This window comes from Gordonia sp. ALPHA1B1, assembly GCF_005502615.1.
Taxonomy (GTDB): domain Bacteria; phylum Actinomycetota; class Actinomycetes; order Mycobacteriales; family Mycobacteriaceae; genus Gordonia; species Gordonia hongkongensis.
Window position 1 is genome coordinate 1 of sequence record NZ_SCOC01000030.1, and the last position, 56479, is coordinate 56479.

General features: G+C 68.9%; 56 protein-coding genes and 1 tRNA gene. 21 read left to right on the plus strand and 36 right to left on the minus strand.

Annotation, left to right across the window (positions count from 1 at the left end):
• Nucleotides 1-211: 211 nt before the first annotated feature.
• The 3 genes from purB to FFS52_RS17760 form a co-directional block, all read right to left on the minus strand.
• Complete coding sequence (gene purB, locus FFS52_RS17750; RefSeq protein ID WP_137810464.1) at nt 212-1639, minus strand: adenylosuccinate lyase; 1428 nt, start codon at nt 1637-1639, stop codon at nt 212-214.
• A 63-nt stretch (nt 1640-1702) separates the two neighbouring features.
• On the minus strand, nt 1703-2104 hold the full coding sequence (locus tag FFS52_RS17755; RefSeq protein ID WP_065631490.1) for a hypothetical protein: 402 nt from the start codon (nt 2102-2104) through the stop codon (nt 1703-1705).
• Nucleotides 2105-2203: 99 nt separating this feature from the next.
• Nucleotides 2204-2797, minus strand: coding sequence for a TetR family transcriptional regulator (locus FFS52_RS17760; RefSeq protein WP_171011670.1), 594 nt, complete (start codon nt 2795-2797; stop codon nt 2204-2206).
• Between the two features lie 181 nt (nt 2798-2978).
• Between FFS52_RS17760 and FFS52_RS17765 the strand changes: the two genes are divergently transcribed.
• The 3 genes from FFS52_RS17765 (at nt 2979) to FFS52_RS17775 (ending at nt 5304) form a co-directional block, all read left to right on the plus strand.
• Nucleotides 2979-3734, plus strand: coding sequence for a DUF6882 domain-containing protein (locus FFS52_RS17765; protein ID WP_065631528.1), 756 nt, complete (start codon nt 2979-2981; stop codon nt 3732-3734).
• 53 nt (nt 3735-3787) lie between these two features.
• Nucleotides 3788-4279: a nucleoside deaminase gene (locus FFS52_RS17770; RefSeq protein ID WP_137810465.1), complete on the plus strand. Its 492-nt coding sequence runs from the start codon at nt 3788-3790 to the stop codon at nt 4277-4279.
• Nucleotides 4280-4359: 80 nt separating this feature from the next.
• A complete protein-coding gene (locus FFS52_RS17775; RefSeq protein WP_137810466.1) occupies nt 4360-5304 on the plus strand; it encodes an alpha/beta hydrolase-fold protein in 945 nt (314 codons plus the stop codon).
• 73 nt (nt 5305-5377) lie between these two features.
• Here the strand turns inward: FFS52_RS17775 and purD are convergent, their stop codons facing one another.
• From purD to FFS52_RS17790, 3 genes are read right to left on the minus strand one after another with little or no spacing between them, the layout of a single operon-like run.
• A complete protein-coding gene (purD, locus tag FFS52_RS17780; protein WP_175401151.1) occupies nt 5378-6631 on the minus strand; it encodes a phosphoribosylamine--glycine ligase in 1254 nt (417 codons plus the stop codon).
• Nucleotides 6632-6685: 54 nt separating this feature from the next.
• Nucleotides 6686-8764, minus strand: a complete 2079-nt coding sequence (locus FFS52_RS17785) for a glycosyltransferase family 39 protein (protein ID WP_137810468.1) — start codon at nt 8762-8764, stop codon at nt 6686-6688.
• Nucleotides 8761-10026 carry a bifunctional glycosyltransferase family 2/GtrA family protein gene (locus FFS52_RS17790; RefSeq protein WP_137810469.1) on the minus strand — a complete coding sequence of 422 codons (1266 nt, stop codon included), beginning with the start codon at nt 10024-10026 and terminating at the stop codon, nt 8761-8763. The genes FFS52_RS17785 and FFS52_RS17790 overlap by 4 nt, the downstream gene beginning before the upstream one ends.
• 138 nt (nt 10027-10164) lie before the next feature.
• Here FFS52_RS17790 and FFS52_RS17795 point away from each other — a divergent pair, with 138 nt between their 5' ends.
• Nucleotides 10165-12285: a DEAD/DEAH box helicase gene (locus tag FFS52_RS17795; RefSeq protein WP_137810470.1), complete on the plus strand. Its 2121-nt coding sequence runs from the start codon at nt 10165-10167 to the stop codon at nt 12283-12285.
• A gap of 91 nt (nt 12286-12376) precedes the next feature.
• On the opposite strand, the gene FFS52_RS17800 is transcribed toward FFS52_RS17795, so the two are convergent.
• Nucleotides 12377-12802 (minus strand): HIT family protein, encoded by a 426-nt coding sequence (locus FFS52_RS17800; protein WP_004020640.1) that lies wholly within the window; start codon nt 12800-12802, stop codon nt 12377-12379.
• 200 nt (nt 12803-13002) lie between these two features.
• Here FFS52_RS17800 and FFS52_RS17805 point away from each other — a divergent pair, with 200 nt between their 5' ends.
• Nucleotides 13003-13998: a DNA adenine methylase gene (locus FFS52_RS17805; RefSeq protein WP_137810471.1), complete on the plus strand. Its 996-nt coding sequence runs from the start codon at nt 13003-13005 to the stop codon at nt 13996-13998.
• Between the two features lie 17 nt (nt 13999-14015).
• Complete coding sequence (locus FFS52_RS17810) at nt 14016-14855, plus strand: hypothetical protein (RefSeq protein ID WP_068972244.1); 840 nt, start codon at nt 14016-14018, stop codon at nt 14853-14855.
• Here FFS52_RS17810 and FFS52_RS17815 read toward each other — a convergent pair.
• The 4 genes from FFS52_RS17815 to FFS52_RS17830 form a co-directional block, all read right to left on the minus strand.
• A complete protein-coding gene (locus FFS52_RS17815; RefSeq protein ID WP_171011671.1) occupies nt 14852-16264 on the minus strand; it encodes a HAMP domain-containing sensor histidine kinase in 1413 nt (470 codons plus the stop codon). The two genes, FFS52_RS17810 and FFS52_RS17815, sit on opposite strands and share 4 nt — an antisense overlap.
• 61 nt (nt 16265-16325) lie before the next feature.
• Entirely contained in the window at nt 16326-17048 is a 723-nt protein-coding gene (locus FFS52_RS17820) for a response regulator transcription factor (protein ID WP_137810472.1), read from the minus strand.
• 94 nt (nt 17049-17142) lie between these two features.
• Nucleotides 17143-17829 (minus strand): DUF899 family protein, encoded by a 687-nt coding sequence (locus tag FFS52_RS17825; RefSeq protein ID WP_137810473.1) that lies wholly within the window; start codon nt 17827-17829, stop codon nt 17143-17145.
• 86 nt (nt 17830-17915) lie between these two features.
• Complete coding sequence (locus tag FFS52_RS17830; protein ID WP_137810474.1) at nt 17916-18128, minus strand: hypothetical protein; 213 nt, start codon at nt 18126-18128, stop codon at nt 17916-17918.
• Between the two features lie 158 nt (nt 18129-18286).
• Between FFS52_RS17830 and FFS52_RS17835 the strand changes: the two genes are divergently transcribed.
• Entirely contained in the window at nt 18287-18526 is a 240-nt protein-coding gene (locus FFS52_RS17835; protein WP_065631505.1) for a hypothetical protein, read from the plus strand.
• A 37-nt stretch (nt 18527-18563) separates the two neighbouring features.
• On the opposite strand, the gene FFS52_RS17840 is transcribed toward FFS52_RS17835, so the two are convergent.
• A complete protein-coding gene (locus FFS52_RS17840) occupies nt 18564-18926 on the minus strand; it encodes an Rv2640c family ArsR-like transcriptional regulator (protein WP_137810475.1) in 363 nt (120 codons plus the stop codon).
• A 101-nt stretch (nt 18927-19027) separates the two neighbouring features.
• On the opposite strand from FFS52_RS17840, the gene FFS52_RS17845 reads away from it, so the two are divergent.
• Nucleotides 19028-19513: an ArsI/CadI family heavy metal resistance metalloenzyme gene (locus tag FFS52_RS17845; protein ID WP_137810476.1), complete on the plus strand. Its 486-nt coding sequence runs from the start codon at nt 19028-19030 to the stop codon at nt 19511-19513.
• Nucleotides 19514-19575: 62 nt separating this feature from the next.
• Here the strand turns inward: FFS52_RS17845 and arsB are convergent, their stop codons facing one another.
• The 3 genes from arsB to FFS52_RS17860 are packed head-to-tail and all read right to left on the minus strand — an operon-like array spanning nt 19576 to nt 22673.
• Complete coding sequence (arsB, locus tag FFS52_RS17850; protein WP_137810477.1) at nt 19576-21066, minus strand: ACR3 family arsenite efflux transporter; 1491 nt, start codon at nt 21064-21066, stop codon at nt 19576-19578.
• Complete coding sequence (locus tag FFS52_RS17855) at nt 21063-21425, minus strand: metalloregulator ArsR/SmtB family transcription factor (protein ID WP_065631509.1); 363 nt, start codon at nt 21423-21425, stop codon at nt 21063-21065. Before FFS52_RS17855 ends, arsB begins: the two co-directional genes overlap by 4 nt.
• A 42-nt stretch (nt 21426-21467) precedes the next feature.
• Nucleotides 21468-22673 (minus strand): winged helix DNA-binding domain-containing protein, encoded by a 1206-nt coding sequence (locus FFS52_RS17860; RefSeq protein ID WP_137810478.1) that lies wholly within the window; start codon nt 22671-22673, stop codon nt 21468-21470.
• A 499-nt stretch (nt 22674-23172) separates the two neighbouring features.
• Here FFS52_RS17860 and FFS52_RS17865 point away from each other — a divergent pair, with 499 nt between their 5' ends.
• Entirely contained in the window at nt 23173-26946 is a 3774-nt protein-coding gene (locus FFS52_RS17865) for a hypothetical protein (protein ID WP_137810479.1), read from the plus strand.
• A 12-nt stretch (nt 26947-26958) separates the two neighbouring features.
• Here FFS52_RS17865 and FFS52_RS17870 read toward each other — a convergent pair whose 3' ends face one another.
• The gene (locus FFS52_RS17870) at nt 26959-28596 is read right to left on the minus strand and encodes a carboxylesterase/lipase family protein (protein WP_171011666.1); all 1638 of its coding nucleotides are present in this window, start codon (nt 28594-28596) and stop codon (nt 26959-26961) included.
• 72 nt (nt 28597-28668) lie between these two features.
• Here FFS52_RS17870 and FFS52_RS17875 point away from each other — a divergent pair, with 72 nt between their 5' ends.
• Nucleotides 28669-29022, plus strand: a complete 354-nt coding sequence (locus tag FFS52_RS17875) for a hypothetical protein (RefSeq protein WP_058251248.1) — start codon at nt 28669-28671, stop codon at nt 29020-29022.
• A 74-nt stretch (nt 29023-29096) separates the two neighbouring features.
• Here the strand turns inward: FFS52_RS17875 and FFS52_RS17880 are convergent.
• Nucleotides 29097-29168 (minus strand) — tRNA-Thr (locus FFS52_RS17880).
• A gap of 68 nt (nt 29169-29236) precedes the next feature.
• Entirely contained in the window at nt 29237-29623 is a 387-nt protein-coding gene (locus FFS52_RS17885) for a RidA family protein (protein ID WP_137810481.1), read from the minus strand.
• Nucleotides 29624-29778: 155 nt separating this feature from the next.
• Between FFS52_RS17885 and FFS52_RS17890 the strand changes: the two genes are divergently transcribed.
• The 4 genes from FFS52_RS17890 (at nt 29779) to otsB (ending at nt 33929) form a co-directional block, all read left to right on the plus strand.
• Nucleotides 29779-31275, plus strand: a complete 1497-nt coding sequence (locus tag FFS52_RS17890; RefSeq protein WP_137810482.1) for a threonine/serine exporter family protein — start codon at nt 29779-29781, stop codon at nt 31273-31275.
• 164 nt (nt 31276-31439) lie between these two features.
• Nucleotides 31440-31610, plus strand: a complete 171-nt coding sequence (locus FFS52_RS23720) for a hypothetical protein (protein ID WP_165630609.1) — start codon at nt 31440-31442, stop codon at nt 31608-31610.
• Nucleotides 31611-31656: 46 nt separating this feature from the next.
• A complete protein-coding gene (locus tag FFS52_RS17895; protein WP_171011667.1) occupies nt 31657-33144 on the plus strand; it encodes a trehalose-6-phosphate synthase in 1488 nt (495 codons plus the stop codon).
• Complete coding sequence (gene otsB / locus FFS52_RS17900) at nt 33141-33929, plus strand: trehalose-phosphatase (protein WP_137810484.1); 789 nt, start codon at nt 33141-33143, stop codon at nt 33927-33929. The genes FFS52_RS17895 and otsB overlap by 4 nt, the downstream gene beginning before the upstream one ends.
• A gap of 158 nt (nt 33930-34087) precedes the next feature.
• Here otsB and FFS52_RS17905 read toward each other — a convergent pair whose 3' ends face one another.
• From FFS52_RS17905 to FFS52_RS17915, 3 genes are read right to left on the minus strand one after another with little or no spacing between them, the layout of a single operon-like run.
• Entirely contained in the window at nt 34088-35203 is a 1116-nt protein-coding gene (locus tag FFS52_RS17905; RefSeq protein WP_137810485.1) for a putative zinc-binding metallopeptidase, read from the minus strand.
• Between the two features lie 4 nt (nt 35204-35207).
• Nucleotides 35208-36017 carry a transglutaminase-like domain-containing protein gene (locus tag FFS52_RS17910; protein ID WP_065631517.1) on the minus strand — a complete coding sequence of 270 codons (810 nt, stop codon included), beginning with the start codon at nt 36015-36017 and terminating at the stop codon, nt 35208-35210.
• Nucleotides 36018-36075: 58 nt separating this feature from the next.
• Complete coding sequence (locus tag FFS52_RS17915; RefSeq protein WP_065631518.1) at nt 36076-37203, minus strand: ROK family transcriptional regulator; 1128 nt, start codon at nt 37201-37203, stop codon at nt 36076-36078.
• A 38-nt stretch (nt 37204-37241) separates the two neighbouring features.
• Here FFS52_RS17915 and FFS52_RS17920 point away from each other — a divergent pair, with 38 nt between their 5' ends.
• On the plus strand, nt 37242-38006 hold the full coding sequence (locus FFS52_RS17920) for an SDR family NAD(P)-dependent oxidoreductase (RefSeq protein WP_137810486.1): 765 nt from the start codon (nt 37242-37244) through the stop codon (nt 38004-38006).
• On the opposite strand, the gene FFS52_RS17925 is transcribed toward FFS52_RS17920, so the two are convergent.
• Both FFS52_RS17925 and FFS52_RS17930 read right to left on the minus strand, forming a co-directional pair.
• On the minus strand, nt 38003-39259 hold the full coding sequence (locus tag FFS52_RS17925) for an Ig-like domain-containing protein (RefSeq protein ID WP_212743645.1): 1257 nt from the start codon (nt 39257-39259) through the stop codon (nt 38003-38005). The genes FFS52_RS17920 and FFS52_RS17925 overlap by 4 nt on opposite strands.
• Before the next feature lie 63 nt (nt 39260-39322).
• Nucleotides 39323-39925, minus strand: a complete 603-nt coding sequence (locus tag FFS52_RS17930; protein WP_137810487.1) for an XRE family transcriptional regulator — start codon at nt 39923-39925, stop codon at nt 39323-39325.
• A gap of 47 nt (nt 39926-39972) precedes the next feature.
• Between FFS52_RS17930 and FFS52_RS17935 the strand changes: the two genes are divergently transcribed.
• Both FFS52_RS17935 and FFS52_RS17940 read left to right on the plus strand, forming a co-directional pair.
• On the plus strand, nt 39973-40866 hold the full coding sequence (locus FFS52_RS17935; RefSeq protein ID WP_137810488.1) for a class I SAM-dependent methyltransferase: 894 nt from the start codon (nt 39973-39975) through the stop codon (nt 40864-40866).
• Nucleotides 40863-41840 (plus strand): NAD(P)/FAD-dependent oxidoreductase, encoded by a 978-nt coding sequence (locus tag FFS52_RS17940; RefSeq protein WP_137810489.1) that lies wholly within the window; start codon nt 40863-40865, stop codon nt 41838-41840. Before FFS52_RS17935 ends, FFS52_RS17940 begins: the two co-directional genes overlap by 4 nt.
• A gap of 33 nt (nt 41841-41873) precedes the next feature.
• Here FFS52_RS17940 and deoC read toward each other — a convergent pair whose 3' ends face one another.
• Nucleotides 41874-42551 (minus strand): deoxyribose-phosphate aldolase, encoded by a 678-nt coding sequence (gene deoC, locus FFS52_RS17945; RefSeq protein ID WP_171011668.1) that lies wholly within the window; start codon nt 42549-42551, stop codon nt 41874-41876.
• Between the two features lie 27 nt (nt 42552-42578).
• Between deoC and purU the strand changes: the two genes are divergently transcribed.
• Nucleotides 42579-43475 carry a formyltetrahydrofolate deformylase gene (purU, locus tag FFS52_RS17950; protein ID WP_137810490.1) on the plus strand — a complete coding sequence of 299 codons (897 nt, stop codon included), beginning with the start codon at nt 42579-42581 and terminating at the stop codon, nt 43473-43475.
• Nucleotides 43476-43991: 516 nt separating this feature from the next.
• On the opposite strand, the gene FFS52_RS24055 is transcribed toward purU, so the two are convergent.
• Nucleotides 43992-44120 carry a hypothetical protein gene (locus FFS52_RS24055; RefSeq protein ID WP_264186680.1) on the minus strand — a complete coding sequence of 43 codons (129 nt, stop codon included), beginning with the start codon at nt 44118-44120 and terminating at the stop codon, nt 43992-43994.
• A 231-nt stretch (nt 44121-44351) separates the two neighbouring features.
• Here FFS52_RS24055 and FFS52_RS17955 point away from each other — a divergent pair, with 231 nt between their 5' ends.
• Complete coding sequence (locus FFS52_RS17955; protein ID WP_137810491.1) at nt 44352-44975, plus strand: hypothetical protein; 624 nt, start codon at nt 44352-44354, stop codon at nt 44973-44975.
• Between the two features lie 7 nt (nt 44976-44982).
• Here FFS52_RS17955 and FFS52_RS17960 read toward each other — a convergent pair whose 3' ends face one another.
• From FFS52_RS17960 to FFS52_RS17980, 5 genes are all read right to left on the minus strand, one after another.
• Entirely contained in the window at nt 44983-46167 is a 1185-nt protein-coding gene (locus FFS52_RS17960; RefSeq protein ID WP_137810492.1) for a DUF2993 domain-containing protein, read from the minus strand.
• Nucleotides 46164-47039 (minus strand): carbon-nitrogen hydrolase family protein, encoded by an 876-nt coding sequence (locus tag FFS52_RS17965; protein WP_137810493.1) that lies wholly within the window; start codon nt 47037-47039, stop codon nt 46164-46166. Before FFS52_RS17965 ends, FFS52_RS17960 begins: the two co-directional genes overlap by 4 nt.
• A 10-nt stretch (nt 47040-47049) precedes the next feature.
• Nucleotides 47050-47748 (minus strand): class I SAM-dependent methyltransferase, encoded by a 699-nt coding sequence (locus tag FFS52_RS17970; protein WP_249356422.1) that lies wholly within the window; start codon nt 47746-47748, stop codon nt 47050-47052.
• A gap of 110 nt (nt 47749-47858) precedes the next feature.
• On the minus strand, nt 47859-48371 hold the full coding sequence (locus tag FFS52_RS17975; RefSeq protein ID WP_058251265.1) for a DUF2505 domain-containing protein: 513 nt from the start codon (nt 48369-48371) through the stop codon (nt 47859-47861).
• A gap of 10 nt (nt 48372-48381) precedes the next feature.
• Entirely contained in the window at nt 48382-48888 is a 507-nt protein-coding gene (locus FFS52_RS17980) for a DUF2505 domain-containing protein (protein WP_137810494.1), read from the minus strand.
• 38 nt (nt 48889-48926) lie between these two features.
• Between FFS52_RS17980 and FFS52_RS17985 the strand changes: the two genes are divergently transcribed.
• Nucleotides 48927-50021 carry a UDP-N-acetylmuramate dehydrogenase gene (locus FFS52_RS17985; protein ID WP_137810495.1) on the plus strand — a complete coding sequence of 365 codons (1095 nt, stop codon included), beginning with the start codon at nt 48927-48929 and terminating at the stop codon, nt 50019-50021.
• Nucleotides 50022-50034: 13 nt separating this feature from the next.
• Here FFS52_RS17985 and FFS52_RS17990 read toward each other — a convergent pair whose 3' ends face one another.
• The 6 genes from FFS52_RS17990 to FFS52_RS18015 form a co-directional block, all read right to left on the minus strand.
• Complete coding sequence (locus tag FFS52_RS17990) at nt 50035-51150, minus strand: alpha/beta hydrolase (RefSeq protein ID WP_137810496.1); 1116 nt, start codon at nt 51148-51150, stop codon at nt 50035-50037.
• 58 nt (nt 51151-51208) lie between these two features.
• Nucleotides 51209-52027 (minus strand): MerR family transcriptional regulator, encoded by an 819-nt coding sequence (locus FFS52_RS17995; protein WP_065630158.1) that lies wholly within the window; start codon nt 52025-52027, stop codon nt 51209-51211.
• Between the two features lie 6 nt (nt 52028-52033).
• Nucleotides 52034-52357, minus strand: a complete 324-nt coding sequence (locus FFS52_RS18000; RefSeq protein ID WP_058251270.1) for a DUF2516 family protein — start codon at nt 52355-52357, stop codon at nt 52034-52036.
• Nucleotides 52358-52425: 68 nt separating this feature from the next.
• A complete protein-coding gene (locus FFS52_RS18005) occupies nt 52426-53628 on the minus strand; it encodes a heparin-binding hemagglutinin (protein WP_137810497.1) in 1203 nt (400 codons plus the stop codon).
• Between the two features lie 3 nt (nt 53629-53631).
• Nucleotides 53632-54153, minus strand: coding sequence for a helix-turn-helix transcriptional regulator (locus FFS52_RS18010; protein ID WP_068970380.1), 522 nt, complete (start codon nt 54151-54153; stop codon nt 53632-53634).
• Between the two features lie 137 nt (nt 54154-54290).
• Entirely contained in the window at nt 54291-55631 is a 1341-nt protein-coding gene (locus FFS52_RS18015) for a DUF445 family protein (protein ID WP_058251273.1), read from the minus strand.
• Between the two features lie 41 nt (nt 55632-55672).
• Between FFS52_RS18015 and FFS52_RS18020 the strand changes: the two genes are divergently transcribed.
• Nucleotides 55673-56479, plus strand: an 807-nt coding sequence (locus FFS52_RS18020; RefSeq protein WP_171011672.1) for a TetR/AcrR family transcriptional regulator, incomplete at its 3' end; no start/stop codon positions are given.

A 56479-nucleotide genomic window follows, 5' to 3' on the forward strand; every position in this document is an offset into this window, starting at 1 on the left:
ACAAAACGAAGAAAGACATCCTCCGCTGCCTCAAGCGCTACATCGCCCGCGAAGTGTTCCGCGACCTCACCACTGACCTCGGAGCACTTGACAAGCTATAGGACCCTCTCGCTTCGCTCGCACCTCAGGGAGCAGACGGGGTCGCGCTCCTCAGGGAGCAGGGGGTAGCAGGCACTCCGACGTCACCGCGCCGGAGTGAGATGGCGGAGAGCTACAGGATCGGCGCCGGCGAGTAGCCGGCGGCGTCGGGGTACTGCCCGATGATCTTCTCCGCGGACGCGATGACGTCGGCGACCTGCTGTTCGGCGGCACCGACGAAGGCCGTCTTGTCGGCCAGCAACGCGTCGAGCTGCGCGCGGTCGAGCGGGATGCGGTCGTCGGCGGCGAACCGGTCGAGGAGGTCGGGTTCGCGTCCCTCCTCCCGCATGGCGAGCGCGACCGCGACCGCGTTCTCCTTGATCGCCTCGTGCGCGGTCTCCCGCCCGACGCCGGCGCGCACCGCGGCCATCAGGACCTTGGTGGTCGCGAGGAACGGCAGATAACGGTCGAGCTCGTTGGCGATCACGGCCGGGTAGGCGCCGAACTCGTCGAGCACCGTCAGGAAGGTCTCCATCAGTCCGTCGATCGCGAAGAACGCGTCGGGCAGGGCCACGCGACGGACGACCGAGCAGAAGACGTCGCCCTCGTTCCACTGCGCGCCCGCCAGTTCGGCGGCCATCGAGCCGTATCCGCGGAGTACGACCGCGAGCCCGTTGACGCGTTCGCAGCTGCGGGTGTTCATCTTGTGCGGCATCGCCGAGCTGCCGACCTGACCGGGCTGGAAGCCCTCGGTGACCAGCTCGTGGCCCGCCATCAGCCGGATGGTGTGGGCCAGCGACGACGGCGCGGCCGCCAGCTGCACGAGTGCCGACACCACGTCGTGGTCGAGCGACCGCGGATAGATCTGGCCGACCGAGGTGAACGAGCGGGCGAACCCGAGGTGGTCGGCGACCCGGCCCTCGAGGTCGGCGAGCTTCACCGCGTCGCCACCGAGGAGGTCGAGCATGTCCTGCGAGGTGCCCATCGGCCCCTTGATCCCGCGCAGCGGGTAGCGGTCGATGAGTTCGCGCAACCGGGTGAGCGCGATCATCAGCTCGTCGGCGGCCGAGGCGAACCGCTTGCCGAGCGTGGTGGCCTGGGCGGCGACGTTGTGACTGCGTCCGGCCATCACCGTCGACGAGTAGTCGGCGGCGCGCGCGACGATGCGCGCGAGCACGGCCACCCCGTGGGCGTGGACGTGTTCGAGCGAACGCAGGATCTGCAGCTGCTCGACGTTCTCGGTGAGGTCGCGGCTGGTCATGCCCTTGTGGATCTGCTCGTGGCCGGCCAGGGCGTTGAACTCCTCGATCCGGGCCTTCACATCGTGGCGGGTGACCCGTTCACGCTCCGCGATGGAGGCGAGATCGACCTGGTCGACGACGCGTTCGTAGTCGGCGATGGCGTCGGCCGGTACATCGATGCCGAGGTCGCGCTGCGCCTTGAGGACCGCGATCCACAGTCGCCGTTCGAGCTCGATCTTGGTGCTCGCCGACCACAGTTCGGCGAGATCGGCGGAGGCATAGCGGCTGGCCAGGACGTTGGCGATGACGGGCTTCGACACCCGGTCAGTGTAGGTCGCGGCCGTCGCGATCCTCAAAACCCGGAGAGGGCCGCGCACGCGCGGTCAGAACGCGATGCACGCTCCATTGGACCCGTAACCCTGTCGCACGCGGACGAACGTCGGCGCCGACACCTTCCCGTTCTGCACGGCATACAGATACTTGTCACCGGTCCGGTGTGGGACCCACGTGGTCGAGGCGAGAGCCCCCTGAGGCAGGTCGCGGCCGACGAAACGCGGCGGCAGACCCGCCTTGACCTCGAAGAACTCGACCCAGCCGGACGAGTTGACCGCCACGGTCAGCGGATAGGTGCAGCCGGTGCCGTAGACCGCCGAGGAGAACGGGATCGACGCATCGACCCGCCCGGCCGGCGCCGCCTGCGCCGTCGGGGCGACGAACGCCGTGGCCCCCATGACCGCCGCGCCGAGCGCGGCCCCGACTCCCACCATCCATCGTCTCGCTGACACGCGATCCCCTTCCCCGTCGGTGACCTGACGCCCCATCGTGTCATCGCCGCGTCCACCGCGCGGTGAGTTCGCGAGGTTCGGCCCGGACACCCCGTCCGGTCACTCCCGCGGGGCGAGGACGTCGACGACGTCGAGCAGCGCGTCGCGCACCGCGTCGACCGGCCGCACCGCGGTCTGGGACAACGCTCCCACGATGGCTCCGTCCTCGATGCCGATCAGTTGCGCGATGTGCGCCGGATCGGCGACCCGGTGCGACTTCACCAGGACCTCGCAGTGGTGGAACGCCAGCGATTGTCCCCGACTCGCGACGACCTCGCGCAGAAGCGGATACCGCGCCGCGAGCGCGATCATCTCGTACCGCGCGGACAGCTGCTGGAGGGTGGTGTCGGAACCGACGAAGACGTCGGCGAGGGCACCCGCCGTCGCCGTGCTGCCCCGGTGCCGGCGCGGAAGGGCGTTGCAGCGGGCGGCGACTGCGGTCTCGTCGTGCGCGCACAGGTTGGCGGCGGCCTCGGCCATCAGGTCGTCGAGGGAACCGAAGTAGTAGGTGGTCGACGCCAGCGGTAGTTGCGCGCGCTCGGCCACCGCGCGATGACGCACTGCATCGAAGCCTCCTTCGAGCAGCAACTCGCCGGCAGCCTCGATCAGTCGAGACCGCCGCCGCGCACCCTTCGGTGTCGCCGCCGAGGTCATCATGGGAGTCAATGCTGCCAAAGGGCCGGTACCGTCGTATCGCTTTCACCAAAGCGACACACGCCCAGTCGGATTCCCGTATAAGCCCGCTGACCTCGGCGGAATGCCCGACGGCGGTCGGCCGTCAGTCGGACGTCGGACAGAGGGGTACGACGACCACACCCGCGGTTACCGTGACCTCATGCAGTTCGACGGCCTCCATGCTGTCGCCGATTACGCGGCGCTCTACACCTGTCTGCGGCAGGTCGCGTTCGCCGACTTCCTGCGCGAACGGCTCGGTAGCTTCGAGTCGCGCTGCGACCCGGCGGAGCGGTCCGTCGTCTTCACCTCGACGGCCTCGTCCGACCCGGACGGGCAGCGCGACTGTGTCCGTTCACGTGCCACCCTGATCGCGGTCATCGAATCGGACGCGATCGTGTGGGGGTGGGCCCATCCCCGCGGCGAACCGGCGGGTCCAGCCGCCGCGCTGCGCGACGTCGGCGCCCGATTCGGCGTCGATGATTTCGCCGTTCCCCGGGTGTCGTTGCCGCCCAGCCTGTCTCGCGACCAGATCGCCGACTACCGGACAGAGGCGATCGACATCGTGGCCGCGGCCGCGGTCGAGAGCACCGGGATCAGTCCGTACTGGACGGCACAGCACGACGACGGGGATCTCGCGGTGTACCTCCTCGACGACGTCGCGCTGCCCGAACCGACCTTCGCCGACTTCGCCACCACGATGCCGACGGTGATGAGATCACTTGCGGTCAACGATCATCGGGTGGCGATCCACGGGATGGCCGCCCGGCGCGGCTGGCACATCAGCTGGCGCACCGGCTCCGACGGCGGCCGGTCGCCGATCTGCGACGTCACCGACGGCGAGTCGGTGGCGCACGTCGAGTTCGACCGGCGCGCGCGGCCCGTCGACTTCAGCTGTGAACTCGTCGGGCAGGCCTGAGACACTCGCCGTTCGCCCCACGCCGGCGTGCGGAACCGTGCGACGATCGGGACATGTCCCCCGACAGTCACGAGGACCCAGACATCACCCATCTCCGGCAGGCGATCGACCTCGCCGCCCGGGCCCGGACGCGCGGCGACCACCCGTTCGGCTCACTGCTGGTGGCGCCGGACGGCAGCGTGGTCGCCGAAGCGATGAATTCCGTGGACACCGCGGGTGACCCGACCGGACATGCCGAGACGAACGTCGTCCGCGCGGTCGGGCACCTCGATCTCGACACGCGCGCCGAGCTGACGCTGTACACCAGCACCGAGCCGTGCGCCATGTGCGCCGGCGCGATCTACTGGGCCGGGGTCGGGACGGTCGTCTACGCGCTCGGCGAGGACGACCTGCGGGAGATGACCGGCGACGATCCCGCCAATCCCACGCTGGCGATGCCGTGCCGACGGATCTTCGAGGCGGGCAGTCGGCCGATCGTGGTACGCGGTCCGTTCGCGATCGACGCCGCACACGAGGTCCACGCCGGTTTCTGGCAGCACAGCTGAGAGGAATTCCTCACAACGGTGCGCGTCGGGAGCCATTCCGTTGCGGCGGGACGGGGGTCGGCCATTACCCTGTTGACTCGATGACCCGAGTGCCACCCCTCCCCAGCAATCCCGACGGACACGCCCGTGCGTTCGTCGGGCGTCGTGCTGTCCTGGCCGCCGGCCTCGGCGCCGCCGCCCTGGGGGTCGCCGCGTGCTCGGGGTCGACCCCGCCGACGTCGGTGGAGCCGCGCAAGCTCGAGGGCCGGGCCGACGATGAACTACCGGTCGAGGCGTCACCGCCACCGGTCACCGGCGGCCCGCCGCTGATCACCGGCAGCTTCCGCTCGGCGCGCATGGCCGGGCGTGACACGCGCTGGGCCGTCGCCCGGCCCAACGGGGTGACGGGCACCCTCCCCGTCGTCGTCGTGCTGCACGCACTCAACACCAACGAGAAGTCGATCTTCGGGCCGAAGCTCGAGATGCAGTCGGTGATGCAGCAGTACGTCGACGCCGGGAACGCGCCGTTCGCGCTGGCCGCCGCCGACATCGGGCGCAACTACTATCACCGACGCACCGACGGCGCCGACGGGGGCGCGATGATCCTCGACGAGTTCCTGCCGATGCTCGCGAGCAATCCGGACCTGGACCTGTCCACCGAACGCATCGGCCTGTTCGGATGGTCGATGGGCGGGTACGGCGCGTTGCGCCTGGCGGCCATGCTGGGTTCGCCGCGTGTCGCCGCGGTCGCGGTCAGCTCCCCCGCGATGTGGGCCGACCCGCGCAACTTCCCGCCGCGCGCCTTCGACGGCCTCGCCGACTACCAGGCGAACTCGCTGTTCGGGGCCCAGCCGAAGTTCGCGAAGATCCCGCTGCTGATCAACATCGGCTCGAGCGACCAGTTCTACACCTACACGCGGCAGTGGGCCGCCGGACTCCGGCCACCGGCGGCGTTCGGGACCGCGGCGGGTGGTCACACCAATCGCTACTGGCGCAGCGTCCTGCCCGAGCAGGTCGAGTTCCTCGGGCGGAACCTGGCGGTCTGAGTCGACCGTCGTTCCCTATTTCGTTCTCGCACAACCGATTTCGGTGATCGGGAACGGGACGAGGGAGCGAGACTCAGATGCTGATCCGGCCCTCGAGGGCGTTGCGGCCGATGTCGCGGCGGAAGTGCGAACCGGGGAGCTTGATGTTCGCGATCCGCGCGTAGGCCTGCTCGCGAGCTTCGGCGAGATCGGCGCCGGTGCCCACCACCGCGAGCACCCGCCCACCCGAGGAGACGACGGCTCCGTCGGCGTTGCGCGCGGTGCCGGCGTGCAGCACCCCGTCGGTGTCGGCACCGGTGATGAGGTCGCCGGTGCGCGGCTTGCCGGGGTAGTTCTCCGCGGCGACCACGACGGTGACCGCGGCCCCGTCGCGCCACTGCAGCGGCGGGAGGTCGGCGAGGGTGCCGGTGGCGGTCGCGTGCAGCGCCTGCCCGAGCGGCGATTCGAGCAGGGCCAGCACCGCCTGGGTCTCCGGATCGCCGAAGCGACAGTTGAATTCGACGACGGCGGGCCCGTCCGACCCGATCGCCAGACCGGCGTACAGCAGGCCGGAGAACGGGATGCCTCGTCGAACCATCTCGGCGGCAACGGGTTTGACGACCTCGTCGACGATGCGCGTGGTCATCTCGGCGGGCAGCCAGGGCAACGGCGTGTAGGCACCCATCCCGCCGGTGTTCGGTCCGGCGTCGTCGTCCCCGACGCGCTTGTGGTCCTGGGCGGGCAGCAGGGGCACCACGGTCTCGCCGTCGACGAGGCAGAACAGCGACACCTCCGGCCCGTCGAGGAAGCTCTCCAGCAGGACGGGGTGGCCGCTCTCGAGGCACTCGGCCGCGTGATCGCGGGCGACGTCACGGTCCGCGGTGACGACGACGCCCTTGCCCGCGGCCAGACCGTCGTCCTTGACGACCCAGGTCGGGCCGAACCGGTCGAGTGCGGCGTCGAGCCGGGCGGGATTGTCGACGATCTCGGCGTGGGCGGTCGTGACCCCCGCGGCCTTCATGACGTCCTTCGCGAAGGCCTTCGACCCCTCGATCTGCGCGGCCTCGGCACTCGGACCGAAGGTCGCGATGCCGGCCGCGCGCAGGGCGTCGGCGACCCCGAGGACCAGGGGCACCTCGGGACCGATGACCACGAGGTCGGCGCCGATCTCGCGTGCCAGCGCGACGACCGCGTCGCCGGAGACGGCGTCGACGGGATGGTTCGTGGCGATCGACGAGGTGCCGGCGTTGCCCGGGGCGACGTGCAGGTCGGTGACCGCCGGATCGTTCGCCAGACCGATGAGAAGGGCATGTTCGCGGCCGCCCGAGCCGATCACGAGTACGCGCACGTTCATGACTCTAAACGCCGGTACCCGTGACCGCCCAAACGGTGTCGGCGCCGGTCAGCTCGTGGGCTGGGTGAGGTCGTACAGGGTCACGCCGTCGACGGTGACGGCGGTGAAGTTCTCCTGCACCCAGGTGCTGATCTGCGACGACGGTTGCGACGAGTTGCCGCCCATGCCGCCCCCCATACCGGGACCAGAACCGCCACCGATGAAGTAGTGGATCTTCTTCGCGGCCACGAGCTGCTGGAATTCGGCCAGGGTCGGCGACGGATCGCTGCCGTTGAATCCGCCGATCGGCATCACCGAGTGTCCGGTCTCGAGCTGGTAGCCCGACGCCGACATCGAGCCCACGGCAGCTGCGACCCACGTGTACTCGTCGGCGTCGGCGGTGAGCCTGTCCACGAGCGCCGCCGACGGCGTCGAACCACGGAGCAGTCCCCCGGCGGCTCCGTCGCCACCGCGACCGCCCCCATCCTGTTGACCCATACCGGGCATCCCCTGCCCGGGTGCTCCCAATCCCTGCGGTGGCATGCCGGGCATGCCCCGTCCGCCGGGACCACCCGGGCCACCTCGTCCACCCGGCCCACCGCCACCGGGACCGAATTCGCCCTCGACGCGCGGTCCGGCGGTGATGATGGATCCGCTCTTCTCGGTCGCGATGGTGTCGACGGTGTAGGCGACCGGCCCGGCCAGGCCCGCCATGATGGCCCCGATGAGCGCTGCGGCCGCGACGGTCCGACGCTGGGTGAAGACCATGGCCACCGCGGCGAGGAGTCCCACGACGAGGACCGCGTATCGCAGCCACGGCACGAAGTCGGGTGTGCGATCGAGCAGGACGAAGCCCCAGATCGCGGCGGCCGCGACGGAGATCCCGAGCGCGATCCGCACCCACAGCCGGTCCCGGTGCGACCAGCACACCGCCGCGCCGCCGGCGACGACCGCGGCGACCGCGGGAGCCAGTGCCGCCGTGTAGTACTGATGGAAGATCCCGGCCATGAAGCTGAAGACACCCATCGTGACCAGCAGCCACAGCGCCCAGACGACCAGATACGCACGGCGCGGGTCGGTTCGTCGGGCCCTGCCGATCAGTACGAGTGCCACGGCAGCGAGGATCAGGCCGGTCGGGATGAGCCAGGCGATCTGACCGCCCTGCGCGGGTTCGAACATCCGCAGCCAGCCGGTCTCGCCCCACGCGCCGCCCCCGCCTCCGGGGCCACCCGGTCCACCGCCCATGCCCTCCATCGCGTTTCCCCCACCACCGGGGACGACGGCGCCGGTCTCGTTGCCGTTGAGCCGGCCGAGGCCGTTGTAGCCGAGGGTCAACTCGAGGATCGAGTTGTTCTGCGAGCCACCGATGTACGGACGCGACGACGCGGGCCACAGCTCGACGGCGAGAATCCACCAGCCGGCGCTGACGATCATCGCGCCGAGCGCGGCGAACAGTTGTCCGATCCGGCGCAACCAACCACGCGGCCCGAAGGCGAGGTAGGTGACCGCCAGCGGCGGCACGATCAGCATGACCTGGAGTTGCTTGGTGAGGAAACCGAAGCCGACGAACACGCCGGTCAGAACCAGCCATCGCCACCGTCCGTCCTCGAGTCCCTTCATCATCGACCAGACCGCGGCGATCATCAGCAGGATGAGCAGCGCCTCGGGGTTGTCGAAGCGGAACATCATCGCCGCGACCGGTGTCACCGCGAGGGTCACCCCAGCGACGATGCCGGCCCAGTGGCCGAAGTACTTCCGGGTGATCACGTAGAGCAGCGCCACCGAGGCGACGCCCATCAGCGCCTCGGGCACCAGGATCGACCACGGGTTGACCCCGAAGATCCGGGCGCTGAGCCCCGGAATCCACAGGGAAGCAGGCGGTTTGTCGACCGTGATCGAGTTCGCCATGTCCGACGACCCGAAGAACCACGCCTTCCACGACTGGGAACCGGCCTGGATCGCAGCCGAGTAGAAGGAGTTGGCCCACCCGTTGATCGACAGGTTCCACAGGTAGGCCACCGTGGTGCCGACCAGTAGCGCCGCCAGCGAGAGACGTTCCCAGATGGCACTTTTCGCCGGGGATCGCGTCACTCCTGACGAGTCCGCGGGCGCAACGGAGCCCGCCGGGGAGACGAGGGTGGTACTCATGCGGCAACCTCCGTGTGGTGAGCGGGTGCCTTGCGGAACACCCAGCGGAGACCGACGAACCGGGTGAGCGTCGCCACCAGGTTCGCGATCACCAGGATCATCAGTTCGATGTGTTTCGTCGCGTCGGGGGCGACGGTGTGGAGAACGAACAGCGCACCCGAGGTGACGACCCAGCCGAAGAGGAAGACGCCGAGGCCGAAGAGCTGGTGGCGCAGGGCGTTGTCGCGTCCGCGGATGCCGAAGCTGAAGCGCCGGTTGGCGGCGGTGTTGAGGACCGCGGTGATCGCGAGCGCGACCACGTTGGAGACCTGGGCGCCCAGGAACGAGTGCAGCGCCAGGAACAGGACCGCGTAGGCGAGCGTCGAGGCCACGCCCACCACGCAGAAGCGGGCGAGCTGACCGACCATGCCCGCCGGCACGCCGTCGAGCTGCGGTCCCGCAGCCCGGTCCCGGCCGATCGAGGCGCGTAACTGGGCGATCGGGAGTCGACCCATCGCGAGCGCGAGACCCACGCGCGCACAGCCTTTCAGATCCGCGATCGCGGTCGGCACGATGTCGACGGTGCTGTCGGGGTCGTCGACCCAGTCCACCGGCACCTCGGCGATGCGCAGACCGATCTGTTCGGCGAGGACCAGGAGTTCGGTGTCGAAGAACCAGCCGGTGTCGGCGACGAACGGCAGCAGTTCGCGGGCGATCTCGGTGCGCATGGCCTTGAATCCGCATTGCGCATCGGAGAACCGGGCGCCCATCGCGGTGCGCAGCATCAGGTTGTACGAGCGGGAGATGAACTCGCGCTTGGGCCCTCGGACCACGCGTGCGGAGCGGTTGAGCCGCGTCCCGATCGCGATGTCGGAGTGCCGCGACACCAGCGGGGCGATGAGCGGCATCAGGGCGTTGAGGTCGGTCGAGAGGTCGACGTCGCAGTACGCGACGATCTCGGCGTCACTGTGCTGCCACACCGCGCTCAGCGCGCGTCCGCGGCCCTTCTGCTCGAGATGGACGACCCGAACGCCCTCGAGTTCACCGGCCAGTGCGACGGCGATCTCGAGGGTCTCGTCGGTGCTGGCGTTGTCGGCGACGGTGATCCGCGACGCGTACGGCACATGCGCGCGCAGGTGGTCGGCCAGACGACGCACCGACGAGGCGATGTCGTCCTGTTCGTTGTAGACGGGGACCACGATGTCGAGTACCGGATTCGACGTGGAGGTGTCGGCGAGGGTGTACATCTGCGCCGGGGCGTCCGGCGGTGCTTCTGGGATCATGCGGACAACTCTCGGTTCCCAGCCTCGCGTCACCCTGCAGGTGAACTGCCAGGTTCCTGTGAGCGTTTGGCTGCGCGCACGCCGGCGGTGTGGACGGACCGCGTCGGCGTGTCTCAGGGCGCCACTACATTGGGGCGCATGGCCGCAACCCTCGCCCCGGACCAGCTGACCGCCGCCAACCGCGTCATCACCAGCCTGGCCGGCGAGGGCGCCGCGCTGCGCGACGACCAGCTCCGGGCCGTGACCGCACTGGCCGGCCGGCCCGCCGATCCCACCGAGCGCGGCGCACGCGTACTGGTCGTCCAGGCGACGGGGTGGGGCAAGTCGGCGGTCTACTGGTCGGCGACCGCGATCATTCGGGCGGGTGGCGGGGGGCCGACGCTCATCGTGTCGCCGCTGCTGTCCCTCATGCGCGACCAGGTCGCCGCCGCCGCTCGCGGTGGGTTGTCGGCGGCGACGCTCAACTCGTCCAACGTCGACGAGTGGTCCATGATCGAGGCACAGCTGCGCGCCGGCGACCTCGACGTGCTGCTCGTGTCACCGGAACGGCTCGCCAATCCGGGCTTCGGTCGCCGGGTTCTCGACGTCTTGGCCGGCAACCTCGGCCTGCTCGTCATCGACGAAGCACATGCGGTGTCCGACTGGGGTCACGACTTCCGCCCGGACTACCGCCGCGTCGCCGACGTGCTGCGTACCGTCAACCCGACGACGCCGGTCCTGGCCACCACCGCCACCGCCAATGCCCGCGTCACCGACGACGTCGCCGCTCAGCTCGATGCCGGGCCCGGTGGTGAGCCGACACTCGTCCTCCGCGGACCGCTGGCGCGGAAGTCCCTGCATCTCAACGTCCTCGACGGCCTCTCCCCAGTCCAGCGGTACGGGTGGGTCGCGCAGTCGCTGCCTTCGCTGCCGGTGTCAGGCATCGTCTACGTGCTGACCGTCGCCGACGCCGACCGCCTGGTCGAGGCGATCCGGGCCGTCCATGGCGACGCCGTCGCGGTGGCGGCCTACACCGGCCAGCTCGACGCCGACCGCCGCCATGAACTCGAGGACGCGTTGCTGCGCAACGAGGTCAAGGCGCTGGTCGCGACGTCGGCGCTCGGAATGGGTTACGACAAGCCAGATCTCGGCTTCGTGGTGCATGTCGGGTCGCCGCCGTCGCCGGTGTCCTACTACCAGCAGGTCGGCCGTGCCGGACGCGCCCTCGACGACGCCGTCGTGATGCTCTTGGCGTCGCAGACCGACGACCGGATCTGGGACCATTTCGCGACCGCGACCATCCCCGATCCCGACAAGATGCGTGACCTGCTCGCCGCCCTGGAATCCGCGGGGGAGCCGCAGTCGGTGGTGCAGCTCGAGGCCGCCACCCGCTTCCGGCGCACGCGTATCGAGTTGATGCTGAAGCAACTGGCGGTCGACGGCGTCACCGACCGGACCGCCGACGGGTGGGTCGTCACCGGCAAGCCCTGGACCTACGACGCCGAGCACTACGACGGCATCCTCGCCGTGCGCCGTCGGGAGGCCGACATCATGCGCGCCTACATCGCGGGCCGCACGTGCCTCATGCGGTTGCTGACCGAATCCCTCGACGACCCGCAGGCCGCGGACTGCGGACGCTGCTCGGTCTGCCGGGGCGCCCTCAGCGAAGGACTCCCCGATTCGGTCGACGCCGAGATCGTCCGCACCGTGACCTCGACGCTGCGTCGCAAGGCCCAGACCCTGGACCCCCGCAAGATGTGGCCGGGCGGCGAATTCGGGCGTCGCGGAAGAATTTCCGCCGATCTCCTGGCCGAGCCGGGTCGTGTCCTGGCCCATGCCGACGCCCCGGAGTGGGTCGAGGTGCTGGCCGCGGCCCGCAACGGCGACGAGCGCGCGCTCGCCGAGTTGGGCGACGCCGCGGTTGCGACGCTGGCCGCGTGGGTGCGCGACACCGGTATCCGGGCCGACGTCATCGTGTCGCTCCGGCTGACCGGCACCGTCCTGGCCGAGACCCTGGCCGACCACCTGCGCAAGGTCGGGAAACGCGAGGGCGGCAGTTTTCCCGTGCGCATGGGCGATCCGCCCACCGACGCGACCGGCGCGGTCGAAGCCGCGTACTGGCGGGACCACCTCGGCGACCCGCCCGACGTCGCGGGCCGCGCCGTGCTGCTCGTGGTCGACGCCAACGGCTCGGGCTGGCCGATCACCCTGGCCGCCGCCGCCCTCCGCGAGGCCGGCGCCACCGCGGTGCTACCGCTGCTGATCCACCGGACGGTGTGAGCCCTCCGCAAACCCACCCCTTTTCGGCATACCCAGCACCCTGACGAGGGGTGGGTTCGCCGAAAAGTGGTGGGTTTGCCGGACGGTCGGGTCAATCGGCGACGTACTCGCCGTACCCGAGCGACCGGAGGCTGGCGCGGATCTTCTCGGCCGCGGCGTCGAGGTCCTCGGGGCGGGCGTTCTTGTTCGCGTTCGCGAGGTCGAAGGTCTGCATCGAGAGCGCCGGGAACACGTGGACGTGCACGTGCGGGACTTCGAGGCCGGCGATGAGCAGGCCCATCCGCGGCGCGTCGAAGGCGTCCTTCACCGCGCGACCCACGTTCTGCGCGACGGCGCTCAGGTGCGCGAACGCGGCGGTGTCCATCTGCTCCCAGTGGTCGACCTCGGCGCGGGGAACCACCAGGACGTGACCGGGCGTGACCGGTTCGATCGTGAGGAACGCGACCGCCTCGCCGTCCTTCCAGACGAATCGACCCGGGAGATCGCCATTGATGATCATGCTGAAGACCGATGCCATGGGCCGAGTCTAGGTGTTGCGGGCGTCGCCACGGTGACGCTGCGGGCGACGGCGAGTGTTGTCCCGGGATGTCGGGGGTCCATGACATTCTTTTCGGTGTGAGTGGGCCAGAATCATCCCGGGCAGGACGCACGTCCCGAGCCGCCGTCGGATCCAGCGACGTCCTGGCCCGAGCCCAGCGATTCCCGCGTCTTCGGTACATGGGATCCAAGTACCGGCTGCTGCCCCACCTCGAACGCACCTTCGCCGAGGTCGGCGGGTCCACCGCGGTCGACGCGTTCTCCGGTTCGGGAGTCGTGTCCTACCTGCTGAAGGCGCAGGGCTTCGAAGTCGTCAGCAACGACTTCCTCAATTTCCCGCACATCATCACCCGGGCGTCGGTGGCCAACTCGGGTGTCCGGCTCGAACCCGAACTGATCGAGACCATCTGCGGTCCCCCCGCCGACGACCGCGACTACATCTCGCGGACCTTCGACGGGCTGTACTTCACCACCGAGGACCGTGCGTTCCTGGACTCCGCGTGGTCGCACATCGACGCACTGCGCGGTTATCGACGCGATCTCGCGATCGCTGCCCTCGTCCTCTCGGCCGCCCGCAAACAACCCCGTGGCGTGTTCACCTTCACCGACTCGACGCGTTACGCCGACGGTCGTCGCGACCTGACGATGTCGCTGCGCGACCACTTCCGTCTGCGGGCGGCCGCGGATTACAACGCCACCGTGTTCAGCAACGGACGCAACAGCCGGAGCGTGCAGGGCGACATCTTCGACCTCGAATTACCCTGGGCAGCACCGGACCTCGTGTACCTCGATCCTCCGTACGCCCCGCCGACCGACGACAACGACTACATCAAGCGCTACCACTTCCTCGAAGGCCTGTCGGCCTACTGGCGCGGGATGAGCATCATGGAGAACACCAAGACCAAGAAGCTGCCGAAACGCTTCACGCCGTTCGCCTACAAGCGGACCATCGAGGACGCGCTGCTGCGTACCTTCGAGCATTTCGAGGACGCCGGCGCCATCGTGCTGTCGTACTCGTCGAATGCGTTGCCGGGCAAGGACCGAATCGTCGACCTGCTCGGGAAGGTCAAGCCGTCGGTGGAGGTCATCGCGATCGACCACAAGTACAGCTTCGGCACCCACGCGGCAGCGACCCGCCGCGACGTGAGCGAGTACCTGTTCATCGGCCGGGACTGAGCGGACGACTCTCCACGATGAGCACCGCGGGCGACTTCGACGATTATCTGCAATCGTTGGGACGGTTGACCTCTCACGTCGACCCGACCGCATCGACGCCGGAGGCCGAGCGGATAACCCAGGCCACGGCGCGTCTCGGTGAACTGCTCGACACCGACGTCGCGGGACTGGCGGCGTGGGTGCGCGACAACCCCACCGATGTCCCTGTACTGGGGCTCGCCGTCGGGCTGTCCCAGGAGAAGCTGAAGAACGCCCTACGCGACCGGTTCGACACCAGCGGCTGGCATGCATTGGCGCGCGCACAACCGGTCGAGCTGGTGACCTGGCTCGACACCGAGTTCGACCTGGTCCGCATGCTGCGCACCCAGCTGTCCCGCACGTTCACCTTCGCCGACATCCTCGTGGCCCGCGCCGGCACCCGCGCCACCGCCACTCGCGCGGGCGCGTCGGGCCGGCGTATCGAGGACGAGATCGAGGACATCGCCCGCGACATCGGCCTCGACTACGTCACCCGCTCGCGGTTCGCGGGACGCAACGGCCGGACCGCGCCCGCCGACCTCATCGTCGGCGACCCGTCGTCGGCCGACATCGTGGTGGCGGCCAAGGGTTTCGACTCGACCGGTTCCAAACTCACCGACGCGGTCCGTGAGATTGAGGAGATGGCCGAGGTGCGGTTGCCCACCCAGCTGGTACTCGCGGTGATCGACGGGATCGGCTGGAAGTCACGGCAATCCGACCTGCGCCGCATCCATCAGCTGTGGGCCAACCGGCAGATCGACGGCATGTACACGCTGGTCGGACTCGACCGGTTCCGCGACGACGTCACCGAGTTCGCGAAGCTGCGCCGGTTGATCTAATCGGCCTCCGCGAGCGGTAGGCGCACCCAAAACGTGGCTCCCGCACCGGGGCTCGTGTCCACACCGACGCGTCCGCCGTGCGCGGCCACCAGGGCCGCGACGATCGAGAGGCCGAGACCGCTGCCGCCACCGGAGCCACGATGCCGGGAGGAGTCGCCGCGGTAGAAGCGCTCGAAGACGTGCTGGGCGTCCTCCGGCGTGAGTCCCTGCCCGGTGTCGGCGACGGTCAGCACCGCCTCACCGGACCCCGAGCCGTCATCGACGGCGACTCCGACCGTGATCGACGCGTCCGGCGGGGTGTGTTTCACGGCGTTGCCGATGAGGTTGCGCAGCACCTGGACCAGGCGGGGCCCGTCGCCGAGGACGACCGGCGGCCGATCGCCCGGGACGACGTCGAGCCGGATCTCGCGCTCGGGGGCGGCGACACGGGCGCTCTGCACGGCATCGGCGGCCAGACCGAGGAGGTCGACAGGAGTCGAATCCAGCGGCCGCTGCGCGTCGAGTCGCGCGAGCATCAGCAGATCCTCCACCAGCAGATTCATCCGGCCGGCCTCGTCGTCGATGCGTCGCATCGCGTCGGTGACATCGGGCAGGTCGGGGACGTCGGAGACGCCGCTCCGCGAATAGAGTTCGGCAAAGCCCTTGATGGACGTGAGCGGGGTCCGCAGTTCGTGGCTGGCGTCGGCAACGAAACGGCGCATCCGCTCCTCGGAGGCGCGGGCCTGCTGTTCGGACGCGGCGGTCGAGGCGAACGCATGCTGGATCTGGCCGAGCATCCGGTTCAGCGAGTCCGACAGACTGCCGACCTCGGTGTTCGGCGGTGCCGGCGGGACGCGCCGTGTCAGATTGCCCTCCGCGATCTCGTGCGCGGTCTCCTCGACCCGGCGAAGCGGGCGCAGGCTCGTGCGGACCAGCACGTAGCTCAGCACCCCGATGAGCAGGACGACCAGCGCGCCGATCGCGAGCTGCAGCCAGACTAGCCTGCTGACCGTGTCGTCGATGTCGGACATCGGGGTGGCCACGATGGATCTGCCGAAGCTGTTGCTGTGCTTGATGACACGCCACTGCGGCCCGTCCCCGTCGACCGACGGGACGGTGACGGGTCCGGCGTTGTCACCGGTCAGTCCACTGAGGTCGGGTGCGTCGTCGAACTGGTTGTAGACGTTGTCGGCCGACATCCCGCCGGGCCCGTAGACGACCGACTCGACGTAGTAGGGCGACGGCGGCCGACGCGGCCCGGGTGGGCCGGGGCCGTCGCCGAGGAGACCACGGGGTTCGGCCCACGTGCGTACCGCGTTCTCCAGCCCCTCGTCGGCGCGGGAGATGAGGTCCTGCCGCATCGACGAGGTCACCGCGACACCGGAGGCGAGGAGTCCGACGGCGACGAGCAACACCGTCAGCGCCACCATCGAGATCCGCAGTGGGACACCGCGCTTCCGCGTGCCGCGGCCGGCACTCGTCACCGTCGCATCAGTCACGGGGCTCACGCATCACGTAGCCGACGCCGCGGAGGGTGTGGATGAGTCGCTTGTCCCCGGTGTCGAGCTTGCGCCGCAGGTACGACACATAGGATTCGACGACGTTCACCTCGCCGCCGAAGTCGTAGTTCCAGACGTGGTCGAGGATACGCGGCTTCGACAACACCGTGCCCGCGTTGACCATGAAGTAGCGCAACAGCGTGAACTCCGTCGGCGAGAGGGCGACCAGTTCGCCCGCCTTGAACACCTCGTGGGTCTCGTCGTCGAGTTCGATGTCGGCGAAGGTGATCTTCGACGACGCGCGCTTCTGGTCGTCGAAACCGTTGCGGCGCAGCAACACCTGTAACCGGGCGACGACCTCTTCGAGACTGAAGGGTTTGGTGACGTAGTCGTCACCGCCGATGGTGAGGCCGTTGATCTTGTCCTCCACCGTGTCGCGCGCCGACAGGAATAGTGCCGGCGCCTCCACCCCGTCGGCACGCAGCCGGCGCAGCAGCCCGAACCCGTCCATTCCCGGCATCATTACGTCGAGGACGAGGACGTCGGGTTTGGCGATGCGGCATCGGTCGAGGGCCGCCGGACCGTCGGCGGCGGTCTCGACCTCGTAGCCCTGGAACTTCAGCGACACCGACAGCAATTGACGGATGTTCTCCTCGTCGTCGACCACGAGGACCTTCGCGCCGCGCGTGTTGTTCTGTTTCGCCGCTTCACTCACACGACCAGAGTCCCAGGCGGCCCTGGAACCTCACTGTAGGCACGCTGGGAGATTCCTGTGAACGCTGACCAGCGGGTTCTGGCGTGGCCGGGGGTCACGCGTCGGGGTCACCGTACACGGCGGCCATCTCCTCCGAGCCGCGCCAGCGCGAGTAGGTCGGGCTCTGCGGCCAGCCGTCGGGCGAATCCTGCCACTCCTCCTGCCGTCCGTAGGGCAGGACGTCGAGGAGTCCGAAGGTGAATCCGAGTTGTTCCGTACCACGACCGGTCGAGTGCCAGGTGCGATACACGGTGTCACCGTCGCGGAGGAAGACGTTGAGGGCGAAGCCTTCGCCCGGGGCGGCGTCGACGTCAGCGGAGAAGGTCGTACCCGCCGACGAGTACCAGTCCATGCGGTTACCGACGCGCTGCTTGTAGGCCAGGATCTCGTCCATCGGCCCGTGCGTGATGATGACGAACCGCGCGTCGTAGTCGGCGAGGTAGTCGAGCCGAGAGAACTGGGTGGTGAACCCGGTACAACCCGGGCACTGGAACCGGGCGCCGTCGGTCCACATGTGGTTGTAGACGATCAGCTGTGACCGTCCGTCGAAGACGTCGACGAGTCGAATCGGCCCGTCGGGCCCGGTGAGGACGTAATCGTCCATCTCGACCATCGGGAGTCGACGACGCTGTGCCGCCACCGCGTCGAGTTCGCGGGTGGCCGCCTTCTCGCGGCGACGTAGGTCGGCCAGCGCCGCCGCCCAGGTCTCGCGGTCGGCTACGGGTGGGAGTGCCGCGGTCATGACGAAGCCTTTCGCTCGGTGGTGAGAACAGTCCACCGGGTCTGACCCGCGCCCGGGGCGGAATTCATCGGAAAGGGGGCACAGCTCTACGAAGGGGAAAGGGCGTATGTGCTCTGGAGCCGTCGGACGTGCTCGCGGACCTCGTACAGTTCCCGACGCGCTGCTCGCTGCGCCTTCTCGCCACCGACACCGGCTTGCAGCCGGTCCACGAGCGAGTCCGCGACGCGTTCCAGCTCTTCGACCAGCACCCGCGCCTGCGCCTGCGCGGCCGGGTCGATGGGTCGCCGTGACGGAACCATGGGTGTCATCGTAGGTTCCCCCTTCGTCGACCGCTCACGATCACCGTCGGTCCCCTGGCCGCCGGCCGAGATTGAGTGTCGGTGGCGACGAGATGAACTGTCAGTGAATCCATCCGTCGTGACAGTCGACGTTGTCGCATTCGCACTAAATTGTGTGCATGGATGCTAATGACGAGCGGCGTCAGATCAGCGAAGTACAGGACCGGCTGATCGGCCTCTATTCACACCGACGACCAGAAGACGTCGCCGCCGCGGTCGAGCAGGCCTACGAGCACTTCAGCGGGACCGAAGTCCGCGACTTCGTGCCGCTGCTGGTGGAACGCCGCGCGAACAAGGCTCTCGGCGGCACCGACGTGATGGCCGACCCGACGACCGTCCCGCCGCACGTCGGGGAGTGAGCCGGGCCGGGGTCGCGTCCGTGGGAGGCCCCGGTGGTCAGCAGCACCCGGTGGTCGCATTGAGTACCTGGCGCAGCGCTTCCAGAGACTCTGGCCTCGAGCGGTAATAGACATTCATCCCGCGACGTTCGGGGGAGACCATCCCGGCCTTGCGTAGTTGACCCAGGTGATGGCTCGTCGTTGCTTCGGTGAGCCCGACCGCGGTCGCGAGGTCGCAGGTGCAGATCCCGTCACCGCCGTCGGAGAGAAGGATCGAGACCAGCCTGATCCGCACCGGATCGGCAAGAGCCTTGAGCCGCAACGCGATCTCGAGAGCCGTGGCGTCGTCGAGTGGTGCCGCTGATACAGGCGCACAGCAGATCGGTGCGCTGATGTCGACCATCGGCAAAGTCTTGGGCATGGTCCGACCCTACCCCCACTATTGACATATGTCGAAAAGGTGGCATTCTGCAAAAACGTCATTATTCGACATATGTCTCACAGGTGAAGGTGGTTCCCCTCATGTCCCGCATGCAACTCGCACTCAATGTCGATGACCTCGATACCGCGATCGAGTTCTACTCCAAGCTGTTCGACACCCCGCCGGCCAAGCGAAAGCCCGGATACGCGAACTTTGCGATCGTCGAACCCCCGCTGAAATTGGTGCTCCTCGAGAATCCGGGTCAGGGAGGCACGATCAACCATCTCGGGGTGGAGGTCGAATCGAGCGAGACGGTGCATGCCGAGATTGCCCGACTGTCCGGCGAGGGCCTGTTCACGCAGGAGGAGATCAACTCCACCTGTTGTTTTGCAACGCAAGACAAGGTGTGGGTCACCGGTCCGAGCGACGAAAAGTGGGAGATCTACACCGTGCTCGCGGACTCCGACACCTTCGGAACCAGCCCGAAGCTGTTGGCCGAGAGCGGTGTCGACGAATCCGCCGAGGGGTCGGTGTGCTGCGGCGGTAGCGCCACCGACCCCGCCGACGCTCGCACAGCCTGCTGCTGACCGAGCGTCGTCGTACTTGTCGGTGGGTGGAACGCCGCCAACCCACCACCGTTCTGAACCGCTCACCGCTCCAGGCGGTCGGCGAGATCGCGGATGCGGGTGGTGATGTCGTCGCGGATCAACCGCATCCGTTCGAGGCCGTCGATGCCTCGATCGGAGGGTTCGTCGGTGTTCCACACCTCGACACTCACCCCGTCGGGCGGGGTGACCTCGGCAGTGCCGACCACCACGACCAGGTCCGCGGCTCGCATCATCTCGTCCGTGAGCTGTCGTGGCCGGTGTCCGCCGGCGTCGGCTCCGACCTCGGCGAGCACCCGCGCGGACAGTTCGTTGACCTGCCCGCCGATCTTCGCGCTGGTTCCGGCGGACGACGCCGCGATCCGGTCGGTGACCGTTGACGAGAGACGTTCGGCCATCACAGATTTGCCACGGTTGCTGACGCACACGAACAGCACATTGAGGGGGCACACATGGCGCACGGGCTCCCCGGCCGAGTCGGGTGTTGCAGAGAACCGCTTCCGCAGTGCCAGGGACACATAGACCAGGGCGACGAGGACGGGGACCTCGATGAGCGGTCCGATGACCCCGGCCAGGGCCTGGCCGGAGGTCGCACCGTAGGTGGCGATCGCGACGGCGATGGCGAGTTCGAAGTTGTTGCCGGCGGCGGTGAACGCGAGCGTGGTGGTGCGCGCATACCCCAGACCCATCGCGGCGCCGAGCACGAACCCACCGCCCCACATCACCGCGAAGTAGATCAGCAGCGGCAGAGCGATACGCGCGACGTCCCAGGGCTGCGACATGATCTGCTCACCCTGCAATGCGAACAGGATGACGATGGTGAACAACAAACCGTAGAGGGCCCACGGCCCGAGACGCGGCAGGAACGCGGACTCGTACCACTCGCGGCCCTTGGCGCGCTCTCCGATACGACGGGTGAGGTATCCGGCCACCAGCGGGATGCCGAGGAAGATCAGCACCGACTTCGCGATCTGCCACGGCGAGGCGTCGATGGTCGTCTGTTCGAGGCCGAGCCAGCCGGGCAACACGGAGAGGTAGAACCAGCCCAGCACGGCGAACATGATCACCTGGAATACCGAGTTCAGCGCGACCAGGACGGCAGCGGCTTCGCGGTCGCCGCATGCCAGGTCGTTCCAGATGATGACCATCGCGATGCAGCGGGCGAGCCCGACGATGATCAGTCCGGTCCGGTACTCCGGCAGGTCCGGCAGCAAGAGCCAGGCCAGCGCGAACATCAACGCCGGGCCGATGATCCAGTTCAATGCCAGCGACCCGAGCAGCAGGCGACGGTCGGCGGTGACCGAGTCGAGCCGGTCATAGCGCACCTTGGCCAGCACCGGATACATCATGATCAGCAACCCGAGTGCGATCGGCAGCGAGATGCCGTCGAGCTCGACGGCCGCCAGCGCGTTGCCCACTCCGGGAACACTGCGGCCCAGCAGCAGACCCACCACCATCGCGGCGCCGATCCACACCGGCAGGAACCGGTCGAGCATCGACAGCCTGCCCGCGACGGCGGTTTCCGTGACGTTCATCGTCCGGCCTCACACGAACGTGCTTCCCCCAGGACTGTGGCGAGACAGCCGAGCAGCCCCGACAGTTCTTGTAGCGCACCAGTGTTCACGCGGTAGTACACCCAGGTCGCGCGTCGCTCGCTCGTCACCAGATCGGCTTCGCGAAGCACTCTCAGATGGTGCGAGATCGTCGGCTGCGAGAGGTCGAACGGTCCGGAGATGTCGCACACGCACGCCTCACCTCCCGGATGCGCGGCGATCTCGGACAACAACCGCAACCGGACCGGGTCCGCGAGTGCCTTCAACGCCGGAGCGACGGTCTCCGCCTCGTCGGTCGTCATGCCGCGGGAGACCGTCGCCAGCAGGTTCTGGTTCGACATTCATCAATATTGACAGATGTCGAACCAAGCGGAGGCGTCGACCTACAACCCTTTCGCATACGGCGCGGTGTAGCCGGTCTTCAGTGGTTCGTCCCCCAGCCATGCCGCGAGCTCCTCGGCCCGGGCATCGAGCGCCCGTCGCGCTTCGGAGGACAACGGTTCGAGCGGGACGACGTCGATCGTCGAGTCGGCGCGGCGATACCAGCCACCGACGATGCGACCATCCCACCAGGCGGTCTGGCCACCGTTGCCCGCGGAGTCGAAGACCTGCGGCGCGTGGCCGCCGAGATAGAAGCCGCGCTCCTTGTAGCCCATGGTGGTCGGGTCGAGTTCCGGCAGGAGCACAGCCTGCGGTTCGACCGGCTCGTCCCCCGTGCCGTCGACCCCGGTGCCCTCGGGTAGATCATCGGGTAGGACGTGGCCGACTCCGCCACCCTCCAGGTCGACCTGGACGGTCTCGAGTTCGGCGAGGGCCGCGCGCACCGCGGTCTTGGTCGACCCCAGCCACCACACCAGGTCCGTCTCGGTGCCGGGTCCGTAGGTCCGCAGCCAGCGTCCGATCAGCGCGCAGTGCCCGTCGTGGACGCTCATCGACGGCAGATCCTCGCCGAGCCAGAGCGGCATGGACGTCCACGCCGGCCGCGACAGATGCCAGCGCAGCCGGTTGGGTCCGCGGACGATCGCCCCCTCGGCGTCGAGCATGTTGAGCACGCGCGGCCCCATCGGGGCGCGGCCCGCCCACGTGGTGCCCGCGCCGTGACTGATGTAGCCGTCGAGCGCGGGCAGACGCTCGCGGAGTTCGGTGGAGGTCAGCGACTCGCCACCGGCGAGTTCGGCCAGGACCGCCCGCCGCGCGGTCTCGATCCAGCCCTCCGGGTCGTCGAAGTCGGGACTGCGCCGGAGGTCGCGCAACATGTTGGTGCGTTCCGACGCCGAGATCCGCGGCCCGAGGGCTCCGACGGACTCGGCCAGGATGTCCCGCGGGAAGACGAACAACGTGCGACGCATCGCGAGGTGCTTGACGAGCGTCCGGTCGTCGTAGAGGGCGGCGTCGACCGACTCGCGCGAGAGCTCCGGATCGACCCGGGCCCATGCGGCGAGGTGGACGCTCGACGGTGTGGTCGCGTGCAGACCGACCATCGTGGCAGCGGCTTCTACGGAGTCGGCAGCTCGAGACGAGACATCGAGGTGTTGCCGGCGCATGAGGCGAGTGCGGCGTTGCGAGTCGGAGATCAACAGGCGGCTCATCGCACGGGCACCCGGGGTCGTCGCATGGACAGATCGTAGTGATCGAAGCCGACAGCCCGGGTGACCCGGCAGGCGAGGAGGGGACGCGGGTGCCGGAGACCGCCGACCCCCGTCGACCCGGTGTCCGGCACCCGCGCGGTCGTGTGGGCCGAACGACACACAGCCCCCGACGGGCAGTGCTTCGCGACACTTTCGGTGTGTCCTTCGACCGACGCAACCTGTGCGTTTCCCGACCCCCGTCGAGTTGCGCCCCACCAGCAGACCCCACGAACGCGACCCACTCCACCCCCGTTCCGGAAACCGGTACATAAGCGCAGATCAAGCCGCTAACGGACTATCCGGACCGGACAGAACCGGTTCCGGATCCGCTTGCCACGTCCGGTGATCCGCGGTCCGCGGTGTGGCCGTCACCACATCGGATCGCCGATGGTGGCGCGGCGGGATCGGCTATCGCATGATGGTGCGGTCGATCTGTCGGGGCGAGCACAAGGACAGCTGAGTGGATTTCGGTCAGGCACTCACGCGTCTGTTCGTGCAAGCGGGACGTCCCACGCTGCGCGCCGCGGCGACGCGGGCCCGGGTCTCGGCGCAACGGATCAGTGACTGGCGCAACGGCCGTCATCTCCCCCGCGACTTCGCGACGGTCGAACCGCTGCTCGTCTGGCTGACCGCCCGCGCCGTCGCCGCCGGGGCCGACGACGTCCTGACCATCCCGCAGTGGCGGGAGATGTGGGACCGCCGGACGCCCGACGAGACCCCCACAGCCGAGCCGCCCGCACCGCAGCATGCCCGGCCGTTCCCCGGCCTCGCCACCCTGACCGCGGCCGACAGTCAGATGTACTTCGGCCGGGACGACGTCGTCGGCACCCTTGTGGATGCGATCCTGTCGGCCCGCTCCGGACCGCCACCGCTGTCCCCCGCGTCGCGACTGGTGGTGGTCACCGGGGTCTCGGGATCGGGCAAGTCGTCGCTGCTCCGTGCCGGCCTCGCCCGGGACACGCGATTGTCGTCGCCCCGACTCGGCGAGATCACCCCGAGCGGGCTCGTCATCGCCGACCCGGACGAGCCGGGCGCCACCGATGCGCCGGCCTCGACGACCGGGGACCCGGTCATCGTCATCGACCAGTTCGAGAACGTCTTCTCGCTCGAGGACCCGCTTCGGACCGAGACGCTGCGCGAGGTCGAAGAACTGGCGTCCGACGTCGTGGTCGTGGTCGGCGTGCGAGCCGACTTCTTCAGTCAGTGCGTCGAGCATCCGTTCCTCGCCGATGCGTGGCAGCACCGCTGCGTGATCGTCTCGGAGATGACCCGCACGCAGTTGCGCGAGGTGATCACCGCGCCCGTCCGACTCGCCGGCGGCCGCATCGAGACCGGACTCGCCGACGTGATGATCACCGAGCTGTACGAGGCGTCGACCGGCGGTGACCGCGCCGGCCGCCTGCCGCTGCTGGCGCACGTTCTCCAGGCGACCTGGGCACGCCGCACCGGCAACCGCATGACCCTATCCGGGTACCGGGCCACCGGCGGTATCGCCCGCGCGGTCGCCGACACCGCCGAGACGGCCTGGGCGGCGATCGATCCGCGTCATCGGGATCTCGCACGCGCGGTCCTCCTCGCCCTGGTGCACGTCGGCCCGGCCGGCATCGCGCTGCGCGTGCCGCTGTCCACGGCGACCATCGCGAACCGGTTCCCGCCCGAGGTCGCGACCGTCATCGACGAATTCGCCCAGGCCAGGCTGCTCACCGTGTCCACCGACTCAGTGATGCTCGTGCACGACGTGGTGCTCACCGCCTGGCCACGTCTGGCCGAGTGGATCGCCGACGACACCGACAACCACCTCTGGCGCCAGCAGGTCGACGCCGACACCGCGGCGTGGCTGGCCAACGGGCGCGGCCGGTCGTTCCTCTACACCGGGTCGCGCCTCGAGGACGCCAAGCGCCGGCGACGAACCCTGCGCAGCGACTACCTGCATCTGCTGAGCAACGAGAACGACGCCTTCCTCGACGCGGCGGTCGCCATGCAGCAGCGGCGCCGCATCACGCGCGTCGGCGCGGTGTCGGTGATCGTCGTGCTGGCCATCGCGGCGTCCATCACCGCCGCCATCGGCTTCCGACAGGCCCACGACCTGCGCGAACAGCGCAACGCCGCCGAACGCTCGGCTCTGTTGTCGCACATCGACAGCATGCAGTACTCCAACCCGTCGCTGGCCGCGCGACTGTTGCTCGTCGCCCACGAGGTCTATCCCGACGACCCGACCGTCCAGAGCCGTCTGCGCGGCGCCGCGACGACGCCCCTGGTGGCCCCGCTGACCGGCCACACCGGCCCGGTCTACGACCTGTCCTTCAACCGGACGGGCACGCAGCTCGCCTCGGCGAGCGGCGACCGGACCGTGCGCGTCTGGGCCCGGTCCGGCTCGTCGGACTATCGCGAGGTGGCGGTCCTGCGCGGCTTCGGCAACTACGTCACCAGCACCGACTTCCACCCGACCCGGCAACTGCTGGCGAGCAGCAGCGGGGACGGTTCCGTCCGGATGTGGGACCTGGGCGACGCACCGAACCCGCGGCTGGCGACGACGGTGTCCCCGGGCCACGGCACCGTCTACATGGTGCGGTTCTCCGCCGACGGCCGGACCCTGGCCGCATCGTCCGACGACGGCACGATCACGATGTACGCCGTCTCACCGACCGGAGCGATCCGGGAGACGGCCGTCCTGCGCGGCCACACCGCCGCGGCGCGCACCCTCTCCTTCAGCCCCGACGGACGCGTCCTGGCCAGCGGCGGCGACGACCGGACCGTCCGGCTGTGGACGACCGGCGAATCGCCGCAGCCGCTGGGTGGGCCGCTGACCGGCTTCCCCAGCATCACCCATGCCGTCGCGTTCAGCCCCGACAGCCGCTCGCTGGCAGTCACCGGCGACAGCCCGAACACCCAGCTGTGGGACGTGGCCGACCCGCTCGCACCCCGCCCGCTGAGCACGTCGCTGCCCAACAGCACGGCCGGGTCCTGGTCGATCGCTTTCGACGGTCCGGGTGCGCAGTTGGCCTCCGCCCGGGCCGACGGCCTGGTCCGGGTGTGGAACACCGCCAACACGGCCTCGCCGATCCTGCAGTGGGCGCTGCAGACGACCTCCGAACAGGGCTCGGTGCGGACCTTCGCGGCCCGGTTCGACCCCAGCGGCCGCCAACTCGTCTCCGGCCGCTCCGACGGGACGATCGACGTCTGGAGCCTGCCCGGCCGAACCGAACCCGACCGGGGCGGGACCATCACCGGCGTGGACACCGACGACGCGCAACGAGTCCTGGCAACGGTCGGCGCCGACACCACCCTGAACCTGTGGACGATGTCCGACGGCCTCACGCTGCGATCGCGCACGCCCATCCAGCGCCGGGTCAACGACCATCCGCGCGTCAGCCTCAACGGCCCCGGCACCCTCGCCGCGACCGCGAACAACAACGGCGGGCTCGTCGAGCTGTGGGACATCACCGACACCGCTGCCCCGCGACGCGCCGCGGCCCTCGACGTCGCCACCCGCTATTCGTTCCCGGTCGCCTTCGCGCCGTCGGGCGATCTGCTCGCGACCGGAGACACCGACACGACCGTGGCCCTGTGGGACACCTCGGTGCCCGGCTCCCCGCGACGCGTGGGCGCACCGCTGCGCGGGCCAACCGACCTCATCCGCAATGTCGCCTTCAGCTCCGACGGCTCGCGGCTCGCGGTCACCTCCGACGACAAACGCGTCTACCTGTACGACCTGACGTCGCCGGGCGCGGACCCGGTCGACGTCATCACCACCGAAGCGCCGGCCGCCCAGTCCGTATTCGACGGCGATGTGCTGGTGGTCGCCTCCCGCGACCTCTCCACGTGGCGGCTCCCGCCGGCCGGCACTGATGCCGAACCCGAACTGCTCGACCGGGAGGAGGACATGTTCGCCTCGACGGTGTCCGTCGCGCCGAACCGCCTCACGGTGGGTACCGCGACGCACGAGCTGATCAGTTTCGCCCTCGACGACGACGGCCGGCTCACCGACCCGCAACCGGTCGGGACGCTGCTCGCGACCACCGACACGACCACCACCTGGCAACTACCCGCCCGACTCCCCACCGACGAGGACATCATCTCCGGCGGCGACACCACCGGGAACGTCTACCTGCACACGCTCGATCTCGACGAGGCCCGCGACTGGATCTGCGCCAGCACCGCACCCGTCACCGACGCCCAGCGCGACGCCTATCTCCCGCACATCGACGTTCGTGCGGACTGCCGTCGGGACTGAAGCCGTTGCGGCTCAGCGGAAGCCGAGCACCTCGTCGCCCCACGCCTCCCAGATGTCGCCGTCGAGGTTCTGCACGACCCGATCCTCGGCGTCGATGCGCAGCACCGGGCGATGGCCGGTGTCGTAGGTCGGCCAGGGATCCCCGAGCGCCCCGGCGTCCGGCTCCTGACCGTGTGCGAATGCGGTCCACCGTCGGATCATCCTCTCCGACACCGCTTCTCCCTGCTTACGTCCGCCGAGCAAGAACGTGATGTCCTTCGGCCCGTTGCCCAGATTCCCCCACACGTACGGGACCTCGGTCGCATGGGCGGCCCCCAGACCGAGCAGCCGGAACATCCGCGTCGTCCAGTCGTAGCGGTACACATAGACCGGCGCCGAACGCGCATGCGCCTCCGCGAGCCACAGCGTGGGCATGCGGAACGCCACGTCACGGGCCACGCCGAGCCCGGTGACCTTCGGGCGCAGACCGGAATACGCGGAGAGCACCTGAGCACGTTCGGGCAGGACGACGTCCGGATACTCCTTCGCCATCCCGGCGAACATGCGCTCGATGTCGGCGGTGGTGATCGGCATCAGCGGCGACTTCATGTATTTGAAGAGATTCGCCTCGTCGCGGTTGGTCCCGATGATCAGCGGCACCGGATGCGCCCGACCCGCGCGATAGACGTCGAGGGGATGTTCGGGCAGCAGATCGCCGTCGATGACCGGCGCGAACGCGATGGTCCCCGGCACCTCGGTGGGGACCCTCTCGAACAGCGTGGTGGTGATCACCGAACACGTCATGCCGTCGAGTTGTTCGAGACGCCCGACGATCTCGCCGGTGTCGAGTTCACCGGCGTCGATCCCGGCGACCTCGAGCAGTTGGTCGGCGACCCGCGCGGCCCGGTCGGCGCCGTACATCGACGTCACGGGCGAACTCTGCGCGATGGCCCGGCCGAAGAGCCCGGCCGCGGCCGGCATGGTGAGCAGCGCGGTGACCAGTCCCGCGCCGGCCGACTCGCCGAACACCGTCACCTTGTCGGGGTCACCGCCGAAGGCGGCGATGTGCTCGCGGACCCAGCGCAACGCCGTGAGCACGTCACTGAGGCCGGCATTCGACTCGAACCGCGGGTCGATGGACGACAGGTCGGCGAACCCGAGCACGCCGAGCCGGTAGTTCAGCGTCACGACGACCACGTCGCCGGTGGCGGCGAGGTTCGAACCCTCGTAGAACGGCTGGGCTCCCGACCCCAGCACGTAGGCGCCGCCGTGCAGCCACACCATGACCGGGAGTCCGACGGCGTCGTCGGCGTGCTCCGCGGCCCCCGGCGGGGTCCAGACGTTGAGGAACAGGCAGTCCTCGTCCATGACCACATCGGGACCGAGACGCACGGCGGGGTTGAGTTGTTGCGGGCAGACCGCGCCGAAGGTCGAGGCGTCCACCACGTCCTCGGGCGCATCGGCCTCCTCGAGGGGAACCGCACGGCGCCAGCGCAACTGCCCCACGGGCGGGCGGGCGTACCGGATGCCCCGCCACACGTCGGCCCGTTCCCCGGCGACCCCGCGGAAGGTGCCGACCCGGGTCTGGGCCGTTGGGCGGGTCCCGTCCGGAGCCACGCCGTCGGTCGGGGACGTCGAGTTGGCGGAGGTGCCCGGTTCGTCGTGCTTCATCCGTCCATCGTGCACCGTGAACCTGTTCTCGTAATCCAGAACTCGGCCGTGTCTGCTGGGTATGGTGACCGCATGGAGCTACTACGCAACGTCGTAATCTTCCTGCACATCATCGGCTTCGCCGTGACCTTCGGCGGCTGGGTCACCCAACTCGTGGCTCGCGAATTCCGGTTCACCCGCGTGATGGACTACGGACTGCTGCTCTCCCTGCTGACCGGGCTCGCGCTCGCAGCGCCGTGGCCGGCCGGTATCGAGCTGAACTACCCGAAGATCGGCATCAAGCTGGTGATCCTGCTCGTCCTCGGCGGAATCCTCGGCATGGGCAGCGCTCGGCAGAAGCGCACCGGCGAACCCGTACCGCGCGCCCTCTTCTGGTCCGCCGGCGCCCTGTCCTTGCTCGCCGCGGGCCTCGCCGTCATCTGGTAGCCCCGGCCGGCGAGCCGAACCCGCGAGACGACAGACGCCGCGCACCGGAAGAGGTGCGCGGCGTCTGTCGGGAGAGCCCCCTGTCGGGATTGAACCGACGACCGCTCGCTTACAAGGCGAGTGCTCTACCACTGAGCTAAGGAGGCGCGCGAGCGAGTATATCCGTCGGACCTCTTCCGCTTCATCCGCACCCGGCGGACCGGCCGGGCCGCGATCAGCCCCGGATGGCCGCGACCGCTTCGATCTCCACCAGCTGATCGTCGTAGGCGAGGACCGAGACGCCCAGCAGGCTGCCGGCCGGCTTGTGGTCGCCGAACGCCTCGGTCACCGCGTCCCACGCGACCACCAGATCGGCCTGCAGGTGTTCGGCGACGAAGACGGTGACCTTCGCGACGTCGCGCAGCGTCGCGCCGGACTCGATCAGCGCGGCCTCGAGGTTTCTCATGCACTGCACGGCCTGTTCGCGAACGTTCCCGGGTGCGACGGTGGCGCCGTCGTCGTCGATGGGGGCCGCACCGGCGGTGAAGACGAGACTTCCGGGACTCACCATGGCACTGCGGGTGTGGCCGTCTCGCGGACCGTTGATCTGCACCGAGGACATGCCGCGATCGTAGACGAGCAACCCCGGTCACCACCGCCGTCGACCCTGCCGGAGTCGTCCGGACGGACGAGGTGTATCCAGTCTCCTGTCAGGGTTGAACCGGCCGGGTGTCGGTTACCCCGCGAGCACTCCACCATCGACCCGAGGAGGCCTGCGTGCGCGAACAGATCGGCCGTGTCCTGCGTCGGCTCAGCGGCAGCCGGCAGGCGACGATCGACACCATCGAACCGGGCAGCATCATGGTGTCGCCACGTAAGCCGATCGAACCGTTCGACGTCGCGGCGATCACCGAGGTCCTCGATCTCGCCACGAAGATCGGGGCGGTGCTGCTCGACTCGGGCACCGGGGCCATCGACACCCAGACGCAGATCAAGTTCGTCGCCGGCGTGTACGGCCTCGAGGACGTCGACGTGGATGTCACCTACAACACGATCGTCGTCAGCGCGCGGCGCGGCGCGACGCTCCCGCCGATCACGACCATGGAGCAGGTCTACTACCGGTCGATGGACTTCACCCGGCTCGCGCAGGTCGACCGGCTCGTCCGCCGCATCCGCGATTCGTTCATCAGCCCGTCCACCGCGCACCAGATGGTCGACGAGATCATCACCGCGCCGCACCCCTATCCGCACTGGCTGGCCACGACCGCCTGGGGGATCATGGCGTCGGGCATCGCGGTGCTCCTCGGCGGCGAATACCTCGTCGCCGCGCTCGCCTTCCTGACGACCGTGGTGACGGTGACCGTCAACCGCTGGCTCAACCGCATTGGGACACCGGTCTTCTTCCAGCAGCTGACCGGCGGTTTCATCGCGGTGGTCCCGGCCGCCCTGGTCTTCGCCGCGGCCGAACGACTCGGTGTGCAGATCGCGCCGTCGCAGGTCATCGCGGCCGGCATCGTCGTGTTGCTCTCGGGGTTGTCCCTCGTCGGCTCGGTCCAGGACGCGATCACCGGCGCACCGATCACCGGTGTCGCCCGGTTCTTCGAGTTGCTGCTGATGACCGGCGGCATCATCGCCGGCGTCGGCGTCGCGATCCGAATCCTGGAGGCGGGCGGCATCTTCCTGCCCACGATCACCACGACCACCAGCTTCGAGGTCGTCGAACTGCCGATCCGGGTGATCGCCGGCGCGGTCGCCGCCTGCGCCTACGCGCTGGCCAGCTACGCCGAGACGCGCGCCCTCGGCGTGGCGTTCCTCGGCGGTTTCATCGGCACCGCGGTCGCGGCGGCCTCGACGTTCACCGACATCGGCGACGTCATCGCCAACGGTCTCGCGGCGGCGTTCGTCGGACTGATCGGCGGCCTGCTGGCACGCCGCGCGTTGACCCCGCCGCTGGTCGTCGCGGTGGCCGGTATCACCCCGCTGCTCCCCGGTCTCGCGGTGTATCGCGGCCTCTACGGCATCCTCGGCGACCAGACCCTCGACGGATTCACCTGGATCGCGAACGCGCTGGCCATCGGCTGCGCCCTCGCTGCGGGGGTCACGCTGGGCGAGTTCGTCGCCCGGTCGCTGCGTCGCCCTCAGCTGCCACCCCGTCCGGACTGGCGCCTCCGCAGAAGGATCGCCCTGCGCGAAGCCCGTGAGGCGCGGCAGGCCGACGCGGCGGCACGACGGGCCCGGGCGAACCGGTGGCGACCGCCACCGCCGCGTCGCTGACGCCGGACGGGTGGCCGTGAGCACCGGCGATGTCCGGGTAGAATGCGGAGTCGGGCGTGTCATCGGACGGCCGCTCAAGTCAGCAACGGACCGAGACACCGCACGGCTGCGCCTCGTCACCGCGCACCGAACCGCACACCATGCCGCACAACGAGGGGACTCACATGCCCGCGAAGACCACCGACGCGACCGACATCACCGACGACGAACTGGAGCCGGTGGCCGACGAGACCGCCAACTCGGCGCGCCGAGTCGTCGCCGCGTACGCCACCGACGCCGACGAGTGCCGGATGCTGTTCGCCATGCTGGGGATCGCGCCGGGCGAGAACGCCTGAGCAGGTGGCTCCGCGCGCAGGAGAAACCAACCCCGACACCGGCGGAGTGACCGGCACCGACCGGTCCACCCATGACGGGGCCGAGTTCGTGGTCGTCGCGAACCGCCTGCCCGTCGACAAAGAGGTCCTTCCCGACGGCACGGTCAACTGGAAGCAGAGTCCGGGCGGACTCGTGACCGCGCTCGAGCCGATCCTGCGCGCCAACACCGGGGCCTGGGTCGGCTGGTCGGGCATCCCCGACTCCGATGACAACCCCGACATCGAGGGCATCGACATCCACGCGGTCCCGCTGTCGGCGCAAGAGATCGCCGAGTACTACGAGGGCTTCTCCAACGCCACCCTGTGGCCGCTCTACCACGACGTCATCGTCAAGCCCGAGTACCACCGCGAGTGGTGGAACACCTACGTCGAGGTGAACCGGCGCTTCGCCGAGGCGGCCTCGCGAGCCGCGGGCGAGGGGGCCGTCGTCTGGGTGCAGGATTACCAGCTCCAACTGGTGCCGAAGATGCTGCGCATGCTGCGGCCCGACGTCAAGATCGGCTTCTTCCTGCACATCCCGTTCCCGCCGGTCGAGCTGTTCATGCAGATGCCGTGGCGGACCGAGATCGTCGAAGGACTGCTCGGCGCCGACCTCATCGGATTCCACCTGCCGGGTGGGGCACAGAACTTCCTCTTCCTCGCCCGACGCCTCGCCGGGCAGGCCACCAGCAAGGGCACCGTCGGCGTGCGCTCGCGCTTCGGCGTGGTGCAGGTCGGTTTCCGCACCGTGCGCGTCGGCGCGTTCCCCATCTCGATCGACTCCGGGGAGCTCGACGCACTGTCCAAGACCCGCAAGATCCGGGAGCGCGCCGCCGAGATCCGCCGTGAGCTGGGCAATCCGAAGACGATCATGCTCGGCGTCGACCGGCTCGACTACACCAAGGGCATCGACGTCCGGCTCAAGGCCATCTCCGAGTTGCTGGCCGAGGAGCGACTCGATCCCGCCGACACGGTCATGCTGCAGCTCGCGACGCCCAGCCGTGAGCGCGTCGAGAGCTACAAGCAGATGCGCGCCGGTATCGAGCAACTCGTCGGGAACATCAACGGCACCTACGCGAGCGTGGGCCAGCCGGTCGTGCAGTACCTGCACCGTCCGGTGCCGCGTGAGGAACTCGTCGCCTTCTTCGTCGCGGCCGACGTCATGCTGGTCACGCCTCTGCGTGACGGCATGAACCTGGTCGCCAAGGAGTACGTGGCCTGCCGGGGTGACCTGGGCGGCGCGCTCGTCCTCAGCGAGTTCACCGGCGCGGCAGCCGAACTGCGCTCGGCCTACCAGGCCAACCCGTACGACCTCGACGGCGTCAAGGACGCGATCGAGGCCGCGGCCGAACAGAGCGAACACGAGGGCAGGCGGCGGATGCGCGCGCTACGCAGGCAGGTCCTCGCACACGACGTCGCGAAATGGGCGGAGAGCTTCCTCGGCACCCTCGGTGCCGACTCCGACACCGAACTGTCGCCCAACCGGGGTGTTCATCTGGTGGACGAGCCCGAGTGAGCCACACCGGGATTCCCGCCGAACTCACCGACGCGCTGGTCCGGGCCGCCGGCGTGGGGGTGCTGCTCGTGGCCAGCGACTACGACGGATGCGTCTCGCCGATCGTCGCGCGTCCCGAGGACGCCGTCCCCGAACCCGCGTCGATCGACGCTCTCGTCGCCGCCGCGGCACTTCCCGACACCGTCGTCGCCGTGGTGTCCGGCCGCGAACGGGCCGTGCTCGCGGAACTGTCCGGCCTCACTGCCCCGGTCGTGCTGGTCGGTAGTCACGGCAGTGAGTTCGAGTCCGGGTTCGCGGTCGAGGTCACCGACGAAGCGCGCGCACTGTTGACCCGCCTGATCGACGAGTTGCGTGCCATCGCAGCAGAATTCCCGGGCAGCACCGTCGAGGTCAAACCGGCGAGCACGGTGCTGCACGTGCGCAACGCGTCGGCGTCCGACGCCGTCGCCGCGCTCGATCGCGCCCGCACCGGCCCGGCCTCCTGGCCGGGGGTGCACACCACCGAGGGCAAGGCCGTTCTCGAACTCGCAGTGATCGAGACCAGCAAGGGCCACGCCCTCGACACCCTGCGCGCGGCCGTCGGCGCCGACGCGGTCATCTATCTCGGCGACGACGTGACCGACGAGAAGGCCTTCGCCCACCTGCGTCCGCAGACCGGTGACATCGGCATCAAGGTCGGTGAAGGTGACACCGCCGCCGACTATCGCATCGCCGACACCGACGATGTGGCAACGGTTCTCGCGTTCGTGGCCGAGCAGCGGGCGCGGACGGCCTCGGCTCGCTAGTGGTGTGTCTTGGAAATAGGTGGCCGGTATCCGGTGGAGCGATCGGTGGTCTGGCAAGGCGGAGGAGGGAGGGATAGCGGAGCTATCTCGACCGACGACAACGCAGCCAGGCGCCGATCGAGCGCCGGAGACCAGTCGCCTATTTCCGAGACGCACCACTAGGCAGGCTGGCCGGGTGCGACGACGAGCGGGTCCGTCGTCATCGCCCGCCGCGCACCCTCCCGGATCACCTCGTGCACGAAGCCGAGTTTGCGCACGACGGGCTCGGGGATGGTGAACGGATAGAGCGGCCGGCGCCCCATGGCCACGTTCACCCGGTTCAACATGAGCGACAACCACTTCCAGTCGTACAGCAGCCGTTCGATCGGCTCGTCGGCGTATGACCGGAGCGGCACGATGTCACGGTCCATGGTGAACCGGACCTGCTGCGCGTCGAGATTCAGCCCGGATTCCCGGGCGGTGTCGATGGTCCCGGTGATGTGGAGGTAGTGCGCGAAGCACTCGGCGAAGTCTTCCCACGGATGCATCGTGGCGTACTCGGAGATGTACGACTCCCGCCAGTTCTCGAGTGCCCCGAACCGATAGTGGCGGTTGATCGCGTCGGCGTAGCTCGCGCGTTCGTCGCCGAACAGGTCCCGACACCGGTCGAGGTAGCGTTCCGCACCCGGGCCGGTCTCGACGAGGACGTGTTCGTAGTAGTGCCCGGTCTCGTGCCGGAAGTGACCGAGCATGGTGCGGTACTGCTCGCCGAGGTCGACCCGCAGGCGCTCCCGATAGGCGTCCTGGGTCTCGGCGAGGTCGATGGTCACCACCCCGCCCGCGTGCCCGATCATCACCGGCCGGCCGAGGGTCTGACTCGACAACAGGTCGAAGGCCAGGCCGCCCTCGGTGCGCCAGAACGGCTCCACCGGCAGACCCAGATCGACGAGTTGGTACACCAGCAGCCGCAGATCGAACGAGGCCGGCGCGAGCTTCTCGAGCGCGATGGTGTCCTCGGCGTCGGGCTGACGCCGGATCAGCGACTCGGGGAAACACCGACCCCGCAGGCCGATGCTGCCCTCGGTGACCTCGGCGAGCGTCAGCCAGTTGCATTGCGTCCGATCCCGATTCGCACACCACACCCACAGGGCACCGCCGATCTCGACCCCCTCCTCGCCGACCGCGTACAGCGACCGCGACGGCAGGTGCACGCCCATGGTCGTCGCACAGTTCGGGCAGGTCTGACGATCGAAGCCCGACAACGCATTGCAGACCGGACAGGTGAGCGCATGCACGCGCTCACCCTATCCGGACGCGCGCATTCCCGTCGTCGATCGGAAGCTCGCCGCGCACCGTCGCCGTCACTTCGTAGGAGTTGAGGTTGATCGACCCGCGATGGTTGTCGAGGAACGCGGTGTCGGCGGCATCGCGGCCGGTCGAGATCCGCACGAGGCTCTGACGTGGGGCGAGCCCGGTCGCGTCGACCACCACCCACTCACCGTCGACGATCGCCTCGGCGACGGCGTGGAAATCCATCGGCGAACACCCTGGGGCGTACACCGCGACGAGGCGGGCCGGGATGTTCAGGGCCCGCAGCAGCGCGACGACGAGATGCGCGTAGTCGCGGCAGACCCCGGCACCGGCGAGCAGGGTGTCGGCGGCGCCGTCGATGGGGTCGGAAGTCCCGGGGATGTAGCTGAGGCGGTCCGAGACGTATGCGGCGACCTGGTTCAGGATCTCCCCGTCGGGCAGCGATGCGTCGAACTGACCCGCGGCGAAGCCGAAGAACTTGTCGCACTCGGCATATCTGCTGGGCCGCAGGTACGTCGAGCGGTCGGTGATGTCGACGGGCAGCGGATCGGCGGGCGTGAGGACCGACGCCCGGTAGTCGATGGTCAGCAGACCCCGCTCGAGCTGCAGCCGATGGATCCGGGAACCGTGCGGCCCGATGATCTCCTCGGGCGTCACCGACTGTCCGTCGAATTCGACCTCGAGTTCTTCTTCCAACTGGAGGCCGGGCAGTCGGGCTACGGTGATCTGCATCTCCAGTTCGGTGGGGTCGTCGACCCGCACCTCGAGCCGTGCGGATACATCGCGGGGCAGCGTCATGGACACACCGTAGGGGATGCGTGCGACGACGGCAGAGGCAGGCGGGCCGACGGCCTGTCTACAGCGTCGCCATCGCCGCGATCGGATCCGCGTAGATGACGCTGAGCGCCACCACGACCGCCGCGCTCTCCTGCACGCGCACACCGAATCTCGACGGCGCGATCTCCAGCGGCCAGGTCAGCGTGGTCGCCTCGTCGAAGGCCGCCTGCACCGGCGCGAGCCCGTGCGGGTGTGCGGCGAACGCGTCGCCGGCCACGACGATGGCATCGGGGTTGATCACATCCCGGATGAGCGCGACCGACTCTCCCAGCACCCGGGCCCGCTCGTCGGCGATCCGAGCGGCCGTGGGGCTGATCCTCAGCCGACGCGCCGCGACCTCCGCGGCGTCGTTGCCGATGACGTTCTGCAACCGGACCCGGGTGAGCCCGGGGGCGAGCACCGGAGCCGTGACCGGCAGATGCGCGATGGTGCCCGCGCCACGCTCCGGTACGTGCACGCGGCCGTCGAGAGTCATTGCCATCCCGGCCGTTTCGCGGGCGTAGAAGAACAGCCCGGAACCCCCGTCGTCGCGCGGATGCGACAGGAGCAACTCGGCGGCCGCCATCGCCTCGACGTGCTCACAGACCGACACCGGCGTGTCGAGGCTCCCGGCAAGTGTTGCGCCCACGGCGAGTTGATGCCAGCCCAGGACCCGGTGGTTCACCACCCCGGTCTCGGCATCGACCGCGCCACCGACCGCGACACCTCCCCACAGCACCCGCCGCCCGCTGAACCGGGCGGCGAGTTCGGCGAGCAGTCCGCTGAGGTGCGCGAGCGCGTCCTCCTGATCGCCGGTCGGCGTCAGCACGGCGTGACTGTGCAGTGTGCGGCCGCCGAGGTCGGCGATGACGAGCACGGTCCGGCGGGCGCCGATGTGCATACCCGCGACGCACAGCGAGTCGCGGTCGATGGTCAGCGGATTCTTGGGCCGGCCAATCGCTTTCGGCCCGGCGAGATCGGGGCGTTCGACGACCAGACCGTGAGCGGCCAGCGCGTGCACCTGACGGTTGATGGTGGCCGGCGACAGACCCGTCGTCGCGGCGAGCTGATCCCGCGTCACCGGTCCGCCGACCCGGATCGCATGCAGTACCGCCGCCGCCGGGGTGGAGGTCAGTTGCAGCGCCGCCGGGATCACTCCCCCACTCATGCGACGAATGTAGCAGCGCGGTCCGTAAGGTTGAGCCCATGAGCACCGACACCGCCTCCCAGTCGACGGACAACCGACCGATCGCCGTGGTCACCGGCGCCAGTTCGGGGATCGGCGCGGCCACCGCGCGTCAGCTCGCCTCGCAGGGCTTCCACGTGGTGCTGGGGGCGCGCCGGATCGATCGGGTGACCGCGCTCGCCGACGAGATCGGCGGCACCGGAAGGCAACTCGACGTCACCGACGAGCAGTCCGTGGCCGCCTTCGTCGACGGCCTCGACACGGTGCACGTGCTGGTGAACAACGCCGGTGGCGCCAAGGGTCTCGACCCCGTGTCAACCGCCGACCTCGACGACTGGCGCTGGATGTGGGAGACCAACGTCCTGGGCAGCCTGCGGGTCACCAAGGCGTTGCTTCCCGCGCTCATCGCGTCGGGTGACGGCCTGATCGTCTCCGTCACCTCGATCGCGGCGTTCGAGGCCTACGACAACGGCGCCGGTTACACCTCGGCGAAGCATGCGCAGGGTGTCACCCACCGGACGCTGCGCTACGAACTCCTCGGGAAGCCTGTCCGGCTCACCGAGGTCGCACCGGGCATGGTCGAGACCGACTTCTCCCTCGTCCGCTTCGAGGGCGACCAGGAACGCGCCGACAAGGTCTACGAGGGCCTGACACCGCTCGTCGCCGAGGACGTGGCCGAGGTCATCGGGTTCGTCGCGTCCCGGCCGCCGCACGTCAACCTGGACCAGATCATCCTCAAGCCGCGCGATCAGGCCTCGGCCCGGCGGAACATCAAGACCGGCTAGCGCGGGGCCGGGGCGTTCGAGGTGGGCGCCCCGCTGGGCGTCGCCGGGACCGAGGTCTCGCGGACCTCGCCCTTGATGGCCGACATGCCCTGCCAGGTCTCCCAGTCGTAGATCCAGTCGTAGATGTCGCCGTCGGCCTCCGACAACGCGATCCGCGTCCCGGTCACCTCCACCGGGTCGCCGTAGACCGCGACACGGAAGTAGCGTTCGGCGTCGGCCTCCGACAGGTTGATGCATCCGTTGGTGACGTTGGCCGATCCCTGCACGTTCACGGTCGCCGGGTTCGCGTGGATGAACTCGCCGTTGTTGGAGATCCGCACGGCCCAGCGTTCGCGGATGTTGAAGTAACCCGCGGCCGGATTGCTCATGAAGAACTCTTCGTACTTCTCGGTGACCACGTGGATGCCCGAGCGCGTGACGTTCCGGTCGAGGTCGCCGCCGCCGTAGCTGCACGGCAGCGCCATGAGTTCGACACCGTCGCGGAGCACCACGATCCGGTGCGAGGACTCCTCGGCCTTCACCACCTGGGCCCGCCCGATGGTGAAGTCGCTGGTCACGTCGGCCGCTCCATAGGCACCGCCGCCGTGGTCGAGGCCGTACAGCTTGGCTGCCATGCTGACCTTCGTCCCGGGTGCGTAGTACTCGCGGGGTCGCCAGTGCACGCGGGAGCCGTTGTCCTCGCCCAGCCACGCCCACGACCCCTCGGTGGGTGGTGTGGTGGTGACGGTCAGCGCCCGCTCCACGGCCTCCTTGTCCTCGACCGTCCCGTTGAACTTCAGGATGATCGGCGCCGCGATGCCGACCTCCTGACCGTCGCCGATGTTGACGACGACGTTCACCTGACTCGACGGCTGCAGCGTGGTGAACGTCCCGGCGACCGGCACGACCTTGCGATCGAGACCCACCGCCGTTCCGCTCCAGGTGTATTCGGTGCCGTAACCGAGGGGCTCGCTGATCGTGTAGGTCGTCCGGTCCTCCGACAACTGACCCTTCACCACGACGCCGCGCGGGTTGGTCAGCTTCACGTCGGGGTTCAGGGAACCGTCGGTCGCCTTGACCGAGAACTCGGCGGTCGGGGTGGCCGGCTCGGCATCGAGGGCTGGGGTGAACGTCAGGGTGACCGGCGGGTCGGCCGGTGTGTCGTTTCCGGGGCCGAGGCCGGAGCCGGAGCAGGCCGCCACCGCGACCCCGAGCGCTCCGACCCCGGCCGCGGCGAGCACGGAGCGTCGGTTCACCGAGGTCTGGGGAGTCATCACCGCAACAACAGTACCGATGCGCCGCCTCGCATCGGTGGTGTGCGGCCGCGGGGCAGGTGGTCAGGCGTCCGGGGCGTCGTCGTCGCGCGCCGCGGGTCCGGTTCGCACGGACGGCAGGTGCGCGCGCTCGCCGGCGTGGTCCATCATCGACAGCACCTCCGCCGGGCCCTGATAAGCGCAGATGGCGTGCGGGATCATCGTCGAGAACTCCGCGGCGTCACCCTCGGGCACGAGGATCGTGCGGTCGCCCAGCCACAGCCTCACGGTTCCCGACAGCACCGTGAACCATTCGTAGCCCGGATGGACGCGCAGGTCACCGACGGGTTGCTCGCGGTCGAACCGCATCTTCGCCACGGTGACACCCTGTGGGGCGTTCTCCCGCGAGAGCAGCCACATCGTCATGCCCTCCACCTCGTGTGGCTGGGGCCGGATCACGACATCGGTGTCGTCCGCCGGTTCGACCAGCTGATCCAGGGTCGTGCCCAGCGCGCGGGCGATCGGCACGAGCTGGTCGAGCGCCACCCGCCGATGCCCGGTCTCGATCCGACTCAGTGTGGACGGCGACAGATAGCACCGGGCGGCGAGCGCGTCGAGCGTCCAGCCCCTGGCGATGCGGAGGCCGCGGATGCGCTGGCGGACCACCGCGTCGAGTTCTTGCGTCATTGGCAAGATGCTATGCCATCCAGGCATGGCGGCGCTACCGTGAGGTCATGACCAGCACGCACCATCCCCATCCGACCGGCGGACATCACGAGCACGCGAACCACACCGACCACCACAACCACGCCCGGCTCGCCGCGGTCCTCGACCTCGACGCCGAGCTCATGGCCGACTACCTCGAGGACGCCTCCCGTCTCGTCGCGGAGACCCTGGGGCGCGTACCCGCGCGCATCGCCGATCTCGGGGCGGGGACCAGCACCGGCACCGAGGCGCTCGCCCGCCGCTTCCCACAGGCCTCGATCCTGGCGGTCGACGGGTCGTCCGACATGGTCGCGCTCGTCGAACGACGGGCACGGGAGGGCGGTTTCGACGATCGAGTGACCGCCGTCGTCGCCGATCTCGACGACGGACTGCCGCCGCTCGGAACGCCCGACGTCGTGTGGGCGGCGATGTCGCTGCATCACATTGCCGATCCGCAGCGCCTGTTGCGGGAGGCCGCGACCTCGCTCGGACCGGACGGCATCGTCGTGATCACCGAAATGGCGGGCGTCCCGCGTTTCGTCCCTGCTCACGAGGACGCCGAACTGCTCGGGCTGCAGGACCGCTGTCAGACCGCGGCCGCCGGGGCCGGATGGGAGGCGCTCGTGGACTGGACCGACGCGTTTGACGACGTCGACTACGAGGTACTCCGCGCCGAGACCGTTCACGTCCGGCGCAGCGACCCGAGCCAGTCGGTCGCGCAGTACGCCCGGCACTGGTTCGCCCAGTTCCGGCATCGCTTGGCCGACGCCCTCGATCCCGCCGACCTCGCCCTGCTCGACGACCTGACCGAGGCAGACGCGCGGAATCGTCTCGATGACCTGACCCTCGCCGCCGGACGATTCCTCTGGGTCGCCCGGCCGCGCACCTCCTCCATTCCCACCTCCGAGAGCGAGCAACGATGACCAACTCCTCATCCGCCCAGAAAGACTCCCTCACAACCGAATACGACGTCGCCATCGTCGGCGGCGGAGCTGCCGGACTCAGCGCCGCGACCGTCCTCGCGCGATCCCTGCGCAAGGTCGTGGTCATCGACGCGGGGCAACCGCGCAACGCACCGGCGGCCGGCGCCCACAATGTGCTGGGGCAGGACGGGATCGCACCCCTGGAGCTACTCGCCCGCGGTCGGGCGGAGGCGACGGGATACGGCGCCGAGATCCGTTCCGGCACAGTCGTCGACGCGGCCGGCACCGTCGACGACTTCACCCTGCGGCTGTCGTCCGGCGAGGTCGTCGCGGCCCGTCGCCTCATCCTGGCGACCGGCCTGGTCGACGAACTCCCCGACCTCCCCGGCGTCGCGGAGTTGTGGGGACACGATGTGCTGCACTGCCCGTACTGCCACGGCTACGAGGTCCGCGGAACACGCATCGTGCAGATCGCGACGAGCCCGATGTCGGCGCATCAGGCACTGATGTTCCGCCAGCTCAGCGACCGGGTGACCGTGGTCGCGCACGATCCCGACGCCCTGTCGGACGACGACCGGTCGCACTTCGCCGCGGTCGGCATCGACATCGTCGACGCCCGCGTCGAGCGCGTCCGGACGCGCGCGGAGAACGGTTCTGCCCACCTCGACGGCCTGCTCCTGACCGACGGCACCGTGGTCGAGGCCGACGCGGTGGTCGTCTCGCCGCGATTCGTCGTCCGCGGCGACCTCTACGAGCGACTCGGCGGCACCCTCGACGACGGCCCGATGGGCGGGTTGGTCGGGACCGGCCCGATGGGCGAGACCGCGTTGCCGGGCGTATGGGCGGTGGGCAACACCACCACCGTGCATGCGATGGTGACCGTCGCCATGGGCGAGGGCGTGTCCGCCGGTGCCGCGGTCAACGCCAGCCTGGTCATGGCCGACCTCGACGCCAAGGTCTCCGCCCTGGCGTGACCGACGCCGGGCCGCAGGTCCGCGGCCGGCCGCCTAGTCGGGGAATCCGTCGAGCACGGCGGCCGACGCGGACAGCCCGAGCCGGGTCGCCCCCGCGGCGATGAGCTCGGCGGCCGCCTCGGCGGTCCGGATGCCACCGCTCGCCTTGACTCCCACCCGGTCGCTCACCGCGGCACGCATCAGTCGCACCGCCTCGACGCTCGCGCCGCCCGCGGGGTGGAACCCGGTCGACGTCTTCACCATCGACGCACCGGCCCGCTCGACGCGGCGGCACACCTCGGTGACGGTGTCAGGCCCGGCGAACTGCAGCAGCGCGGCCGATTCGATGATCACCTTCAGGAGGGTGTCGTCGCCGACGGCCTCCCGGACGGTCAGGACGTCGGCGAACACCTCGTCGAACCGGCCGTCGACGGCCGCACCCACATCGATCACCATGTCGATCTCGTCCGCCCCGGAGTCGACGGCCAGACGCGCCTCGGCCGCCTTGACCAGCGAGTGGTGTTTCCCCGACGGGAACCCGGCCACGACACAGGTCCGCAGTTCCCCGGTGTCGGTCGGCAACATCGACGGCGAGAGGCAGACGGCGAGCACCCCGAGCCGCGCGGCCTCGGCGACCGTGGCCTCCGCGTCGGCCCGGGTCGCCTCGGGTTTGAGCAAGGTGTGGTCGATGATGGCGGCGACGTCGCCGCGTCGCAGGTCCTTGTTCGTCACACCGACGAGCTTGGCACACTGACTGTCGTGGCCCCCGCACAGACGATCCCGACAGACCAGACCGAGCGCCGCTACGTGCTGACGCTCGGCTGCCCCGACCGCACCGGCATCGTGGCGCGGATCTCGACCTTCCTCACCGATGTCGGGGGCTGGATCACCGAGGCGGCCTATCACTCCGACGAGGAGACCGGGTGGTTCTTCACCCGCCAGGCCATCCGCGCGGATTCGGTGTCGTCGACCGCGGACGAACTGCGCGCACGCTTCGCGTCGGAGGTGGCCGCCGAACTCGGACCCGAAACGGATTGGCGCCTCACCGATTCGCGGGAGACGAAGTCCGTGGTCCTCCTGGTGAGCAAGGAGACCCACTGCCTCATCGACCTGCTCGGACGTGCACATCGTGGAGAACTGCCGGCGGCCATCCGGGCGGTCGTCGGCAACCACCGCGAACTGGAAGACCTGGCCACTCGGTTCGGCATCCCGTTCCACCATGTGCCGTTCGCGAGCGAGCGCAAGGCCGAGGCCTTCGGCGAGCTGGGGCGGATCGTCGAGGGTTATGACCCCGACGCCGTGGTGCTCGCGCGCTTCATGCAGATCCTGCCGCCTCAGCTGTGCGATGCGTGGGCCGGGCGGGCCATCAACATCCACCACAGCTTCCTGCCCAGCTTCGTCGGTGCGCGGCCCTACCACCAGGCCTTCGCGCGCGGGGTCAAGCTGATCGGAGCCACCTGCCACTACGTCACCGCCGACCTGGACGCCGGACCCATCATCGAACAAGACGTGGTCCGCGTGGACCACAGCGACTCGGTCGCCGACATGGTCCGCCAGGGTCGCGACATCGAGACGCTGGTGCTCAGCCGAGGCCTGCGGTGGCATCTCGAGGACCGGGTGCTCGTCCACGGACGTAAGACCGTCGTCTTCAATTGAGGGCCCCACACAGCGAACCGCCCCGCGACTTCCGTCGCGGGGCGGTTGCAAAGTCTGGGCACTCAGCCGGCGGGGGTCTCTTCCTCGCCACCGAGCGAACCGGTGACCAGGTTGCCGATGATCTCCTCGATAGCGCCGGAGATGCCACCCTCGATTGCGTCAGACATATCTGCTCCCTTCGTCATCGGTGAGATTGTTCGTCGATCACCGTCCGCTCTCACCCGTGCGTCGGCTCGACGCCGACGTTACATATTCATTTCGGGAATGTCTCCCCTATCAGCGAAACCCGCCTTCGCATATCGCAACAATCGGACCCACGAAAACAGCGTCATCCCAGCTGAAAGCGCAACATTGCCCGAATTGAAATCATGGGAAATCGAATGTGAACACCCTTGAAATGCATCGAAAATGCAAGGTGCGGGTGCCTGCGTCGAATCTTGACTCGGCCCAGAAACAGTTCAGCAGTTGATGCCGTCGGGGCCATCAACTGCTGAACCGGTGGTGAGTCGGGTCGATTCAGGTCTCCGAATCGCTGCCACCGAGCGAACCGCCGCCGATCGAACCCGCGTCACCGAGCCCGCCGATGATCGCCTCGACGGCACCTCCGATCGCACCCGCGAGACCGCCCTCGACTATGCCTGCCATATCCGCCTCCTCTGATGATGGTGAGATGCCTGAGTGCCGGTCGCGCGTCTCACCTGGTCACACGACTCGGGGGCGACGTTACAGACCGATCACGGAATCGTCCTGCGATATGAATAATTCTTGGTTTGGGTTCTCAAATGCCGTTCTAAACAACACATGAATCTCGTGCCATCGACCGCGGAATTCACCCGACCGGGAACATTCGCGGGGATTTCATGGTGGCATTGATCAATGGTCAGCATTCACGCGACCGGGACCGGATCACGGTCGTTGACGGCCGCCGACCGCCCGCTCGCACTCGACCTTCTCGCGGCGGGAATGCAGGAGGTCCCGGTCTATCGATGGCTTCTGGGCGAGAACTCCCCGCCCGAAGTGTTCCGGTGGTACGGCGACGTCCTCTTCACCGATCTGCTGCCGGGCCTGCGGGGTCTGTTCGCCACCACCGGGGAATTGACCGGACTGATCGCGGTGGCGGGCCCCGATCATCGGACCCAACCGGTCGACGACGAACTCGCGAACCGTACACGCCATTTCATGACCGCCCTCGATGGTTTGATTCCACGATTCCGCGAACTCCAGGAGAAATCGCGCGCGCTCACGATTGATACCGCGCACAGCATCGTGTTCGCCCTCGTCCACCCGGCCCATCGAAGGAACGGCACTCTCGCGGCAATGCTCGAACCCGTCCTGCAAGAGGCCCTCGGCGCGGGGTCGCCGGTCACCGTCAGCACGGCCGACGCCCACATGGTCGACGTGTACGCACGGAAGTGGGGCGGCCGGGTCTACGGAGAGTTCACGCTGACCGACGGTCCGACGGTCTGGTTCCTGACCGTCGACCCGCCGCCGGCGGTCTGAGTCCCGGTCAGACCGAGCAACCGCCCGACTGGCTCTGCGACGAGGTGCCGGTCATCTCACTGGTCAGCTGCACGTCCGAACCGCTGATGGCGAACTCGAGTCCGCTGTCGGTCACCTCGAGCGAGTCGACCTGCACCTCGTCGAAGAACGGGCCGAGCGACGACGTCGTGATCTGGTCGACGATCTGCTGCGCGAAGTCCGGCGGGATGCCGAAGACCAGGGCGCTGGCCTTCACGACCTCGAAGTCGACCCGGCCGTCGTTCAGCACCGGTTTGACGGTCGCCGACACCGGCACCTGGAAGACCATGACCGGGAAGGCGGCCTGCACCTCGAAGGTGCCGTCGGCCGCATTGCCGGTGATCTGCTCGACCGCGCCGACGCCACCGGTCGGGGTGCCGGTGCTCTGACCGGATGCCCCGGCCTGCTCCTTGCTGAGTTCGACGATCCGCTCGTAGGGGATGAAACCCGTGCCGTCGAGACTCTGGATGTCGGTGGAGTTCTCGGTGCCCGAGATGCCGTCGGCACGCATGTGCAGACGGACGCCCCCGGCGCTGTCATCGGTGTCGACCTGTACGAACGGGATGTCGCCGCTGCCCTGCAGGAGGATCGGCTTACGGCTGAGCGACACCTCGGTCGGCACGCCGGTCAGTCCGCTGAAGGATTCCTCGAGACAGTTGGTGACCTTGTTGCGCAGGTACAGCTCGCTGCCGACCGCGGCGATGACCGCGAGGAGCAGCACACCGACGACGCTGAAGGCGACGATCTTGCGGGTGCTCCGCTTCTTGCGCGGGGAGGTGAGGACCGGCCCGCTACCGGTGCCGTCGGGCGATCCCGGCGGAATCGGTCCCGAGGCGGTCGTCCCAGGCCCGTACGGGTCCTCGCCGGGCGCGAACTGCGAGGTGGGGGGCTTGGCACCGCCGATGGCACCGGTGTCGGCATCGGACGGCGGGATGGCCGAGTAGGCCTGCGCTCCCGGGACGATCGGTTCGGTCGCGAACTGCTCAGTGGCGGGCGGCTCGCCCTGTTCGGTGCCGGACACCGGACGCCATTCGCCGCCCTGGCCCGTCGAGGTCGGCTCACCGGTCGCGGGATCGGGATCGCCGGGGTTGTTCGTGTTCGGATCGTGCTTGCCGGTTGCGTCGGCGGGGTCCCCGGATGAGGAATCGGGGCGGGGCGTGTTGCTGTCGCTCATGGGTTCCGTCCTGGGTCGTCTGACTCGCGGAGCCGCGTGTGGGCCGGCGTCACGTCGTTGTCCGTCTCGCCGCCGACCGGCAGTGGGCGCTCGTTGGCGAGGACTGCCAGTTGCGTACGGGCTTGGTCGACCAGTGCTAGGTCGAGGTCGTGCACGTCCACCCGGATGCTATCCGGATACGCGGCGACCAACGTACCGAATGGGTCTGTGATTTGGCTGTGTCCGATTCCGGTCGGCGCGCTCGACGACGCGGCCGCGTCGTCGGTGGGAAATGCCTGGTCGACGGCCACGACGAAGGTCGTCGAGTCCAGCGCTCGGGCCGAGGCGAGCACCTCCCACTGACGGAGTTTGCCCGGTCCGGAACCCCACGACGTGGGTACCACGATCACCTGGGCGCCCCTCCGTGCGAGGTGGGTGAACAAGGCGGGGAATCGGATGTCGTAACAGGTGGCCACGCCGACGGTGACGTCGCCGACCGCGAAGGTCAGCGGCTCCGCGCCGGCGGCCACGTTCTTCGACTCGGTGAATCCGAAGGCGTCGTAGAGATGAATCTTGTGGTACCCGCGGCGTGTCCCGTCCGGGTGTGCGACGACGACGGTGTTGCGGACCCGGCCGTCGCCGGCGGGTGTGAACATCCCGGCCACCACCGTGACCTCCGACGCCGCGGCGACCTCGGACACGCCGCGCGCCCACGGACCGTCGATATCCTCGGCGACCGGCTTCAGCGGCACCCCGAACCGGCACATCGTGGCCTCCGGGAAGACGACGAGCTCGGCACCGCGCGACGCCGCGTCCGCGGTGGCCGCACGCACCGTCTCGAGATTGGCGGTGGGGTCGTCGGTCGAACTGATCTGGGCCATCGCGACACGCATGACGGCCACACTATCCAGCCGGTGCGACCGTCTCCCAGGGAACCGTGAGCACGTTGTCGGACAGGCGGCGCCGCGGCACCTCGCAGTCGACCCCACGGTCGCGCAGCAGACCCAGTGCATGCACCCATCGGGCGCGCGGCCCGTACGGCGCCAACGGCGCGGCGATGTCCCAGCACTGATCGGCCAGGGCCAGCAGGGTGTGGATCCGCTCGCCCGGCACGTTGCGGTGGATCAGCGCCTTGGGCAGTCGCTCGGCCAGGTCCGACGGACGGCCCGAATGCTCCGGCGCCCAGCTGAGGGTCAGGCTCACCGGCCCGTCGACGTCGAGCAGCACCCAGCTGCACCGTCGGCCGATCTCGTCGCACGTCCCCTCGACGATCACCCCGCCCGGCGAGAGTGCACCACGGATCCGGGCCCACGCGTCGTCGACCTCGTTCTCGTCGTACTGACGCAGCACGTTGAACGCGCGCACCACCCGGGGTCGCAGGCCGCCCAGCTCGAAGCCGCCGAGCCCGAACCGCACGCCGGCGCGGGGCTCGACCACGCGGGCGGGGTCGATCTCGAGACCGACCATCTCCAGATCCGGGGCGACCGCGCGGAGCCGTTCGGCCATCTCGACGGTCGTGTCCGGACGCGCACCGTAGCCGAGGTCGACGACCAGCGGCCGGGGCACGTCCAGGGCGGCACGCACCCGCGGGGAGTGGACCATCCACCGGTCCACCCGCCGGAGCCGGTTGATGTTCGTCGTGCCCCGGGTGACCCGGCCCTGCGGTCTGTGCTCGATGCGCTCGGACCTGACGGACGGGCGGCCGGCTCGGATCACAAGTTCTTGTCGACCCAGTCCTTGGCGTACTCGGCCTCGGCGCGGAACAGGTCGACGAGGTTGATCAGGATCATCTGCTCGAGCTTGCCGTTGACGAACGGGACGAAGACCTTCGCCTCACTGGTCCGGCGGATCGTGCAGCCACCGTTCTCGGTGGGGAAGAGTTCCTGCCAGCCGTTGAGGCTGCCCGGTCCCGCCGGGATCGAGGCGTTGTAGGTGCCCTTGGTGTTGTCCGGGTCGAACGGGCCCAGGGTCTCCTCGCGGGTGATGACCATGTCCTTCTTCATCACCGTCTGCGCGAGCGCGGGCAGCTGGTCGCGCCCGATCGTCTGCTTGAGGACCACCCGAATACCCGTCTCGTCGGAGACGAAGGAGTCGACCTCGCAGTGCGGGGAAATCATCTGGAAGCCCGCCATCATGTCGTCCCAGTACTGCTTGATGCTCTGGGCCTGGTAGAGCTTCTCCGCGGACTGCGTGTACCGAGCGGAGTAGCTGAGCCGTCGTGCCATGCAGACCAGGCTACGTCAGCGGATTCTCGGTCTCCCACTCGACGGTGTGTCCGCGCTCGGCGTCGAGCAGCGCCGACAGCTCGCTGACCACCGACTTCTCGATCTTCCCGCCGAACAGCGGGAGATTCACCGACACCTCGGCGCGGTTGTCGGTGGTCGCCGGGTCACCCGACGTCACGGTGGTGCCGGTGACGTCGACCGGCACCGGCGCCCCCTCGACCGTGGCATGTGTCTCCCCCTCGATCCGGTCGCCGACCAGGCGGTACGTGTTCTTGCGCGGGATTCGGAGGTCGCCGGGCATGACCTTGGTGACCGCGGAGGGCAGCTTGTCGGCGGGAATGCCCTGCTGGATCTCGACGGTGACCGTGTCCTCGCTGATGGTCACCTTCTCGACATGCCCGTGCCCGGAGTTCATGCGCTCGACGAGGTCGTGCCAGTACTTCTCGGTGGTGTAGATCGCCCACAGACGCGCGGTGGAGAAGGGATAGGACACCGTGTGCTGCAGCTTGCTCGCCATGGAGAGAACGCTACCGCCCGCCGGTTAACGTTGAGGACGTGACCGACACGCAGGCGCCGCTGAGCGCGCCCCTCGCCGAGCTGACCACCCTTCGCCTGGGTGGGCCCGCGCGCGAGATCATCCGCTGCGAAGACACCCGCACCATCGTGGAGACCATCCTCGACCTCGATGCACGGTCCGAGCCGGTCCTCGTCGTCGGCGGCGGTTCCAACCTCGTCATCGGCGACGCCGGGTTCGACGGGACGGCGGTCGTACTCGCCAGCGGCCGCGTCGAGTTCGGTTCTGGCCGTGAGTCGGGACGGCCGCACGTGGTCGCCGACGCCGGCGTGGGCTGGGACGAGCTGGTCGCCGCGACGGTCGACGCCGGTTTCGGCGGGCTCGAGTGCCTCTCCGGGATCCCCGGCGCGGCCGGGGCGACCCCGGTGCAGAACGTCGGGGCCTACGGCGTCGAGGTGGCCGACATCCTCCGATCGGTTCAGGTCCTCGATCGACGCTCCGGCAACCTGCGGTGGGTCTCCCCCACCGAGCTCGGTCTCGGCTACCGGACCAGCAATCTCAAGCACCGGCACGACTTCGTGGTCGTCGCGGTCTCGTTCTGGCTCAACGACGATCGCGTGAGCCAGCCGATCCGCTACCGCGAACTCGCGACCCGCGTGGGGGTCGAACCGGACGATCGGGTCGACGCCGCCACGGCGCGTGCAGCCGTGCTCGACCTGCGCGCGGGCAAGGGCATGGTGCTCGACACGACGGACTTCGACACCTGGAGCGCCGGCTCGTTCTTCACCAACCCGATCGTGCCGGGCGATGACGCCCCGGCGGTGCTCGACCGGATCGCGGCGCGCGTCGGCGACGATGTCGCGATCCCCACCTATCGCGCAGGCACCGATGACACCGACGCGGCGATCAAACTGTCGGCCGGGTGGCTGATCGAACGGGCAGGCTTCCACCGTGGGCACCCGGGCCCGGACGCGGCGGTCCGACTCTCGACGAAGCACACTCTGGCGCTGACCAATCGGGGCGCCGCGACCACCGCCCAGCTCCTCGATCTGGCTCGCGAGGTCCGCGACGGCGTCGTCGAGGCGTTCGGGGTGACATTGCGGCCCGAGCCGGTTCTGGTCAACTGCAGTCTGTGACGGGAAGGACCGGTCAGACCGACTGGGTGTCCTTCAGATCCGCTGTCTCCCGGGAACTCTCGGCGACGACCTCGTCGAGCAGGGCGTTGAAGCGCTCGGCGGCCTCGATGCTCGACATGTGTCCGACACCCTCGTAGACCACCAGGTCGCGCAGGGAGCCGTTGCGCCGCAACACCTCCGCTATCTGCTCGGCGTGTACCTGCGGGGTGAGCCGGTCCTCGGTGCCGACGACCACGGTGGTCGGCACCGTCAACGCCTCGAGTCCGGCGGTCACGTCGAGCTTCCCCATTGCCGAACCCCATCCGGCCCGAGCGCGCGGCGGGCACGAGCCGATCATCTCGTCGACGAGCTCGACGTGCGCCCGGCGGGCGTGCGGCCCCAGCGCGATGTAGTGCGAGAAGCGGACGCCGTAGGACGTCTTCGGGATCGGAACCGGGACCGAGGTGATCATCTTCGCGGCGGCCGGCGCGAACGGTTTGGCGTACACCGGCAGATCGACCGGGATCAGCAGGTGGTTGTCCATGACCGCCTTGGCGGCGGTCGAGACCAGCACCACCGACGACACCAGCGATCCGACCTTCTCGGGATACTGGGCCGCCCACGACATGATGGTCATGCCACCCATGCTGTGTCCCACCAGGATCGCGCGGCGCCCGGGCGGCACTGCCGCCTCGAGCACCGCGTCGAGGTCCTCACCGAGCATGGCGACGGTCGGTCGGCGGTGGCCGCGCTCACTGCCACCGTGGCCGCGCTGGTCGTAGGTGACGACCCGGCGGGAGCCACCCTCGGAGGCGGCCAGGTGGTTGATCTGCGGGTACCAGTAGGCGGTGTTGCAGGTCCAGCCGTGGACCATCACGATGACGTCGCCGGTGTCGTCGGCGCCGGGGCCGTCGGGGTCACCGTAGACCTCGACATTAAGACGGGCCCCGTCCGCGGTCGGGACCTCGAGACGTTGCGGGGCGTTGTCCGGGCGGGTGAGGAGATCGTCCGGGCCGTCGTCGACGGCGAATTCGGCCTGCAGTGCCTCGCGCGCGAGTCGCGCGAAGACGGTTCCGATCCCCAGCGCGACCACGCCCGCCCCGATCGCGGTGGCAACGCTGCCCGCACTGGCCACTGACTTCGTGTTCATCCGGCACTCCTCACCTGTCGAGGACCTCACTGGTCCTCTGCAAGGCACCGAATCCGGCTCAGCGCCCCGTCTCGGGGTTCAATGTACCAACGTCCGTTGTCTCATAGTCCGCCTGTGCCGGCTCCGACTCCTCGTCGGCGGGCAGGACCGGCGGGGGCACCTCGGCGTCGAAGTAGGTCGCCGCCTCCCCGATCGCCTTGGAGATCTGCTCGTCGAGCGCCTTGCGGAACGTCGTCTCGACGATCTCGTGGGCGATGGGCCGAACCGTCTGGATGAGGTCGGCCATCTCGCTGACGCCGGCCTCGCCCAGGTCGGGGAGGTTCTCGTCGAAGTACTTGTCGGTGATGATCGAGACGAAGCTGGTGGCGACATCTTCGAGGTCTTCCTGAACGCGGACCCACCGGTCGAGCAGGACATCGATGTCGACCCCACTCTTGACCAGGATTTCGGCCCCCTCGAGCAATTCCGGGTTGCGAATCGCGTAGTGCGCGCCGTCCTTCGCCAGCAGTCCGAGCTTCTGGCTGAGCGCGATCGACCGGTCGCTGGCGTTCAGCGTCTTGCGCAACTCGGTGATGGTGATCGTCGCCGCGCGCTTGAAGTTGCGGAACCGGCCGCCCTTCGGTGTGCCGCGCAGGATCTGCTCCACCCGCATGCCGTGATGCGCCGCGTGCAGCAGCTCACTGATGGTGGCGAAGGTGTAACCGCGCTCGAGCATGCGCGAGATCAGGTTCAGCCGGACGAGGTGCTGGTCGGAATACCAACCGGCGCGTCCGCGAATGGTGGGCGGCGGCAACAATCCGCGGTCCTGATAGACCCGGATGTTGCGAACGCTGACCCCGGACGCCTCCGCCAGGTCGTTGATCCGATACTCCGCCACGATGCGTCAGGCCCTTTTGCTGAACCAGGACTTGCCCTGGATGTCGTCGACTCGTTTGCGTACGTCGACGAGGTAGACGAGCATCGCGACCACTCCGATGATGCCCAGGAAGTTCACCGCACCGAAGAACCAGATGAACAGGGTCGCGGCGGCGAGGATCGAGACCCAGATGACCTTGCTCTGCCGATCCACCGCCGGGAAGGCGTCGGGCCGCTGGATGGCGGCGTGGATGAGCGCGACGGTCGAGGCGATGCCCGCGACCACCGTGAGGGTCAGCATGATCAGACTCTGGCCGTAGGCCATTACGCTGAAGAAGTCCACGTCGAACACTGTAGTCGGGCGAGTGCCGTTTGCTGCGACACCCTACGACGCGGTGCGGTCACCCGGCCCGTCGACGATCATTCGGCGCCGGGAGACGCCTTTTTCGCCGGGGCCTTTTTGGCAGCAGCCTTCTTGGCCGGGGTCTGCTTCGCGGCGGCCTTTTTCGCCGAGGTCTTCTTGGCCGCGGTCTGTGTGGTCGCAGCCTTCTTCGCCGGAGTCTTCTTTGCCGGGGTCTTCTTCGCCGGGGCCTTCTTGGCGGCGGCCTTCGCGGCAGCCCGCTCGGCCGGACCCTTGACGGCGGCGGCCTTCTTGGCGGGCGCCTTGGCCGGCGCCGCCTTCTTCGTCGCCGCCTCCTTTGCCGCCGCCTTCTTCGCCGGAGCGCTCTTGGCCGGGGTTTTCTTGGCCGGCGAACTCTTGGCCGGGACCTTGGTCGCGGGAGTCTTCGTCGCCGGGGCCTTCTTCGCCACTTCTTTCGCCGGCGCTGCCTTCTTCGCCGCTTCCTTGGCCGGCGCCGTCGTGACCGCGGCTTTCTCGGCGGGTGCCGCCTTCTTCGCCGGTGCCGCCTTCGTCGCGGCCTTCGCCGGCGGAACGATGTCGCCTTCCGACTTCACCGGCGGCTCGGTGCGTGGCTTCTCGTCGCGGGGCGCGTCGTCGGCCCGGTTCGCCAACTTCAGCGCACGTTCGCCGACCGCCCGCGTCTGCTCGGAGATCGTCCCCAGCGCGTCTTCGGTGAGACCGACGGCGTCGTTGTACACCTTCTCGAGCTTCGGCAGGTTCTCGCCGACGAGCGGTTGTGACTTGAGCTTCTCCACCGCCTCGTCGCGTCGTTCCGCCAGCGCGGTCAGCAGTCCCGCGGCCACCGCGAGGTACGCCTCGGCCACCTTGCGCAGCTCCTCCGGGGAGAACCGCGCCTTCAGATCCTCGATCTCGGCGGGCAATTCGACCGGCAGCGCCGACAGTTTGGTCCTCGCCTCCTCGAAGATGGCCAGTGCCGTGGCGAGCGCCTCGTCGATCCGGGCCTGGGCGTCGTCCCGCGAACCGGTGATCCGCGCCTCGAGCTTGGACTGTGTCGAACCGACCGTCTCGACCAGCTTCGACTGGGTGTTCTCGACGGTCTCGGCGATCTTGGATTGCGCGTCGGCGACCTTCGCCTGGGTCGACCCGACGGTCTCGACGAGCTTTGTCTGGGCTTGCTCGCTCGCGGCCTCGCCGCGCTCACGCACGTCTGCGAGCAAGGCAGCCACCTGCCCCACGGCTGTGGTCAACGGGTTCTCGCTCATCAACTACTCCTTGCCGGTCGACTCGATCGTGTTCTCTTTCCGGAACGACTCGTAGATCTCCAGCAACATCTGCTTCTGACGTTCGTTGATGGAGTCATCTGCGATGAGAGCATCACGGACCGGGCTCGCGGGCCGTTCTTCGAGTATCCCCGCCCGCACGTACAGGACCTCGGCCGACACGCGGAGACCCTTGGCGATCTGGGCGAGCACTTCCGCCGACGGTTTCCGCAGGCCGCGTTCGATCTGGCTCAGGTAGGGGTTGCTCACGCCCGCCCGCTCGGCGAGCTGGCGCAGCGAGACCTTTCCCGCGACCCGCTGGGACCGGATGAACGCACCGATGTCCTGGGCCGCGTTGGCGACGGCCTCGACCGCCTCCACCGCGATGGGGGTCGTCGAATCAGGGTCGTCGCCGGCCACCTCGACGCCGGAAACGCGGTCAGCAGTAGAGCTTTCACCCGGTGCGGCGGAGTCGGCGACCGAGGCGTGGTCCGCGTCGGGGGACGCTTCATCCTTCTCGGACTGCATCAACGCTCCGTTCTCATGGTGGGGCCCGACGTTCGGCGACTTTCGGCCCGTTCTCCCAGTATCAACACCAGTGCTAGCCCGTGCAAGCACACAGCAAACTCCCGGTTCGACGCCGCGAACGATGCGGCGACAATGCGTCAGGAGAAGATCAGCACCGAGGTGGAGTAGATGACGAGCCCGGCGAGTGCGCCGACGACGGTGCCGTTGATCCGGATGAACTGCAGGTCGCGGCCGACCTGTAGTTCGATCTTGCGACTCGTGTCATCGGCATCCCAACCACGCACGGTCTCGGTGATGACCGAGATGATCTCCTGCGAGTAGTTCGCCGCGACGTGGTGTGCGACCCGCGCCACCCAACCGTTCATCTTCTCCTGCAGCGGCCGGTCGTCGCGGACACGTTCCGCGAGTTGGATGATGGAGTCCGACAACGTGTTCCGCAGCGTGCTGTTCGGGTCCGACAGCATCTCCTCGATGACGGCCTTGCCGGTCTGCCACGCCGTCGACGCGGCACCGGTCACCTCGTCGCGCCCGACCAGTTCGAGCTTGAGAGCCTCGAACTTGGCGATCATCTCGGGGTCGTGTTGCAGATCGTCGGCGAACTTCTCCACGAATTCGTGCATGGCACGCCGTAATTCGTGATCGGGATCCACTCGCACCTTGTAGGTGAAGTCGACGAGCTCGCGATAGATCCGGTCCCCCACCAGACTGTTGACGAACTTCGGCGTCCACTGGGGTCCGTCCCGGTCGACGACCCGATCGATCAGATCCTGGCTGCCGACCGCCCATTCATGAGCCCGGTCACACAGCAGCTGGAACACCGGCTCCAGACGATCCTCGGCGATCAGCTGTTCGAGGATGCGGCCGGTGGGCGGCGCCCACTGGGGTTCGGCCGCCCACTTCAACGCGGCCTGGATGAGTTGTTCGACATCCTCGTCGCGCAGCATCTCCGCGGCGAGCTTGATCGCTCGGGCGGCTTCGCCACTCACCCGCGGCGCGTTGCGCGGGTCGGCCACCCACGTCGACAACCGTCGGGGCAGATCCAGCTGCTCGGCTCGGTACACCACCACATCGGGCGTCATGAAGTTCTCTTCGATGAAGCCGCCGAGTTGCTCGCCGATGTCGTCCTTCTTCTTGCGGATCAGGGCCGTGTGCGGGATCGGGATGCCCAGCGGGTGGCGGAACAGGGCGGTCACCGCGAACCAGTCGGCCAGCGCGCCGACCATCCCGGCTTCGGAGGCCGCGCGGACGTAGCCGACCCAGGCCGCGACGTCGGCGCCGTCGCGATGCTCGAGGTAGCGGGTGAACAGATACACGATCGCGGCGAAGACCAGGAAGCCGGTGGCCACCGCTTTCATCTTGCGAAGGTCCCTGCGTCTGCCCTCGTCGCCGGCGCTGTTCCCGCCGAATCCGGGCGCGGACGCCGTGGCCGGCGGACCGTCGTGCTGACCGGCGACTCCTGGGATGACTGTCGATGCCATGGAACCAGTGTCACCCATCGAGCGACTACGCTGGCTGCGTGATGGCCAACCGCCCGAATCCCGCCGCGGCCGCGCGCGCCGCAGTGGCGGCCGCGGCCAACGTGACGCGCGGGCTGGAACAGGTCCTGACGACGGTCACCGAGTCGGTCGCCGAGACCGGCGCCAAACCCGACGGTCGCAAACAGCGGTGGGAGAAGCACAAGCTCGCCCGACGCACCGAACTCACCGACGGTGTCATCGCCGCGGTCCGTGAACTGGGCGCCGACGTCGGAATGGACGAGATCGCCGCCCACATCGGCGTCTCCAAGACCGTCCTGTACCGCTACTTCGCCGACAAGAGTGACCTCGGCGTCGCGACGACGGTGCGGTTCTTCGAGACGACGATCTACCCGCGACTGACCGAGGCCATCGCCGACGATCTCGACGAGTACACGCTCACCCACACCATCATCGGGGTGTACGTGCACGCCGTCGACGACGAACCGCAGCTGTACCGGTTCGCCCTGGCCAGTTCGCCCACCTCGTCACCGGCGCCCGCCGATTCGGTGCGTCTGGTCACCCAGTTGGTGATGGGGAACATCCAGCTGCGGATGGCCGAACGCGGCGCAGATACCACCGGCGCCGAGCTCTGGTCGCACGCGCTCGTGGGCGGTATCCAGCACGTCGTGGACTGGTGGATGACCAAACGCACCCTCAGCGCCGACGAAGTCGTGGATTATCTGACCATGATGGTCTGGAGCGCGGTCGTGGGTGTATGGCAGGTCAACGGGTCCCGGGAGAAGTTCCTGGCGGCGCCGCCTGCGCTCTTCGATCCCCCACCCGCCGACCCCTGTCACTCATACACATCT

Bases quoted from the DNA above. Each gene is read 5' to 3' on its own strand.
- FFS52_RS17855 (WP_065631509.1), bottom strand. From the start codon at position 21,425: ATGTCGAACCAGAACCTGCTGGCGACGGTCTCCCGCGGCATGACGACC.
- FFS52_RS17835 (WP_065631505.1), top strand. From the start codon at position 18,287: ATGGATGCTAATGACGAGCGGCGTCAGATCAGCGAAGTACAGGACCGG.
- FFS52_RS18015 (WP_058251273.1), bottom strand. From the start codon at position 55,631: ATGGCATCGACAGTCATCCCAGGAGTCGCCGGTCAGCACGACGGTCCG.
- FFS52_RS17810 (WP_068972244.1), top strand. From the start codon at position 14,016: ATGAGCACCGCGGGCGACTTCGACGATTATCTGCAATCGTTGGGACGG.
- FFS52_RS17955 (WP_137810491.1), top strand. From the start codon at position 44,352: ATGGTCAGCATTCACGCGACCGGGACCGGATCACGGTCGTTGACGGCC.
- FFS52_RS17990 (WP_137810496.1), bottom strand. From the start codon at position 51,150: ATGAACACGAAGTCAGTGGCCAGTGCGGGCAGCGTTGCCACCGCGATC.
- FFS52_RS17815 (WP_171011671.1), bottom strand. From the start codon at position 16,264: ATGGTGGCGCTGACGGTGTTGCTCGTCGCCGTCGGACTCCTCGCCTCC.
- FFS52_RS17870 (WP_171011666.1), bottom strand. From the start codon at position 28,596: ATGAAGCACGACGAACCGGGCACCTCCGCCAACTCGACGTCCCCGACC.
- FFS52_RS17760 (WP_171011670.1), bottom strand. From the start codon at position 2,797: ATGACCTCGGCGGCGACACCGAAGGGTGCGCGGCGGCGGTCTCGACTG.
- FFS52_RS17935 (WP_137810488.1), top strand. From the start codon at position 39,973: ATGACCAGCACGCACCATCCCCATCCGACCGGCGGACATCACGAGCAC.
- FFS52_RS17970 (WP_249356422.1), bottom strand. From the start codon at position 47,748: ATGGTCCACTCCCCGCGGGTGCGTGCCGCCCTGGACGTGCCCCGGCCG.
- FFS52_RS17960 (WP_137810492.1), bottom strand. From the start codon at position 46,167: ATGAGCGACAGCAACACGCCCCGCCCCGATTCCTCATCCGGGGACCCC.
- FFS52_RS17785 (WP_137810468.1), bottom strand. From the start codon at position 8,764: ATGAGTACCACCCTCGTCTCCCCGGCGGGCTCCGTTGCGCCCGCGGAC.
- FFS52_RS17965 (WP_137810493.1), bottom strand. From the start codon at position 47,039: ATGCGTGTCGCGATGGCCCAGATCAGTTCGACCGACGACCCCACCGCC.
- FFS52_RS18005 (WP_137810497.1), bottom strand. From the start codon at position 53,628: ATGAGCGAGAACCCGTTGACCACAGCCGTGGGGCAGGTGGCTGCCTTG.
- FFS52_RS17975 (WP_058251265.1), bottom strand. From the start codon at position 48,371: ATGGCACGACGGCTCAGCTACTCCGCTCGGTACACGCAGTCCGCGGAG.
- FFS52_RS17790 (WP_137810469.1), bottom strand. From the start codon at position 10,026: ATGATCCCAGAAGCACCGCCGGACGCCCCGGCGCAGATGTACACCCTC.
- FFS52_RS17980 (WP_137810494.1), bottom strand. From the start codon at position 48,888: ATGGCGAGCAAGCTGCAGCACACGGTGTCCTATCCCTTCTCCACCGCG.
- FFS52_RS17930 (WP_137810487.1), bottom strand. From the start codon at position 39,925: ATGACGCAAGAACTCGACGCGGTGGTCCGCCAGCGCATCCGCGGCCTC.
- FFS52_RS17860 (WP_137810478.1), bottom strand. From the start codon at position 22,673: ATGAGCCGCCTGTTGATCTCCGACTCGCAACGCCGCACTCGCCTCATG.
- FFS52_RS17825 (WP_137810473.1), bottom strand. From the start codon at position 17,829: ATGACCGCGGCACTCCCACCCGTAGCCGACCGCGAGACCTGGGCGGCG.
- FFS52_RS17770 (WP_137810465.1), top strand. From the start codon at position 3,788: ATGTCCCCCGACAGTCACGAGGACCCAGACATCACCCATCTCCGGCAG.
- FFS52_RS17940 (WP_137810489.1), top strand. From the start codon at position 40,863: ATGACCAACTCCTCATCCGCCCAGAAAGACTCCCTCACAACCGAATAC.
- FFS52_RS17915 (WP_065631518.1), bottom strand. From the start codon at position 37,203: ATGAGTGGGGGAGTGATCCCGGCGGCGCTGCAACTGACCTCCACCCCG.
- FFS52_RS18010 (WP_068970380.1), bottom strand. From the start codon at position 54,153: ATGCAGTCCGAGAAGGATGAAGCGTCCCCCGACGCGGACCACGCCTCG.
- FFS52_RS17805 (WP_137810471.1), top strand. From the start codon at position 13,003: ATGGGATCCAAGTACCGGCTGCTGCCCCACCTCGAACGCACCTTCGCC.
- FFS52_RS23720 (WP_165630609.1), top strand. From the start codon at position 31,440: ATGCCCGCGAAGACCACCGACGCGACCGACATCACCGACGACGAACTG.
- FFS52_RS17840 (WP_137810475.1), bottom strand. From the start codon at position 18,926: ATGCCCAAGACTTTGCCGATGGTCGACATCAGCGCACCGATCTGCTGT.
- FFS52_RS17830 (WP_137810474.1), bottom strand. From the start codon at position 18,128: ATGGTTCCGTCACGGCGACCCATCGACCCGGCCGCGCAGGCGCAGGCG.
- FFS52_RS17800 (WP_004020640.1), bottom strand. From the start codon at position 12,802: ATGGCATCGGTCTTCAGCATGATCATCAATGGCGATCTCCCGGGTCGA.
- FFS52_RS17910 (WP_065631517.1), bottom strand. From the start codon at position 36,017: ATGACGCTGCCCCGCGATGTATCCGCACGGCTCGAGGTGCGGGTCGAC.
- FFS52_RS17765 (WP_065631528.1), top strand. From the start codon at position 2,979: ATGCAGTTCGACGGCCTCCATGCTGTCGCCGATTACGCGGCGCTCTAC.
- FFS52_RS17925 (WP_212743645.1), bottom strand. From the start codon at position 39,259: ATGACTCCCCAGACCTCGGTGAACCGACGCTCCGTGCTCGCCGCGGCC.
- arsB (WP_137810477.1), bottom strand. From the start codon at position 21,066: ATGAACGTCACGGAAACCGCCGTCGCGGGCAGGCTGTCGATGCTCGAC.
- FFS52_RS17885 (WP_137810481.1), bottom strand. From the start codon at position 29,623: ATGTCCTCGGTGCAGATCAACGGTCCGCGAGACGGCCACACCCGCAGT.
- FFS52_RS17795 (WP_137810470.1), top strand. From the start codon at position 10,165: ATGGCCGCAACCCTCGCCCCGGACCAGCTGACCGCCGCCAACCGCGTC.
- FFS52_RS17875 (WP_058251248.1), top strand. From the start codon at position 28,669: ATGGAGCTACTACGCAACGTCGTAATCTTCCTGCACATCATCGGCTTC.
- FFS52_RS24055 (WP_264186680.1), bottom strand. From the start codon at position 44,120: ATGGCAGGCATAGTCGAGGGCGGTCTCGCGGGTGCGATCGGAGGTGCC.
- FFS52_RS17775 (WP_137810466.1), top strand. From the start codon at position 4,360: ATGACCCGAGTGCCACCCCTCCCCAGCAATCCCGACGGACACGCCCGT.
- FFS52_RS17920 (WP_137810486.1), top strand. From the start codon at position 37,242: ATGAGCACCGACACCGCCTCCCAGTCGACGGACAACCGACCGATCGCC.
- FFS52_RS17845 (WP_137810476.1), top strand. From the start codon at position 19,028: ATGTCCCGCATGCAACTCGCACTCAATGTCGATGACCTCGATACCGCG.